The 48578-nt window shown below is 53.5% G+C and carries 45 protein-coding genes and 2 tRNA genes (1 of these 47 only partly in view); 21 read left to right on the plus strand and 26 right to left on the minus strand.

All coding sequences use genetic code 11. The annotated features are described in order from the left end of the window. Nucleotides 1-1201, minus strand: the 5' portion of a protein-coding gene (locus ACK4S7_RS00920) for an acyltransferase family protein (RefSeq protein ID WP_409643550.1). 707 nt of this gene lie to the left of the window's left edge; only the first 1201 of its 1908 coding nucleotides appear in the window; it begins with the start codon at nt 1199-1201; its stop codon lies beyond the left edge, outside the window. A gap of 409 nt (nt 1202-1610) precedes the next feature. On the opposite strand from ACK4S7_RS00920, the gene ACK4S7_RS00925 reads away from it, so the two are divergent. Beyond that, complete coding sequence (locus ACK4S7_RS00925) at nt 1611-1778, plus strand: hypothetical protein (RefSeq protein WP_409643553.1); 168 nt, start codon at nt 1611-1613, stop codon at nt 1776-1778. A gap of 18 nt (nt 1779-1796) precedes the next feature. Here the strand turns inward: ACK4S7_RS00925 and ACK4S7_RS00930 are convergent, their stop codons facing one another. The 8 genes from ACK4S7_RS00930 to ACK4S7_RS00965 form a co-directional block, all read right to left on the minus strand. Next, nucleotides 1797-2474 (minus strand): Crp/Fnr family transcriptional regulator, encoded by a 678-nt coding sequence (locus ACK4S7_RS00930; RefSeq protein ID WP_409643555.1) that lies wholly within the window; start codon nt 2472-2474, stop codon nt 1797-1799. Nucleotides 2475-2906: 432 nt separating this feature from the next. Continuing rightward, complete coding sequence (locus tag ACK4S7_RS00935; protein WP_409643557.1) at nt 2907-3905, minus strand: sensor histidine kinase; 999 nt, start codon at nt 3903-3905, stop codon at nt 2907-2909. Nucleotides 3906-4452: 547 nt separating this feature from the next. Next, nucleotides 4453-5493 (minus strand): PAS domain-containing protein, encoded by a 1041-nt coding sequence (locus ACK4S7_RS00940; protein WP_409643559.1) that lies wholly within the window; start codon nt 5491-5493, stop codon nt 4453-4455. A gap of 236 nt (nt 5494-5729) precedes the next feature. After that, nucleotides 5730-6248, minus strand: a complete 519-nt coding sequence (locus tag ACK4S7_RS00945; protein ID WP_409643562.1) for a hypothetical protein — start codon at nt 6246-6248, stop codon at nt 5730-5732. 279 nt (nt 6249-6527) lie between these two features. Beyond that, nucleotides 6528-6604, minus strand: a tRNA-Pro gene (locus tag ACK4S7_RS00950). A 66-nt stretch (nt 6605-6670) separates the two neighbouring features. Further along, a tRNA-Ile gene (locus ACK4S7_RS00955) sits at nt 6671-6747 on the minus strand. Between the two features lie 65 nt (nt 6748-6812). Beyond that, nucleotides 6813-7841: a polysaccharide deacetylase family protein gene (locus ACK4S7_RS00960; protein ID WP_409643564.1), complete on the minus strand. Its 1029-nt coding sequence runs from the start codon at nt 7839-7841 to the stop codon at nt 6813-6815. A gap of 1 nt (nt 7842) precedes the next feature. Further along, the gene (locus ACK4S7_RS00965; protein ID WP_409643566.1) at nt 7843-9555 is read right to left on the minus strand and encodes a histidine kinase dimerization/phospho-acceptor domain-containing protein; all 1713 of its coding nucleotides are present in this window, start codon (nt 9553-9555) and stop codon (nt 7843-7845) included. Between the two features lie 163 nt (nt 9556-9718). Here ACK4S7_RS00965 and ACK4S7_RS00970 point away from each other — a divergent pair, with 163 nt between their 5' ends. Further along, a complete protein-coding gene (locus tag ACK4S7_RS00970; protein ID WP_409643568.1) occupies nt 9719-10195 on the plus strand; it encodes an Lrp/AsnC family transcriptional regulator in 477 nt (158 codons plus the stop codon). Nucleotides 10196-10242: 47 nt separating this feature from the next. Here ACK4S7_RS00970 and ACK4S7_RS00975 read toward each other — a convergent pair whose 3' ends face one another. Next, nucleotides 10243-11574, minus strand: coding sequence for a hypothetical protein (locus ACK4S7_RS00975; RefSeq protein WP_409643570.1), 1332 nt, complete (start codon nt 11572-11574; stop codon nt 10243-10245). 130 nt (nt 11575-11704) lie between these two features. On the opposite strand from ACK4S7_RS00975, the gene ACK4S7_RS00980 reads away from it, so the two are divergent. The 3 genes from ACK4S7_RS00980 (at nt 11705) to ACK4S7_RS00990 (ending at nt 16055) form a co-directional block, all read left to right on the plus strand. After that, nucleotides 11705-12400, plus strand: a complete 696-nt coding sequence (locus ACK4S7_RS00980; protein WP_409643572.1) for an SDR family NAD(P)-dependent oxidoreductase — start codon at nt 11705-11707, stop codon at nt 12398-12400. A gap of 148 nt (nt 12401-12548) precedes the next feature. Continuing rightward, complete coding sequence (gene gyrA, locus ACK4S7_RS00985; protein ID WP_409643640.1) at nt 12549-15251, plus strand: DNA gyrase subunit A; 2703 nt, start codon at nt 12549-12551, stop codon at nt 15249-15251. A 27-nt stretch (nt 15252-15278) separates the two neighbouring features. Further along, a complete protein-coding gene (locus tag ACK4S7_RS00990) occupies nt 15279-16055 on the plus strand; it encodes a hypothetical protein (protein WP_409643574.1) in 777 nt (258 codons plus the stop codon). Nucleotides 16056-16295: 240 nt separating this feature from the next. On the opposite strand, the gene ACK4S7_RS00995 is transcribed toward ACK4S7_RS00990, so the two are convergent. Next, entirely contained in the window at nt 16296-16979 is a 684-nt protein-coding gene (locus tag ACK4S7_RS00995; protein WP_409643576.1) for a lysoplasmalogenase family protein, read from the minus strand. Further along, complete coding sequence (locus ACK4S7_RS01000) at nt 16957-17817, minus strand: NAD(P)H-hydrate dehydratase (protein ID WP_409643578.1); 861 nt, start codon at nt 17815-17817, stop codon at nt 16957-16959. The genes ACK4S7_RS00995 and ACK4S7_RS01000 overlap by 23 nt, the downstream gene beginning before the upstream one ends. A gap of 58 nt (nt 17818-17875) precedes the next feature. On the opposite strand from ACK4S7_RS01000, the gene trmFO reads away from it, so the two are divergent. Continuing rightward, nucleotides 17876-19213 (plus strand): methylenetetrahydrofolate--tRNA-(uracil(54)-C(5))-methyltransferase (FADH(2)-oxidizing) TrmFO, encoded by a 1338-nt coding sequence (trmFO, locus tag ACK4S7_RS01005; RefSeq protein WP_409643580.1) that lies wholly within the window; start codon nt 17876-17878, stop codon nt 19211-19213. Here the strand turns inward: trmFO and ACK4S7_RS01010 are convergent. Beyond that, the gene (locus ACK4S7_RS01010) at nt 19210-19674 is read right to left on the minus strand and encodes a hypothetical protein (RefSeq protein ID WP_409643642.1); all 465 of its coding nucleotides are present in this window, start codon (nt 19672-19674) and stop codon (nt 19210-19212) included. The two genes, trmFO and ACK4S7_RS01010, sit on opposite strands and share 4 nt — an antisense overlap. A gap of 38 nt (nt 19675-19712) precedes the next feature. Further along, nucleotides 19713-20312, minus strand: coding sequence for a squalene/phytoene synthase family protein (locus ACK4S7_RS01015; RefSeq protein ID WP_409643582.1), 600 nt, complete (start codon nt 20310-20312; stop codon nt 19713-19715). 128 nt (nt 20313-20440) lie between these two features. Between ACK4S7_RS01015 and ACK4S7_RS01020 the strand changes: the two genes are divergently transcribed. The 3 genes from ACK4S7_RS01020 to ACK4S7_RS01030 are packed head-to-tail and all read left to right on the plus strand — an operon-like array spanning nt 20441 to nt 23954. Further along, on the plus strand, nt 20441-22597 hold the full coding sequence (locus tag ACK4S7_RS01020; RefSeq protein ID WP_409643584.1) for a Tad domain-containing protein: 2157 nt from the start codon (nt 20441-20443) through the stop codon (nt 22595-22597). Continuing rightward, nucleotides 22594-23229, plus strand: a complete 636-nt coding sequence (locus tag ACK4S7_RS01025) for a TadE/TadG family type IV pilus assembly protein (protein WP_409643586.1) — start codon at nt 22594-22596, stop codon at nt 23227-23229. The genes ACK4S7_RS01020 and ACK4S7_RS01025 overlap by 4 nt, the downstream gene beginning before the upstream one ends. A gap of 23 nt (nt 23230-23252) precedes the next feature. Continuing rightward, entirely contained in the window at nt 23253-23954 is a 702-nt protein-coding gene (locus ACK4S7_RS01030) for a TadE/TadG family type IV pilus assembly protein (protein WP_409643589.1), read from the plus strand. Nucleotides 23955-23978: 24 nt separating this feature from the next. Here the strand turns inward: ACK4S7_RS01030 and ACK4S7_RS01035 are convergent, their stop codons facing one another. The 4 genes from ACK4S7_RS01035 to eno form a co-directional block, all read right to left on the minus strand. Next, nucleotides 23979-25340, minus strand: a complete 1362-nt coding sequence (locus ACK4S7_RS01035) for a pyruvate dehydrogenase complex E1 component subunit beta (protein WP_409643591.1) — start codon at nt 25338-25340, stop codon at nt 23979-23981. Continuing rightward, nucleotides 25340-26410 carry a pyruvate dehydrogenase (acetyl-transferring) E1 component subunit alpha gene (pdhA, locus tag ACK4S7_RS01040; protein WP_409643593.1) on the minus strand — a complete coding sequence of 357 codons (1071 nt, stop codon included), beginning with the start codon at nt 26408-26410 and terminating at the stop codon, nt 25340-25342. Before pdhA ends, ACK4S7_RS01035 begins: the two co-directional genes overlap by 1 nt. A 124-nt stretch (nt 26411-26534) precedes the next feature. Next, nucleotides 26535-26849 (minus strand): FtsB family cell division protein, encoded by a 315-nt coding sequence (locus tag ACK4S7_RS01045; RefSeq protein WP_409643595.1) that lies wholly within the window; start codon nt 26847-26849, stop codon nt 26535-26537. Nucleotides 26850-26892: 43 nt separating this feature from the next. Then, on the minus strand, nt 26893-28167 hold the full coding sequence (eno, locus tag ACK4S7_RS01050; protein ID WP_409643597.1) for a phosphopyruvate hydratase: 1275 nt from the start codon (nt 28165-28167) through the stop codon (nt 26893-26895). Nucleotides 28168-28366: 199 nt separating this feature from the next. Between eno and ACK4S7_RS01055 the strand changes: the two genes are divergently transcribed. From ACK4S7_RS01055 to ACK4S7_RS01075, 5 genes are read left to right on the plus strand one after another with little or no spacing between them, the layout of a single operon-like run. Beyond that, nucleotides 28367-28888, plus strand: a complete 522-nt coding sequence (locus tag ACK4S7_RS01055; protein WP_409643599.1) for a hypothetical protein — start codon at nt 28367-28369, stop codon at nt 28886-28888. A gap of 54 nt (nt 28889-28942) precedes the next feature. Further along, nucleotides 28943-29341 carry a phage holin family protein gene (locus ACK4S7_RS01060; RefSeq protein ID WP_409643601.1) on the plus strand — a complete coding sequence of 133 codons (399 nt, stop codon included), beginning with the start codon at nt 28943-28945 and terminating at the stop codon, nt 29339-29341. Next, nucleotides 29322-29657, plus strand: a complete 336-nt coding sequence (locus ACK4S7_RS01065) for a hypothetical protein (RefSeq protein WP_409643603.1) — start codon at nt 29322-29324, stop codon at nt 29655-29657. Before ACK4S7_RS01060 ends, ACK4S7_RS01065 begins: the two co-directional genes overlap by 20 nt. 14 nt (nt 29658-29671) lie before the next feature. Then, nucleotides 29672-30157, plus strand: a complete 486-nt coding sequence (locus tag ACK4S7_RS01070) for a hypothetical protein (RefSeq protein ID WP_409643606.1) — start codon at nt 29672-29674, stop codon at nt 30155-30157. 10 nt (nt 30158-30167) lie between these two features. Next, nucleotides 30168-30386 (plus strand): DUF4170 domain-containing protein, encoded by a 219-nt coding sequence (locus tag ACK4S7_RS01075; protein ID WP_409643608.1) that lies wholly within the window; start codon nt 30168-30170, stop codon nt 30384-30386. Between the two features lie 51 nt (nt 30387-30437). On the opposite strand, the gene ACK4S7_RS01080 is transcribed toward ACK4S7_RS01075, so the two are convergent. The 5 genes from ACK4S7_RS01080 to carA all read right to left on the minus strand — a co-directional run bounded on the left by ACK4S7_RS01080 (nt 30438) and on the right by carA (nt 36416). Continuing rightward, complete coding sequence (locus ACK4S7_RS01080) at nt 30438-31100, minus strand: rhomboid family intramembrane serine protease (RefSeq protein WP_409643611.1); 663 nt, start codon at nt 31098-31100, stop codon at nt 30438-30440. A 36-nt stretch (nt 31101-31136) separates the two neighbouring features. Then, entirely contained in the window at nt 31137-31613 is a 477-nt protein-coding gene (gene greA / locus ACK4S7_RS01085) for a transcription elongation factor GreA (RefSeq protein ID WP_409643644.1), read from the minus strand. A 98-nt stretch (nt 31614-31711) separates the two neighbouring features. After that, nucleotides 31712-35032 carry a carbamoyl-phosphate synthase large subunit gene (gene carB, locus ACK4S7_RS01090; protein WP_409643613.1) on the minus strand — a complete coding sequence of 1107 codons (3321 nt, stop codon included), beginning with the start codon at nt 35030-35032 and terminating at the stop codon, nt 31712-31714. Continuing rightward, nucleotides 35032-35262, minus strand: coding sequence for a DUF4177 domain-containing protein (locus ACK4S7_RS01095; protein ID WP_409643615.1), 231 nt, complete (start codon nt 35260-35262; stop codon nt 35032-35034). The genes carB and ACK4S7_RS01095 overlap by 1 nt, the downstream gene beginning before the upstream one ends. After that, entirely contained in the window at nt 35259-36416 is a 1158-nt protein-coding gene (carA, locus tag ACK4S7_RS01100; RefSeq protein WP_409643617.1) for a glutamine-hydrolyzing carbamoyl-phosphate synthase small subunit, read from the minus strand. Before carA ends, ACK4S7_RS01095 begins: the two co-directional genes overlap by 4 nt. A 291-nt stretch (nt 36417-36707) precedes the next feature. Here carA and ACK4S7_RS01105 point away from each other — a divergent pair, with 291 nt between their 5' ends. The 5 genes from ACK4S7_RS01105 (at nt 36708) to ACK4S7_RS01125 (ending at nt 42966) form a co-directional block, all read left to right on the plus strand. After that, nucleotides 36708-37160 carry a GatB/YqeY domain-containing protein gene (locus tag ACK4S7_RS01105; protein WP_409643619.1) on the plus strand — a complete coding sequence of 151 codons (453 nt, stop codon included), beginning with the start codon at nt 36708-36710 and terminating at the stop codon, nt 37158-37160. A gap of 32 nt (nt 37161-37192) precedes the next feature. Further along, on the plus strand, nt 37193-39058 hold the full coding sequence (dnaG, locus tag ACK4S7_RS01110; RefSeq protein ID WP_409643621.1) for a DNA primase: 1866 nt from the start codon (nt 37193-37195) through the stop codon (nt 39056-39058). A gap of 17 nt (nt 39059-39075) precedes the next feature. Then, nucleotides 39076-41115: an RNA polymerase sigma factor RpoD gene (gene rpoD / locus ACK4S7_RS01115; protein ID WP_409643622.1), complete on the plus strand. Its 2040-nt coding sequence runs from the start codon at nt 39076-39078 to the stop codon at nt 41113-41115. A 212-nt stretch (nt 41116-41327) separates the two neighbouring features. Then, nucleotides 41328-42029, plus strand: coding sequence for a DUF6975 family protein (locus ACK4S7_RS01120; RefSeq protein ID WP_409643624.1), 702 nt, complete (start codon nt 41328-41330; stop codon nt 42027-42029). Nucleotides 42030-42120: 91 nt separating this feature from the next. Further along, complete coding sequence (locus tag ACK4S7_RS01125) at nt 42121-42966, plus strand: AAA family ATPase (RefSeq protein ID WP_409643626.1); 846 nt, start codon at nt 42121-42123, stop codon at nt 42964-42966. A gap of 17 nt (nt 42967-42983) precedes the next feature. Here the strand turns inward: ACK4S7_RS01125 and ACK4S7_RS01130 are convergent, their stop codons facing one another. Next, the gene (locus tag ACK4S7_RS01130; RefSeq protein WP_409643628.1) at nt 42984-44363 is read right to left on the minus strand and encodes a methyl-accepting chemotaxis protein; all 1380 of its coding nucleotides are present in this window, start codon (nt 44361-44363) and stop codon (nt 42984-42986) included. 157 nt (nt 44364-44520) lie between these two features. On the opposite strand from ACK4S7_RS01130, the gene ACK4S7_RS01135 reads away from it, so the two are divergent. Beyond that, the gene (locus ACK4S7_RS01135) at nt 44521-45705 is read left to right on the plus strand and encodes a vWA domain-containing protein (protein WP_409643630.1); all 1185 of its coding nucleotides are present in this window, start codon (nt 44521-44523) and stop codon (nt 45703-45705) included. Here ACK4S7_RS01135 and ACK4S7_RS01140 read toward each other — a convergent pair. Further along, entirely contained in the window at nt 45702-46901 is a 1200-nt protein-coding gene (locus tag ACK4S7_RS01140; protein WP_409643632.1) for an exo-beta-N-acetylmuramidase NamZ domain-containing protein, read from the minus strand. The two genes, ACK4S7_RS01135 and ACK4S7_RS01140, sit on opposite strands and share 4 nt — an antisense overlap. After that, nucleotides 46898-47458, minus strand: a complete 561-nt coding sequence (locus ACK4S7_RS01145) for a DOMON-like domain-containing protein (protein WP_409643634.1) — start codon at nt 47456-47458, stop codon at nt 46898-46900. Before ACK4S7_RS01145 ends, ACK4S7_RS01140 begins: the two co-directional genes overlap by 4 nt. Before the next feature lie 32 nt (nt 47459-47490). On the opposite strand from ACK4S7_RS01145, the gene tyrS reads away from it, so the two are divergent. Further along, on the plus strand, nt 47491-48578 hold a 1088-nt coding region (gene tyrS, locus ACK4S7_RS01150), incomplete at its 3' end, for a tyrosine--tRNA ligase (RefSeq protein ID WP_409643636.1).

Consider the following 48578-nt stretch of genomic DNA (forward strand, 5'->3'; position numbering starts at 1 on the left):
GGTCTTCAACTGAATAGAAACAATATCCATTATCTATTTTTGGCAAAGCAAACTCGCCCGATACAACGTATCTCGGCAAAGTGTAAAAAGACTCAAAACCTTTGGTCGCATGCCCGACTAAACCCATCGCAACAAACATGCTCGCGCCAGCACCGCTGGCAAAAAGCACAGCCCGGCCCGAAGGCAGGATGGATAGAGCACCCCTACGGAAGGGTTTTTCAATAAGCACCCAGCTGAAGTACGCCAGTATGATCGATAGCGCCGCAAGTGCGACCATAAGAACCGGCGGAGGCTCGGTAATACTTCGGATCCGCGCAAACGCAAATAGAGGCTGATGCCACAAATATGCGCTGTAGCTTATCAAGCCAATGCCGACAAATGCAGGCTTGCCCAGCAACTGCGCTGCCCAAGACGCACCGCCGCCAAACATTATGATCAGTGCAGCGCCGGCAACCGGTACAAGGGCATATACACTCGGAAAGGGGGTCGTACTATCATAGTAAAAGATAGCAAAAACAATCAGCATCAGACCCAGCAAACTCAGCGAGTTACTAGTTCTCGGCTCTCGGCCAGATAGCCAGAAAGCGCACATCGAGCCTACAAGTAATTCCCAAGCTCGGGTCGGGGCAAGATAGAAGGTGGCGCTCGGGGCATCCTGCGAACCCCATTCACTGAGCAGCAAACTTGCGGCAGCTAAACCCGCAACTGCCCAGAATGCGCGTTTTCGCCCAAACCGCCAGAAAAACATTAGAAAAAAGGGGAATAGCAGATAATACTGCTCCTCAACCGCCAAGCTCCACGTGTGAAGTAATGGCTTTAATTCAGCGGCGGCAGTAAAATAGCCCTCCTCGCGCCAAAACAACACATTGGAAGCAAACAAGGTAACGGCGATCAGGCTCTGCGCAAAATCCTTCAGTTCAGTCGGTAGCATCCACATGAAAGCAAAGGGAACACAACACGCCATTACGAAAAATAGCGCAGGCAAAATGCGTCGTGCCCGCCGTTCATAAAACCGCACAAGGGAGAATTTGTCGAGTTCGAGTTCGGCAATGAGAATGCTTGTAATCAAGTAGCCGCTGATCACGAAGAATATGTCAACGCCAACATATCCCCCGCTGAACACCGTTATGCCCGCATGAAACAGTATGACCGGGACAACCGCGACAGCCCTCAGTCCGTCGATTTCGCGACGATACATCATTTTACACCCCGCCCCTGCCCGACTGGCGTCATATCATCTCGCTACATTGACAGATAGTGCGCAAAGCATTGCATAAATTGAATCATTATTGGGAAATGTGGCGGTGGTAGCGAGTTGCATAGTAACGGCCGACAGTTCCATAGTTAGTAGCAACAGTGCAGCGTCAATCTTCTTGACGTTGCCAGTCGGCTTCCACCGCCAGTCAAGAAATCCGCCCTACTCGAGGCTGTTGCAAATAGCATTTTTAAGCGCACGGTTGCCTAAGTGAGTAATATAGCAGGTAGAGTATTCAGATTGGGCGGCTGAGGCCCTTACCGGTATTGCTAAATATCAAAATTTTAACCAATGTTAATGAACGTCCACAATATGGGCGTAATATTGATCGCACGGCTCGATCGAGGTGTGCGAAATGGTTATCGGATTAGAATGGCTCGGAAGCGAAAAGAGAACTTCAGGTTCAGTTCGTGTGTTGCTGGACGACGGTAAGACCACCCAGTTGCTTCCGGCTATCGAATATGTCGTTAGCGAGTTAAAGCCACCAATTTATGAATTGCCGACACCGTCCGCAGAACCGTAAAACAGACGCGATAGCTAATTAGCCGCGCGATCCGTTGTAATGCAGGTATCGTGGATCAAAATCGCCGATTTGACGCAATAGCGCCCAATTATCTATACGTATGGTTCGTTTTGTTTTGGTGATGCAGCCCTCGGCGCTTAGTGCCTTGATGACTCTGCTGACATGAACAGGAGAGAGCGCCAGCACGTCGGCAAGCTCGTCCTGGCTCATTGGCAGCTCGTAATCATTCTGTTCGCCAAGACCAGCCATTTTTAGCCTCAGCGCAAATTCGCACAGCACATGCGCCAATCGTGCTCGCCCATCACGTCTGCCTACGTTTAGCGTCCACTCGCGGAAGATGGAGCCATCGACAAGCGTCTCGTACCACAAGAGGTAAGCGACAAGAGGATGACTGACGATCAGGCGCTTTATAGAGGACATCGGGATGAAGGCGGCTTCAACTTCGGTCAGGGCTTGAACGTTGTGGTCCGACCAGCGCAATAGCGAGTTGTGAAGGTCCACGACGTCGCCGCGCATGTGGATTGAAAAGATTTGCCGTCCTCCGTCACCAGCTAACTTGTGACGTATCGCAAATCCTGAAAGTAACACACATGTCTGTTGTGGGGAGTCGCCTTCTCGCGCGATGAAGGCGCCAGACCTCAAACGTCTAACAGTAAACGGCAAGGCCAGAATGGCCGCTTCGTCTGCCACTGTCATGTCGCCCCAAAGCCCAAGCTTTTTTACCATTGGCATCAGCGTCGCTGATTGAGGATTTAACACACTGTACTCCCATCGTTTGACGGGAGCGCATCGCATCTCTCAGTCATCGGTAAGCCAGAAATGCCCGATGATGGGATTATTCTAACGCGGTTCCTTCTGCATTGACACAGGTAAATAACGCAAGAACTATACCTGTGATAACTATTTGATTTTCGTAGGCCGGATGGTGCCCCTTTGCCGTCTGCTGACCGGAAGGAAGGTAGGTCGATGCTGACCGCAAAACGCATCCTCCGCGGTAAGGATGAAATTATGGGCGCCCTCTTACTTTGCGTTGGCGTAGCAGAGGCGGGCGGAATTGGTCTGGGGCCATCAGGCTACGCTGATCAGACCTGTAATGTGTGCGTGATAGGGCCACCAACGGGTTATACGCTACTGGGGCAATATGCTTGCCCGCGCGGTTACGGTCGCGACCAATCCAGCAGGTTGCCAGTCGTAGCTGATACCTCCTGCGAGTTCCGACTCTAAAATTCGGACCAGCATTTTGCTGCCAAATCCGGTCATGGTCGGTCGTTCGGCAACTACGGGACCTCCTGTTTCTGCCCATGTAATTATCAATTTCTCGTCCTGTATGACCCCGGTTATGGCTAAAGTGCCTTCCTGACTGGATAGCGCGCCATGCTTGGCCGAGTTTGTGGCCAACTCGTGGATAACCATTGCCAAAATATTTGCGGTTTGTTCGCCAATTCCCATTCGAGGCACGGCAACCCGGATGCGGTCGTTAAACGCGCCTAAATCGTCGTATGGAGCCAGCAAAACCGTAATAAGGTCCCCAAGCAACGCGGCCCTACCGTGAGACTCCGGCAGAGGCCGCACAAGGTCATGTGCCCGTCCGAGCGCCGATAGTCGCCTCATCAAATCCTTGGTCATCTCTTCTACAGATTCGCATGATTGAGCGGTGAGTGCTGTAAGGCTACTTGCAATTGCCAACAGATTTTTCACACGGTGGCTCATCTCGCCCGCTAACAGTTCGTGTCCCTCCTCAGCTTGCTTGCGCCCTGTGACATCAAGAAAAACACCAAACATGGTTCGATCGACAATTCCCTCGTCTGCTCCTTGACCACGCGCAGATATCCACCTGATTTCTTGTCCTAACATTATACGAAAATCTATTTCATAAGGTCCAGCAACTGCTCTTGTCGCAACAAAAGCCGCACGCACGCGATCACGATCCGCAGGATGAATGTGCGCGGAAAGCTGTTCGAATTCGAGTTTTTCAGACCAGCTTAGTCCCCAAAGCTCAAATCCCCTCGGGTCCATATAGAAGCTGTTATCATCGACGTTCCAACGCCACAAAGCGACACACGCCGCGTTGACAGCCAGTTGAAGTTGATCCACGCTCCAGGCGCTGGCAGACGTAAAGTTGCTCACGTTATCTTTATACCCTTCGCTCAGATTAAGTATAGCGAGATCAATGTCGTCGACAACTTCAGTGTTTGGAACAAAATACTAAAACCGGAAATAACACATGTTAAAAAGTTCATCGTCCATTCAAGGACACTCGCGGTCCTGATCTACATTATGTCGCTACAATATTGGAATGCCACCCTGCATAGGGCGTATTTTTTGCCAACTGGCGGTTGTAGTCAGGGGCGCCGTCGCTCCACCAGAGTTCCCCCCTCTCTCCAAGCGCACGCTTTGCGGCGTCCACGTGCCGTCGGGCTTCAATTTCGGCTTTCCTATCCCGCGACTTTAGCGCACTGCCAACTGCGCGCCTTGCAGACATCAGCTGATTAACAAATTCTAATCTGACGTCAGGGTCAAGCGAAGGATTTGACATACGCCATAGACGACCGCGCACTACAAAATAGCGCCCGTCCGGGGTTACAGGATACGCACTACCGTTCGACACGATCGGAACTCCGGGCCTCTGCTCCGCGATTACATCCACACAGCGGGTGAATACGCATGTTAGCCATTAGTCTGCTTGCGCCACGGCGTGCGGAACGACGATAGTTGCTTCCAATAAGTTTTGGGAAACGTGGAAGTTGAGACGACCTCCCAATTGATGCTCAATAACTGCCTGAACCATCTGCAGACCAAACCCCCCTTTTAGTTTGGCGGGATCAACAAAACGCGCAGGTTCACGCCAGTTGATGACAAGTGCTTCCTCTTCAATTGCACATTTTAGCTCAATCATCCCCGCGCCTGCAGCTAACGCCCCGTGAATGCGAGCATTTGCTACTAATTCATGAATCACCAACCCAAGCGGCTGGACAATTTCGGGAGCTAACTCGGCTGCTGTCGCGTCCACTATTACGCTGTCCGTAACCTCGTGCGCCGCTAATTGCTGTTCTATCAGTTCGGTCAAGCTTACAGATTGCCAGCGCCTTTCTGCCAAAAGTCGATGAGTTAGGCTGAGAGCGTGAATGCGGCTATTAATGGAATGCGAAAGACGTTCGGCATTTTCGGCGCGGGATAACCGGACTATGCTTTGGATTAGCGTTAAGGCGTTTAGCGTGCGATGATCCACCTCCATCAAAAGGCGGCGTTCACTGGCTTCCAATTCTCTGGCCCTGTGTTTCAAGGTCACGTCTTCTTGGGATGCAAAGTGATATAAAAGCTCGCCGTCGTCACCACGAATTGCGCTGATTATCAAAGAGTTTACGAACGGCGTCCCGTCCTTGCGGTAATTCAGAAGTTCGATTTCAATGCAATCGTCCCCCCGACACAAGGCGTCGTGTATCTTTGCGACATCAGCCCGTAACGTGTTTTCACCTTGTAAAAATCGGCAATTTTGACCTATAATTTCGTCGGAGCTGTAACCGGTAAGATCTATGAAAGCCCTGTTGGCGAGAATGATTGGGTTATCTGGCAACCGAGCATCTGTGACCACCATTGGCGTTCGCGTCCGTTCCATTGCAACCAATGCTATCTCACGCCGATCGGCCAAGTGCTGATATGTTGCAGCCGAAGGATGGTCGCCGCGGAAAGTTGCGACGCTATCTGATTTAGACATAAGACACTCGACAAACATAGGCACTCAAGCAGTGATTGGCTAAAGGTCCGCAACGTGGATAGTTCCCGCAGTTCGACAAGTTTGGCAAAAATTTGCGATATTGTGGGTTCAAGGCTGTCGCAGATTCTTGCGGTTAGAATATGCAGGTCTGGTTTTAGCACCCTTGATGCCCGACTGGTAAGGATTCGACGCAGCGCATCCAAAGCTAATAGCTGCAACCGGGTCTGACAGCCCTGCTAAAGCGAACCTGTCTCGAGCACTTTGGAGCCTTGCTGAAAAGGCTTATCGATGACCTCAAACACGAAAGTTACCAGGAACAGCGCCGCTGCGCCGATGAGCGCAAGCAAGAAGATGAACTGTATAAGCCTATTCCAGTATCTGGCTAATTCTGCCCGTTCTTCAAAGGTTGGTTTCCGGCCGAGTCCCCTTTGTTTTTTGTCCGTAATAATATCAGACTGCTCAAGGGCTCCGTTGACTAATAAACCAAGGTCAATGACTTCCGATACTCTAACCCCACAAGTGCTGTCCGACGACCAGCGCACATGCCCCACCACTTTCGAGGGGCCCGTACAGATTTCAATATATGATCCACGATCAGGCAGTTTTCTACCTGTCAGGGCCACTCCGTGTCGAGAAACGTTTAAAATTACAGCATCCGACCAGCCACACTCGCCACGAATACGGGCCCGCAATAGCGTCATCTTTCGGTCATCACGCTCGCGGAAATTTTGCATGCGGACAAACACTGCATTCACATGTATAAGTCAATGTAGCGATACTACGGGACCGCGAGTTACCCGTTGTTAAGCACGACCTTGGATTGCGTGCTCACACGAAAAGAGCAACTTCTGTCTATGGCTTAGCTAGTCTCGATTCGCGGCGGCATGATCACCTGCCCGGTTTATTCTCGCTCAAATGGTCACCATCGCTGCACCTTGCACAAATGTCGACTGTGTCAGTGGATGCTACAGTGATGCATTAACGGCTGTGATAGTAACCATTAAAATCGAGGGAATTCTATGGTTTTCAGAAAATGGTCGGGGAGACAGGATTCGAACCTGCGACCCTCTGGTCCCAAACCAGATGCGCTACCAGGCTGCGCTACTCCCCGACATGGGATCACTGGTATAACAATGTCCTCGCGGCTGGCTGCTCGCCAACTTCGCAACAGCGAAGCTGGTGGGCCCGGAGGGACTCGAACCCCCGACCTAGCCGTTATGAGCGGCCAGCTCTAACCAACTGAGCTACAGGCCCTGACCGGCTCGCCAACTACCTGCGCGCCGATAGCCGAACTTTAGGAGATTAGGCAAGCCTTTATCTTACCTAAAACCCGTAATTCCGCTCGCCTTCTTTATCTCGGCCATATTTATGGGCTGAACAGCCCGATTGTGCAGATATGAAAACACGCCACTTAGCCACGCGTAAAGCCGTTCGAGTTGCTCGACGTTCCGGACATAAGGCGTATGGCCGACTGCCAGTGATGGGGAATGCAAAGATATATTGATGATGGGCAGGCGGTCAGCCATGGCAAGGTCAACCCCGCGGAGAGCTTTCGCCAAAGGAATGCCTTCCGGGGTAAGCGCGATCCTCTCCAGCAGACGTGACCGGGACAGCAGGGCGCGTGCCTGAGGCGTGCAAAGACGGCTGTTGAATATACCCTGCGCCCTGCCGCGTAGCGCCCCTGCAAAAACCGTCGTCAGCGGCAGCTCCATGACACTTCCCTTGCGCACCCAATAAGGTCGGCCGGTGTGCCGGCTGAAATCAGGACCATACGTATCCGAATAGTCAAATCCTGCGCGCACAGATGAATCGATAGCAATGCCGAGTTCTAGCAGGATGTCGGGGGTCGCGGCTCCAACACCATAGCGCCCTGCCCGGTATGCGTCGGGTTGCACGCCTATGCGCCGCACAATTGCATTGTATAGGTGCGTAAGCTTTGCGCGTTCCAGCTCGGCAGGCAAATTGCAGGCAAAGCTATTTCGAATGTTTAGTTCTTCAACAAAAGGCGGATTGACCCAAGGGTGTAACTGTATGCCGATTTCGGCGCGCCCATCCCTGGTGTACCCATGCAACAGGTCTGCTCCGAAGTTGTCGTTTACCACCGGCAAATCAACCATGTAACAAGGTGTTATACCAAAATTCTCACAAAGTTCCTGAAATTTCGGCAGATGCTTGAGATGTTCTGTGCCAAAGCCTGCTCTTGCAAAAGGCTTGCTCCAGTCAAATTCTTCTTCCGTGTCGACTGTCACAACGAAACGCGGACCGCCTAATGCACTTGTATCTACATAATCATAAGGCTGGGCGGAGAGGCATGCGGAATTTACAAATTGCCCCTTTTGCCTCGGCATTTCATTCCCGCTCTTCGTCTCTAAATCCGGCCCGGCTGTCGTTAACGGCAGGCACTGATACTATAAGAGATTGATTAGAAAAGCGTAAATCTCCGCCGACACTTCGTGCTAGACTCCGAACAAGACGTAAAGAGAAGCCAAGACCAAGCAACGGCGCCTCGTCATTATCGTCGATCGATCCGGGGCCAGAGCCAAAAAGCTCGCTTTCCTGCATCTCGATCAGCTTCTTCGGAAGTGTCAGCACGAACCGGTTTGTGGCGTTGAGCCCAGGCTCTGTTCGGAAACGGCCATCGAGCACTTCACCGGGCGCGCAACCGATTATGACGGCGGACAAAAGCCGGGAAAATAACCGCTCTGACAGTTGATGGTCGATGGCAAATGGTCTTACTGGATGGGCGTGCATCAGGTTTAATGTAACCTGCAAAAGGTCGGTCAAGCCGTGCAGACGCTCTGCAAGCCGTTGGGACAACCAGTCACACTCGGTCACACCTGCTTCCGCCAGATAAGTTCCCGTTTCGATAGTAGCCGCGGTGGACAGGTCGTCAAATCCTGACAACAACCGTTCCGCGTCATGCAAAATATTGCCCGCCAATATGCGGTAATCTTCGGTCACTGGACCAAAGAGTTGCTGTTCAATAATTTCCGAAAAGCCTATAATCGCACCCAGCGGCGTGCGCAGTTCATGCAATAATTGCTGGATATGTTCAGCTTCATTTGCATGACTTTCTGGAATTAACGCAACTTCTGAGAGGTTTGGCCGACGCAAAATGCCGCGGTAGCCATTGAAACGCCCGCTCACCCCGTCGAAAAACGGGGACGCATTTATCCGCCAGTCACCTGCGATGGCAGGTGCGCCACACAAGCGCATCCGGGCATTTTCAAGAGGCATTTTTTGGCGGAACGCCGCCGCGCCATAGGCATCCGGGCCCGGGCCGTCATCAAAGGCTGGCTCCGCAATGTCGACGCCGACGATAGCGCCAAGTGGCGCACCTTCCACCCAGCATATCGTTCCATATTCATCAGCTTCGAACCGGATTTCGTCAATCGGGTTGATGTCGATTTCAAGCTCGTCCGGGGCGACCTGCTCAGCTTCTGGCAGATCAAGCGCCGGAATTTCTACGGGAGCAGCGCCCATATCAAGTGCGACAGGCTCACGGGCGGCTTCAGCAGGCTCGCTATTTTCGCGCTCAAACCGCAGGCGCTCGATACGTTCGACGATGTCGCGTATTTGTACACTCTGCCGGTTCGCCGCAATGCTCTCGGTTTCCTCCACATCTTTTGACAAGACGAAATCTGCTGAAGACCATAGGACAAGCGCGCGCGATGTCAGCGGCCCCATGTCTCGCCGGTTCCGCAAAAACCCGCGCGCCCGTGTCGATAATTGCGGAACAATTTCTGCCCATTCCTGATCGCTCAGCCGGGCTCCATTAATGGCCGCAGAGGCAACGGCGGGTATATCTCCGGACAATAACAGCAACAATGGCGCGGATCGAAGACGACCTGCCAACGCGCGTACGCATTGCTCCCGAACCTCGGCTGGCACGATATCCATGAACTGCCGCACCTTCTGCAAGCCGATTGCAACCGATTGCGGATCAAAATCAACGGGATTTTGAGCTAGAATATCAACAAGTTGTTGCCACTTTGCGGACAGGCCCAAGCCTTCGTCGTCCGTTTGACGCAAGGTAGTTTCAAGACGGTCGTCAAAACGCAAAGTTCGGTAGTTCCTGTTACAGCTTGTTGCTGATGAGGGGCGATAAACACCTTATCGGCTGCGCGAAAGCATCAATTTAACGCCGTCACACTATGGGACAATTGCAATCCCATATAATTATATTATAAGCTGGAGGCATAATAGATATGGAAATAACGATATCATGGCGAATATGAACCTCGACGCGATAGATATGAAGCTTTTGGCCGAATTGCAGGCAGATGGTCGCATCACAAATGTTGAACTCGCCACAAAGGTCGGACTCACGGCGCCACCTTGCCTGCGTCGTATGCGGGCCCTGGAGCAATCAGGCACGATTAAGTCTTATCATGCGGATGTCGACGCCAGTGCGCTGGGCTATACTATCACGGTGTTCGCGATGGTTAGCCTTAAAAGCCAGGCCGAAGATGATCTGAAGGCGTTTGAGCAGCATGTCCGCGCGCTACCCGACGTTCGAGAATGTCACATGTTAAACGGTGAAATTGACTTTATTTTGAAGATCGTAGCACGGGATCTTCAGTCTTTTCAGGAATTTCTGACGTCAAAATTGACCTCCGCGCCTAATGTTAGCAGCGTCAAGACATCGCTGACGATCCGCACCGCCAAGGACGAACCCGGCGTTCCAATACCATTGGCATAAAAAAAGGGCCTGATCGCTCAGGCCCTTTTTCGTTTAATTTGGATGGATCAGGTAACTGGCGTTGCCGCCGCTGGCGCAGCGGTTGGATTTGCGAGATGATTAATGTACATCGTCCAATATTCTGCGATAGCCTTGCGGTTTGCACCAGTGATCATCGCAAAGTCAGCCTTTGCACCTGCATAATCGCCCAACATCGTTTTCGACATGGCAAGGCGGAAACGGGTGCGGTCAGTTTGATCCACGCCATCCTTGTCAAGCACGGGTCCCTTGCCCAGCGCCGATTCATAAAGCTCTTTCGCGGTCTTGTAGTCCTTGTGCGAGAAGAACGAATCTCCCGTCAATGAAGCCAGCATGCCCTTCGGACTCGCCTTTGCAGGCGCAATCGTTCCGGCCAATGTGCGCGTGTCTTCCGCGAGACGCCCCTTGGCTTCGTTGTACCGCTCGCTGAACGTCACATTGTTGCGCGAAATTACGCCCTTTGCGAAGCCTTCCTCAAGTACCGAAACCGCTTCAGCAGGATAGCGGACGCCAATATAGCTTAAGCTGTCCAGATAAGAGGCATATTCCTGTTGAAACCGAAGTCCGTTGGTTGCGCGCATCAAGCGCATTATATCCAATGTTTCTTCGGGATTGAAGTCGCGTGAACGGTCAAAAAATGCCAGGGCATCATGCCAATAATCCGGATTGTTTTCTGCTGCTACCAACTCCTTGTAAAAATTGGCTGCGCCAGCATAGTTCTTCGCCTTTGCCGACAAAGCTGCTGCGCGCACGACATAAGCCTTGTTTACCGGTCCCGCCGCTTTGCTCGATTCAATCGCTTTGCCAATCCAGTTAACGGCGTCCGCGTCCTTGTTTTGTTGTGACATGGCATTGGAGATCAGGAACTCGATATTATTTGCGCGATGGCCCATATTATAGGCATCGATCATATACTTCTCTGCATCGGCGAATTTCTTGCCATCATAAGCGATGGCGCCCTTGCGAAAGGTGTATTCTTTCTTCAACTCAGCAGGCGTCGATGCCGACGCGAGCAACAGGTCGATGCCTTGCTCTTGAAATGCCAGATCCTTCAACGGCGCACCGATGTTGATGGCGAGAATCCCTGCTTCATATCGGTCATCGTCATTGCCAATCGCCGCGACGACCGTCGGAAATGCTTCCTTTGCGGCTGCTGCATCCTTGTTTTTATTCAGCAACGTCACGACGGGGGTGTAGGCCGCGATGAAAGGCTTTGAATAGTTCTTCTTTGGCGCTGCTGCTGCCGCTTCCTTGCCTTTTTTCTCTTTCTTGGGCTTTTCATTCGACTGCGCAAATGCCGCAGGTGCAGTAGATATCGCCACCAACGAAAGGGCTAAAGCAAATTTTGAAACCAGTTTCATGTAACTCTCCGCGTTAGTATGTTGGCCGAGGCCCTTGATTGACTTGGTTTATAGGACCTTGCCATCTTCTGTGCAATTGCCATAGCGCCACTGCATGAATTCCCGTTGAACGAACAGGAGCGAAACACAAGTGGGCGAACGCACTGCAATCATTATTGGCGCGCGCGGCGGCATTGGCTCAGCGATGGCGGACGCTTTCGACAAAGACCCAAACTACGCCCATGTAATCCGGTTCCACCGCGAAAGCCCCACACCCGTCGACATACTGGATGAAGCAAGTATCGCATCGGCCGCCGCATCACTGGCTGCCACCAAAACACCTGTTCACATGATCATCGTGGCAACAGGACTGCTCCATTCGGCAACGAAAGGCCCCGAAAAGAGCCTGCGCGAGCTTGATCCTGACTGGATGATGGAGAATTACCGTATCAACGCTGTTGGTCCGGCGCTGGTTGCCAAACATTTCCTCCCATTGATGGCCAAACAAGGCCCCATCTGTTTTGCAGCACTATCTGCGCGGGTCGGGAGTATCTCGGATAATCGCTTGGGGGGGTGGCACAGCTATCGCGCGTCAAAATCCGCGCTCAATATGCTCATCCGCAACATATCCATCGAATGGCAGCGCAAAAACCCACAGTCGGTTATCGTGGGCCTGCACCCGGGCACGGTCGAAACGCCACTCAGCGCGCCTTTCAAGGGTAATCCTGCGCATGAGCGCTTCACCCCGGACCGCGCAGCACAAGACATGCTTGACGTCTTACACGGGCTTAAACCAGAGCAAACCGGCCAGATTTTCGCCTATGACGGCAGCTCGATTGCACCTTGATCTCAGTCACTGCGTGAATCTGTGGATAAGCTGGTGAAAACGCCCCAATAGGGGCAGTCGCGTGTGGTCATTTCGGCTGCATGCGTCTAGGGTGTAGATACCCAAAAAATATAAGGATTTTCGCGGCGTGAGCGACGACACAGTTACCATGGACCCATCCGACATTTCGCCAGTCGACATTGTCGATGAAATGAAGTCGAGCTATCTCGATTATGCAATGTCGGTCATTGTATCGCGGGCCTTGCCTGATGTGCGCGACGGTCTCAAGCCAGTCCATCGCCGCATCCTGTTCGCCAGTCAGGAGGGCGGCTTTGTTGCTGGCCGTCCATATCGCAAATCGGCGAAGATCGTGGGCGACGTCATGGGCAATTATCACCCGCATGGCGACAGCGCGATTTACGACGCACTTGCACGCATGACTCAAGACTGGTCGATGCGCGTGCCGCTCATCGATGGTCAGGGCAACTTCGGTTCGATGGACCCGGATCCCCCAGCGTCGATGCGTTATACCGAAGCGCGCCTGAACAAGGTCGCCAACGCGCTTCTGGATGATCTCGACAAGGACACCGTCGATTTCCAGCCAAATTATGACGGCAGCCGTGAAGAGCCGCAGGTTCTGCCAGCCCGTTTCCCCAATCTGTTGGTCAACGGCGCGGGCGGTATTGCCGTGGGCATGGCGACCAACATTCCGCCGCACAATCTGGGTGAAGTGATCAAGGCCTGCCTGGCCTATATCGATAACCCAGCCATCACCCTCGACGAACTCATCGAGATTGTCCCTGCCCCAGATTTCCCGACTGGACCGCTGATCCTCGGAACCGGCGGCGCTCGCGCGGCCTATCGCGAGGGCAAGGGTTCCATCATGCAGCGCGCCCGGCATGAAATTGAAGAAGGAAAGGGCGACCGGCGTTCCATCGTTCTTACCAGCATTCCGTTCCAGGTAGGCAAATCCGGCCTTGTCGAGAAAATCGCTGAAGCCGCGAAAGACAAGCGGATCGAGGGTGTCTCCGACATTCGCGATGAATCCAGTCGCAAGGGCGTGCGCATCGTCATTGACCTTAAACGCGATGCAACGACTGACGTTGTCCTCAACCAATTGTGGCGCCACACGCAGGCGCAATCCAGTTTTCCCGCTAATATGCTGGCCATTCGTGGCGGTCGGCCTGAGGTTCTCAACCTTAAAGACATCATCGAATCCTTTATCCGCTTCCGCGAGGAAGTTATTACCCGCCGGACGAAGTTCGAACTCAACAAGGCTCGCGAACGCGCGCATCTGTTGCTCGGACTTGTGGTCGCGGTGACCAATCTGGACGAAGTTGTCCGCATCATCCGGGGTTCGGCAAGCCCTGCAGAAGCGCGGGCCGCATTGATTGCGCGAAAATGGCCAATTGCCGAAATCGCATCATACATCAAATTGGTCGAGGCTGTGGAAGCCGAAGTGACCGGCGACAGCTATCAACTATCCGAGTTGCAGGTTCGCGCCATACTGGAACTGCGCCTTCATCGTCTCACGGCACTTGGCCGCGACGAAATTGGCAAAGAGCTTGCAGGGCTTGCAGAAACAATCGCTGAGCTTCTCGCAATTCTGGGCGATAGGGTGAAGCTCTACGCCGTGCTGCGCGACGAACTCGTCGCCATTGACGCCGAATTTTCCACACCGCGCATGTGCGAGATCACCGCAAGCTGGGACGGACTGGATGACGAAGACCTCATGGAACGCGAGGAAATGGTCGTTACGGTTACGCATGGCGGGTATATCAAACGCACCGCATTGGCGACCTTCCGCGCGCAGAACCGGGGCGGCAAGGGCCGCGCCGGCATGGCGACCAAGGATGAGGATGCTGTCACCGAATTGTTTGTGACCAGCACGCACACGCCTGTTCTATTCTTCTCCAACATCGGCAAGGTTTATCGCCTAAAGGTTTGGAAACTTCCAGAAGGCGGCCCCTCCACACGCGGCCGCCCAATGGTCAACCTGTTGCCGCTTGGCGAAGGTGAAGTCATTTCCAACGTTCTGACCCTGCCTGAAGACGAGGCCGAATGGGGCGGACTCAGCGTCGTATTCGCTACCTGCAAGGGCTATGCCCGCCGGAACAGCATGGACGCATTTGCCAACGTCCCAAGCAACGGCAAAATCGCGATGAAGTTTGAAGGCGAGGATGCAGACGATAAACTCATCGGCGTGGAATTGTTAAGCGCCGACGACGACATCCTGCTTGCAAGCCGCAACGGTAAGGCCATCCGTTTTGCTGCCGACGATATCCGCGAATTCCAAAGCCGCGCTTCAACCGGCGTTCGCGCCATGAAGCTTGCCAAGGGTGACGAGGTGATTTCGCTGTCGATCCTCAAACGCGTCGGCACCTTGCCAGAGGAGCGTGAGGATTATCTGCGCTTTGCTCCCTGGAAGCCCGAGAAAGAGGGTGAGCCCACCTTATCCGCCGAACGTATTGCCGAATTGGCAGAACGTGAACAGTTCATCCTTACCGTTTGCGCCAATGGCTATGGCAAGCTGTCCTCAGCTTACGGCTATCGCCGCACCGGGCGCGGTGGACAGGGCATCACCAACATTGACAACATCGAACGCAACGGTCCAGTCGTAGCCAGCTTCCCCGCGACAAAGGGCGACCAGCTGATGCTCGTGACCGATCAGGCAAAGCTCATCCGCATGCCGCTCGACAGCTTGCGCGTTCTTGGACGCGGAACTGCTGGCGTGCGCCTGTTCAATGTGGGCGAAAATGAACATGTCGTCGGAGCAGCAAAGATCGACGAAAGTGACGACGAGGGTGATAACGCCATCGAAAACGGCGCCGAGAACGACATTCCGCCGACTGATACACCAATGGCGGAATAGGCCGTTGACTCGCCGGGGGGCAAAAGGATGATGTGGAACGAATGGTCATTGTGGCTGTTCGGCCTTATCCTTTTCCTCCTGTTATCCGTCATGTTGGAAGCCGGGTTCAGGCTGTCGACTCGGTGGCGCAGTTTGCATGAGGGCGGTGGGTCGGATTTTCTGGCATCAGCAACGCTTGGTTTGCTTGCACTGCTGCTTGGCTTTACATTTTCTCTTGCATTACACAGACATGAGGAACGACGTTCACTCGTAATCGCCGAAGCGAATGCACTCGGAACAAGCTGGCTCAGAATTCAGGCTATTGATGCAGTTGATCGGGAAAGCGTCGCCATCCCCTTCCGCAAATATGCCGAAACCCGGCTTGAATGGTCAATTGCCAGTGATGAAGGCGAGGCATCACAAGCCATTTATGCACAAGCAGCAGCGCAGCAGCAGCGAGTCTGGAGCGCAGCCACCGCGGCCCTGGCTGATGGCGAAAACATAGTAGACTCCAAATTGTTGCTGGACCCACTTAACGAAAGCTTTGACGTCGCCACAGAGCGCGAAATCCGACGACAGTCGCATCTTCCCGGCGCCATGGTAGCAATGCTTCTTGTTTTCATGCTTTTCGCCACGACGTTGGTAGGTTGGCGTTTAGGTGAAGTCGGCAAACGCATGCTCTTGCCGTCCGCGCTAACGGGAATCATGCTCACTCTCGCAGTCATTATGACAATGGATCTGGATATGAGCACCAGCGGCATGATCACGGTTTCTCAGGACGCATTGGTTCAAGCGTTGGATGATATCACCAAGTCGCAGCGTTGAGAGATAGCCGTTCTGGGTAACGCTTGGGAAAGTGGCGCAGTAATACTTTAGCGTAGCCCTATCCTCTTGCAATGTAGGATTTATTTTGAGAAACCATGGACGGCCGACATAATCGGGCATGTTCTTTCTCAGTGTCGACATTGCCGATGGGCTGGCACGAGTAACCGCCGCGTCAATTTTTTCGTCACAACCGACGCATTCCGGGTTGGTTTTGGTGAGACTTTAGTGTGACTTTCCAAATCAGTCGCGTTCTTCCCCAAGCGGAAAGTGGCCGCGTTTGACCAGTGTTTGCGCTATACCCACTGCAATCATCAGTACGCCAAAATAATAGAGATACCAAATGGCAATGCCCGTAACTGCGGAATCTGCGAGCGGCCCAAGTTGCGCGAAGATCAGCAGGTCGGACACTACGAACAATATCGCGCCAAAACCAACGCGGTATCGGGGAAAGTTACTGCTCCAGGCCATTGCGGCCATTGCCGCGAGTATGACGCTGTAAGCCGCAACCTGAACGCCCTCGTCGCGGGTGGGGGGAAGAAAATAGGCGATGACGGGCGTTGCCAGCAATATCGTGACCGCCAATAGCTTCTGGCTAACGACTGCCCCAACTCGGCGGTGACGAAAATAGACGACGATTGCAACCAGATGACCGGCAGCAAAGGCCAAAGCCCCAGCCACCATGCTAAGTTCGATGAGCCCGTCACCCAGCGCGTAAAACGCAAGCATAATTGCCAGCAGGACAAATTCGCCCTCATGATGGCGGCGCAAGGCGAATGGCACAAGAAATCCGACCGCTGCCATTTTCCAGATCATCGCGAACAATCCGCCATCAAGCGGCAGGAACAGCCAAGTCGCGGGAAAGCTTATCCCTGCCAACAGGCTGGCGAGCAGATAGGGACGTTTATGTGCGAGATCTTGAGCCATATTCCGGTGCATCGTTCAAACACCCGCGCAAGACAAGTGGAATATGCCCGATCATGATGTCCGCCGTCAGGCCGGGCCCGGCGCGCGTACCAATGTCGCCATGCAACCACGCCGCGATGCTGGCAGCGTCAAACGAAGGCACGCCTTGGGCAAGCAGTCCGCAAATCAGTCCGGTCAGCACATCGCCCGATCCGGCAGTTGCCAGCCATGGCGATGCATGGCGATTGACCAAGGTCTGACCGTCTGGCGTTGCAATCCATGTCTCTGGTCCTTTCAAAAGGACAATGCATCCTGCTGTCTTCGCCGCCTGACGGACAGCATCCTGACGGCTATCCACCGAAATATCAGGGAAAATGCGTTGGAATTCACCCAGATGTGGTGTCATGACGTCAGTCAAACCAACCTTGTCGAACAGGATATCAGTATGGTGTTCAAACGTAGTCAGCGCGTCGGCGTCCAACACCGTCGGAACACCTCGCCCAAGCAGACCCAACACAACATGCTGAAGCGCCTGCCCCACTCCGGCACCAGGACCAATGGCGAAGCCGGTCACGCGATCATCCACAAAACCGAATTCCCGGTCGGCTTCGCGAAGCATGATGGAAGTGACGTGGGATGCATGTTCCAAAAGTGCGGGGCGGTCACCGACGAGCGTGACCAGGCCAGCGCCTACCGCCAAGGCAGCCCGTGCAGACAGCCTTGAAGCGCCTGTGCGCAGCGGTGGCCCGCTCCAGATCATCGCGTGACCACGGCTGTATTTGTGTGAGTCAGGTGACGGCGGAACCAGCGTTGGCCGCAAAATGGTCCGGTCGCCGGTGGAGTTAAGTGTAAATCCCATAGCCTATCTTGCCGCTTTTACCTGTGCAGCGCCAAAGATTTTTGATAGCCGCCCCAGCATGAAACACAATTTTGATGTTCAGATTATCGGAGGCGGCCTCGCTGGCTGCGAAGCGGCTTGGCAATTGGCCAATCGCGGCGTGCGGGTAAAGCTGTCTGAAATGCGTGGAACTGGGGAAATGACCCCCGCGCACCAGACCGACGGCCTTGCCGAGCTGGTCTGTTCCAACAGCTTTCGGTCTGATGACGCCGAAAACAACGCAGTTGGCCTTCTGCATCAGGAAATGCGCGATTTAGGCTCCATTATCATGCAAGCCGCCGAAGTCGCCAAAGTCCCGGCCGGATCCGCCCTTGCGGTTGATCGGGATGTTTTCTCGCAAACAGTCACTAATGCACTAGAAAACAATCATAATATTGAAATAGTGCGAGAGCGGGTTGATGTCATACCCGCGGACCGCCCGATCATCATTGCCACTGGCCCACTCACCGCAACCAACCTTGCCGAGAGCATCATGGCGAAAACGGGCGAAGACCGCCTCGCCTTTTTCGATGCGATTGCGCCAATCGTCTATCATGACAGCATTGATATGGACGTCGCTTGGTATGCGTCGCGCTGGGACAAGGGCGAAGGCAAGGACTATATCAATTGCCCAATGGACGAGGCGCAATATCGCGCCTTTCACCAAGGCTTGCTTGATGCCGAGAAATCCGAATTCAAGGAATGGGAGACGAACACCCCCTATTTCGAAGGCTGTATGCCGATCGAGGTCATGGCATCACGCGGGCTAGACACGTTGCGCTTTGGTCCCATGAAGCCGGTAGGTCTCGACAACCCCAAAACCGGACGTTGGGCACATGCAGTCGTTCAATTGCGGCAGGATAACAAACAGGGCACGCTTTGGAACATGGTCGGGTTTCAAACGAAGATGAAGCACGGGGCGCAGGTTGAGTTACTGCGTACGATACCGGGGCTGCAAAACGCCGAGTTTGCGCGACTGGGCGGATTGCACCGCAATACCTTCATCCGTTCACCCATGTTGCTTGACCGGCAACTGCGTTTGAAATCTGCCCCGCATATCCGCTTTGCAGGCCAAATTACAGGCTGCGAAGGCTATGTGGAAAGCAGCGCGGTGGGCCTTATGGCCGGCATCATGACCGCCGCCGAGCTTGCCGGAAGAACCGTGGCACCACCCCCGCCGACTACGGCGCTCGGCGCGTTGCTTGGGCACATCACTGGCGACGCACTGGCTGATGACTATCAGCCGATGAACATCAATTTCGGTCTATTCGCGCCGCTGGACGAAAAGGTGCACAAGAAATCACGCAAATCGGCGATGACTGGACGGGCACGAACGGATTTGAACCGCTGGATTGCAAGCCAGGCTGTCGCGGCTTAACAGCGACATTCCGGCTTGTTGACCGGCTTGGGTCGTGTCTTGGCAAATTCCTTGCGGGTCAACAGCAGGTCACCATTACTATCCGCTCCAGCAAAGCGCTTACCCGTCGCCGCCGCCCACTCTTCAAATGTCAGCAAGTTGTTGCCGTCGGCATCCAGCGCTTTGAACGCCTTTGTCCGGCTGCCCATCATTTCGAGCCGCGACACAAGCTCATCCTTGTTGCGGTCATATCTGTTGAAACGCATTTCCTCGCGACTTGCTTTAGGCGCTTCAGGTGGTGTTGGCGGCGCGGGACCGAAGGCGGGGGCATCGAGCGCTGCTTCGGGCAACCTGTCAGACTGCGGGGCTGGAGGCGGCGGAGCGGGAATGACTGACTCCTGATTGGCTGCGATTTGCCAAAACAACAACCCTGCCCCGGCCATCAACAAGGCGGCAACCCCGCCGATCAACACACGCTGCATCGCAATTACCTCCTGGCGCATTCAATAAAGGCCATAATCTATAGCCCTGTTAAGGCATGCCAAACTATCCGTGGTCCTGAATCCGTTCGCACCGACATTGCCAAAATAGACAATGGACGCAGGGCCCGCGCTTTTGGCACTGGCGGCTTCGGCACCGTGAATTCTGTAGATACGCGACCCGGAAACGCAGCCCCCAGAGCATCAAGCGCCCACGCCCTCCCCAGATCAGCCATGCTGTGCGGACTGCCTAGCCAAGCCGCATATGTTTCAAAAATTGCCTCTGCGCGAAATGCTATGTGCTGGTCTACGATTGCTTGGTTCCAAACGTCTATACCCAGCAAGCTTTCCCACGCAGACACCAGCGCCTCAAGGGCAGCCAATGGAATGACATTATTTGTGTCGTTCAGCGCTTGCAATAATGGTTCGCCCTTTGGCCGAAGAGGCGGTTCATTGCTAAATGCTTCACGCCACCATGCTATTTTGATCTGCGCAATCATGGGTTCGCGGGCATTGTGCACGATGTCTTCCAGTCGAGCGTCAATTTGCAGCAACAGCGCAAAGGCAGCACGGAATTTCTGCGGCACGTAAGCGATGGCCAGAGTGGCTGGAGGCGGCAGTTGAGATGCGGTTTCACTCATACGTCAGCAACCCCATCCCCGCGATGTCATTGTTAATATTAAAAAAACTCTTTTTATTCAATAGCTGGTTACTACGGCCCGTGCATAGCGAGCCAAATATCCGTTGTGGGATTGTGGAGAAGACCGCTGTGACCAAAAATGTTGATGCCCGAAATGTGACTGGCATTTTAACACGCCTCGCGGACAACGAAGAAGGCAATATTATAGCTATTCTGGCAGCGGCTGTTATTCCAGTAATCGGGTTGATTGGCGGCGGTGTGGACATGAGCCGGCTCTATCTTACTCAATCTCGGTTGCAAGGCGCTTGTGATGCTGGCGCGCTGCTCGGCCGCAAGACGATGGGCGTCGGCTCATGGGATGCAAATGATGGGCTCGCAAATACTCAGGCCTTGAAAATGTTTGACCAGAATTTCCGGACTGGGGCTTACGGCTCAGGGAACCTGTCACGCAGTTTTACCGAATCCGGCGGCAATGTTGTTGGGACGGCATCAGCGACAGTTCCGATGGCGCTAATGCAAGTGCTTGGAGTTAAATCAAAAGTCGTATCGGTCCGGTGTCAGGCTGAATTACGTATTCCTAATAGCGACGTAATGTTTGTGCTTGATACGACCGGGTCAATGGGAGATCCATTAGCGGGTTCTTCCGAAACCAAAATTTCCGGGCTTCGGCGGGCAGTTAAATGTTTTTATGAGGCACTCGCAAAGCAGAATATCACGGACATTACGCCGGCTGACTGCGGCGAAACCGCAGATCCCACACAGACAAACACTGGCGCTGTTCAGCTACGTTTCGGATTTGTCCCCTACGCCATTAACGTAAACGTCGGCCGGCTTTTGCCGCACGACTATCTTGCCGATCAATGGACCTACCAGTCACGGGAGGCAACCATGGCAACCGAAGCCAATGCTGCACCGATCTATGGGACCGAAAGCGCGCCTACGGTGGTAAGCACGGTGGATACAAATCTGGCCGACACCGCATGGCAAAATACAAACCAGGATCTGGTTCAAAATGGCTTCAGGCATATTTGGTATTCCCGAGTATTGCCTGCTGAATGTGCTGACAGGACTGCGCCTTTTGACACTTCTGGTCCGATAACGGGCGCCAACATACTTGTGTCGCAAAACCCGGCACAACCTGTTGACCCCGACTCGACGGTGACGAAAGCGTACCAACGCGATACGTTAACTGGGACCCGCACTTATCGTTACATGTTCACCGGCGATAAAACCAAGACAACCGTAAAGGGCGACTGCATATTGCAATTCAAGGCGAGCGGCCAAACAAACCGGAGGGTGACAACAAGCACCACAACGCCCATCACATGGGTGCGCAGCACCACCTTCGGAGGGTGGACCTACAAGCCGGTGACTTTCAACGTCCGAGGGCTCAAAGGAACGACCGCAGGTGTCTGGAATGCATCCGTGTCACTCCCGCTTGGAAATGAAGGAATCAATACCAACATCCCGTGGAACGGATGCATCGAGGAGCGCCAGACATTTCGGGGCACCGATACCGATCCATCAGATGACTGGAACCCCGTTCCGGCAGCGGCACTTGATATGAATATCGACCTCATACCCACTGGCGATTCGAGCACCAAATGGGGACCCCAGCTCACCCCTGCAATTTACGCCCGTTATGTCGTGGCGACAAACCCGCAAGGCGTAAAAACGCTGACGAACACCCGTACGCTCGATAACGTATATATCAGTCGAAATGACAACATAGTGTTTGAACCATCCTACTCCAATTGTCCTTCAGAAGCGCGAAAGTTTCAAACTTGGACGCCCGCCGCGTTCAGCAGCTATGCGAATGCCCTGACAATTGGCGGAAACACATATCATGACATCGGGCTACTGTGGGGCGCACGGATTATGTCCCCCACTGGTATTTTCGCTGCATTGAACGCGCCACTTGATAAAAACATTGAGCGGCACATGGTCTTTATGACTGACGGAGAAACCAACGTCATTGAAGGCGACTATTCGGCTTATGGTGTGGCCTGGTACGATCGACGCCAGACACCGGTTGCCGAGGAACCCACACGCCCGCAGCTCAATAGCCTGACGGACGCCCGTACCGCAGCGCTGTGCACGGCGATCAAGAATAAAAACATTAGTCTCTGGGTCGTTTCTTATGGAGATGTCACCTCTACCACCAATGACCGGCTTAGAGCTTGTGCCACCCCAGGCAAGTTTTTCCACGCCGCTAGTGTCAGCAGTCTAGTGGCAAACTTTAAAGCTATTGCGGCTGAAATATCCGCACTAAGGATCACAGAATGACGTTGCCCGTGTTAGACCTGGTTTCGGATCTGCAGCGCGATGACGACGGGGCCTCGGTCGTGGAATTTGCGCTTATCGCGCCCATTGCCATGTTCATGCTGCTTGGCACCATGGATATCGGTCACAGCTATTATGTGAGGGCGACGCTTGATGGCGCAATTCAGACTGCCGCACGCAATTCATCGCTCGAAACTTCTGCCACGCCCCAAGCACAGCAGTTTATAGACAATAGAGTGAAGGAAACCGTCCTCACCTTAGCGCCAACAGCAACATTCACAGCTACGCGGCGTTATTATAAGACATTTTCCGATGCAGCATCATCGCGCGCCGAAATCATCATTGAAGATCCATCCAATGCGAACCAAAAATGTGATCCGGGGGAAATTTTCATCGATGCTAACCACAATGGCGTATGGGACGCAGACGGTGGTTCCGACGGCCAAGGCGGGGCAAAAGACATTGTTATCATTAATTACAAGGTCAGCTATCCCCGGCTTTTTCCGATGGCTCGAGCAGTAGGCTGGCCATCAAATATAGAAATTCAATCCAACTCGGTGCTCGCCAACCAGCCTTATGGGGAACAGACGGAAAAATCTGTCCCCGTTCAAGCCAACTGTCCTCCGGGAAAATGATGTCTAGAAACTTACAGAGGAGCATGCTCCGGCTAAAACGCAACCAAAGCGGGCTTGCCATGGTGGAATTTGCTGTGTCCCTACCGTTCTTTGCAGCGCTGACGATCGGCGGGGTCGAAATCGCCAACTATACGTCTGTCGTTATGCAACTGAGTCAAATTTCTCTCCACACTGCGGACAACGCCGCCCGGCTGGGCACTGCCACGCCGAATGGCAGCAAATCGATTTCGGAAGCTCAAATAAAAGACGTTTTTGAGGGCGCCATGCGTGAAGGCGCCCGAATAGCCTTGGGTGGAACACATTCCTATGTCGATCCGGCCACGGACGTTCCGACGAGGCGTGGCAATGCCCGCATAATTCTGTCGAGCTTTGAAGAGGTCGTTCCTTTCAACGCAACTGATCCGCGCTACCGGATCAGATGGCAACGGTGTGGTGGGGGAGCAACTTTCTACACATCCAATTATGGCACGAAAGCGACAACTACCAGTGTGACTGGGATCGGTCCGGCTGGCCGGCAGGTTTCGCCTCCATCGGGCGGCAGTCTGATGTTTGTCGAAGTGCAATATCATTTCCGACCAATGATCGTGAATGGTTTTACACTGTTAACGGACCACAGCATTAGTCAGATCGCATCGACGGTTGTGCGGGACAGGCGCGACCTCACCGGTGCCCCCGGTGGCGAAGGAATCTATAATCTGGAAGGTGTTGAACCAGCCACCTGTTAACCGGCACTGGCCGTAGCGCGCGGCTCAAACACCTAAGGTCTTGCGAACTCCTGCAACTATCTTGTCTGCGTTGACTAACGTCTCTTTTTCAAGATTTGCGGCATAAGGCATCGGAACATCTTCGTTAGTGATGCGCAAAACAGGCGCGTCCAAATCGTCAAAGCCTTCTTCCATGCAAATGGCCAATATTTCGCTACCGACCGAGCACACAGGCCAGCCCTCCTCGGTTACGACCAGACGGTTGGTCTTTGCGAGGCTTGCCAGGACCGTTGCCTTGTCGAGCGGACGGATAGTGCGCAAGTCGATAACTTCGGCGCTGATGCCGTCCTCGGCTAGCCTGTCTGCCGCCTCAAGGGAAAGACCAACGCCGATTGAATAGCTTACTATGGTTACGTCAGTTCCCTCACGCATGACCCGTGCCTTGCCGATCGGCAGCACATGGTCATCGCCAGCCGGAACCTCAAAGGTCCGTCCATATAGCAACTCATTCTCCAGAAAAACGACCGGGTCTTCGCAACGAATGGCTGCTTTCAAAAGGCCTTTGGCGTCGGCCGCATCATAAGGAGAAATCACTATCAGGCCCGGCACACTGGCATACCATGGCGCATAATTCTGGCTGTGCTGCGCACCCACGCGCGCGGCAGCGCCATTGGGGCCACGAAACACGATCGGACAGCGCATTTGTCCGCCCGACATATAATTCGTCTTGGCAGCAGAGTTAATGATGTGGTCGATTGCCTGCATCGCGAAATTGAATGTCATAAACTCGATGATTGGCCTAAGGCCGCCCATGGCGGCACCAGTGCCGACGCCTGCAAAACCATATTCGGTGATTGGCGTATCAATGACGCGCCGTGCGCCGAACTCGTCAAGCAGACCTTGTGTCACCTTGTAAGCCCCTTGGTATTCGGCAACCTCTTCACCCATCACAAACACGCGGTCATCCCGGCGCATTTCTTCGGCCATGGCATCGCGCAAGGCTTCGCGCAGAGTTACTGTCTGCGTCGGGCCACTATTAGTTTCGGCTTTGTCTGCTTTTGTAGGCGCCTGAGCCGCCGACTCGATTGCAACTGAAGCTGCGGGAGGAGAAGCAGGAGCCGGGGCCTTCTTGACGGCAGGTGGTGCCGCTGGCGCTTCGTTTTCGCCTTCTCCAGTGATCAGCGCAATAACGGTGCCGACCTTAACACCATCGGTGCCCTCGGGAACCTGTATTGACGAAATTACGCCTTCATCAACGGCTTCGAACTCCATCGTTGCCTTGTCGGTTTCAATCTCAGCGAGAATATCGCCGGACTTGACGCTATCGCCCTCTTTGACCAACCATTTGGCCAGTGTGCCTTCTTCCATCGTTGGCGAAAGCGCGGGCATCTTCAGTTCGATTGCCATTAATATTGCTCCACCAACACATCAGTATAAACTTCAGAGAGATCAGGCTCCGGAGAACTTTCGGCAAAGTCTGCCGACTCGTTCACAATCGTCCGGATCTCTTTTTCAATAACCTTAAGCTCGTCTTCGCCGACACCCATTTCAGCAAGATAGGCTTTGCAGCCTTCGATCGGGTCGCTGTTATCACGGACTGACTGAACCTCGTCACGGCTGCGGTACTTGGCAGGGTCGGACATGGAGTGGCCCCGATAACGGTAGGTTTTCATTTCCAACAGTACAGGCCCCTTGCCGCTGCGCACCCAATCCAGCGCAACCTCCGCCGCGCCGCGCACCGCAAGTACGTCCATACCGTCGACCTGTATTCCAGGGATGCGGAAACTTTCGCCGCGGCGGTAAAGCTGGTCCTCCGACGATGCGCGGTTCACACTTGTGCCCATCGCATACTGGTTGTTTTCGATCACGAAAATAATGGGCAGCTTCCAAAGCTCCGCCATGTTGAAGCTTTCGTAGACCTGCCCTTGATTGGAGGCACCATCGCCAAAGTATGCAAGGCATACGCCGCCATCATTCGAATATTTGTGGCCGAATGCGAGACCAGCGCCGAGCGAAACCTGTGCACCAACAATACCGTGGCCACCATAGAATTTATGTTCCGTTGAAAACATGTGCATGGACCCACCTTTGCCTTTGGAAATACCCGCGGCGCGGCCAGTGAGTTCAGCCATAATGACATTTGGATCGATACCGTAAGCCAGCATGTGGCCATGGTCGCGGTAGCCGGTGATTACGCTGTCCTTACCTGGCGTGAGGGCAGATTGTAGCCCGATTGCGACAGCCTCTTGACCAATATATAAGTGGCAAAAGCCGCCAATAAGGCCCAGTCCATAAAGTTGCCCTGCCTTTTCCTCAAACCGTCGGATCAAAAGCATGTCACGGTAGAACTTCATGAGTTCTTCTCTGGTTGCCTTGTATGGCACTGGCTCACTCGGACGCTCGCGATTGGTGCGTGCCGCATCTTCGCTGACACTTGCCTTCTTGGACGGGGATTTTTTCGCAGGGGTGATGGCCAAAACAGGATCCTTCGATGGAAATTTATGCGCGAACCGAATGCCGCCTAGTCAAAATCAGACTATGTGAAAAGCGCTTTTCCGCAAGGGAAAGCTCTGCATAGCTATTCATTTTACGAAGTTGGCATCACTTTAATGGAACCACAACCTCGTCGGGGGCGACAACGTTCAATTCCTTACGCATCAATTCGCCGGCAAGGTCAGGATCAACATTATCCCGATCCAGCAACAACTGGCGGTTGCGCAACGCATCGCGTTCTTTCTGCAATTTTGCGAGCTCAATTTTACGTTCGCTCAACGCAGCACGATAGTCCGTCCATGCGATAATGCCCGTCGGCCCCAACAACGCATAAGATGCAATGCCCAGCAACGCGAAAAGCGCTAACGCAGGGCCAACCACTGATCTCAGATATTCGGGTTTTTTGTTACCGCGGACCATCATCGGACAGAATCATATTTTATGCAGAATGGCAAGAATGTCGCGATCAGCGGAAAATCCCTCGACCAGCATATATTGCTGACGCCCCAAGTTCTTCTTCGATCCGGATAAGCTGATTATATTTCGCCAACCGGTCCGAACGGGCCAAACTTCCGGTTTTAATCTGGCCGCAATTGGTTGCCACCGCCAGGTCCGCGATCGTTGCGTCCTCTGTTTCTCCAGAGCGGTGCGACATAACCGCAGTATAAGATGCACGGTGAGCCATGGACACCGCAGCAAGCGTTTCTGTCAGGGTCCCGATCTGGTTGACCTTCACCAGAAGCGAGTTGGCCAGACCTTTGCCGATACCCATCGACAGACGTTCTGGGTTAGTAACAAACAGATCGTCCCCCACCAATTGGATCTCATGCCCGATCTTGTCAGTTATGGCTTTCCAGCCTTCAAAGTCGTCCTCGCTCATGCCGTCTTCAATCGACAGAATCGGGTAATCCTTGCATAACGCAGCAAGGTAATCAGCCATTTCGTAAGGAGAGAGCGAGAGGCCCTCGCCCGAAATTTCATATTTTCCGTCGCGGAAGAACTCGGTTGCGGCGCAGTCGAGAGCAAGCACGACCTCCTCACCCGCTCTGAACCCGGCTTTCTCAACCGACGCCATAATGAAGTCCAACGCATCCCGTGTCGACGCCAAATTCGGCGCAAAGCCGCCCTCGTCCCCTACCGATGTTGCAAGGCCTTTCTCATGCAGGCCTTTTTTCAGCGTATGAAATATCTCGGACCCCCAGCGGACAGCCTCCGCAATGGAACCAGCGCCCACTGGCATGACCATGAATTCCTGAAAATCAATTGGGTTATCTGCATGTTCGCCGCCATTGATGATATTCATCATGGGCACGGGAAGGACATGGGCGTTCACGCCACCAACATAGCGGTAAAGAGGCAATCCCCGGGCTTCGGCCGCAGCCTTCGCGACTGCCAGACTCACGCCCAAAATGGCATTTGCACCTAAGTTCGACTTGTTGTCGGTGCCATCGAGTTCGATCATCACCGCGTCGATATTTTCCTGACCTTCGGCATCCAACTCGACCAAAGCTTCAAAAATCGGACCGTTTACGGCTTCGATCGCTTGCAGGACGCCCTTGCCCATAAATTTGGATTGGTCCCCGTCGCGTTTTTCGACAGCCTCGTATGCGCCCGTAGAGGCACCAGACGGTACTGCAGCGCGACCAAAACTTCCGTCTTCCAGCAGCACGTCCACTTCAACGGTCGGGTTACCCCGGCTATCAAGTATCTGGCGGGCGTGTATGTCGAGGATAGCTGTCATAGAAATGTCCGATAATGCGTGTGAGGAACAATGCCAGCGCGTCTATCGTTCTGTTGGGGATTTGGCAACGATGCACCGACATATCGATTTTAAATGTAAATTCGTGGTGCTATAGTTGACTAAGGCACCTGCAATACAAATATCATAAGGCAGCACGACAAGATCGTTTGCCACCACCTGTTACAAAGGAGTCATTTTTATGGCCGAGTCCGAAAATCCCAATGCACCCGCAAAAACTGCAACAGTGAAAAAGGCAACTTCCAAGCCAGCTAGTGCAACAACGAAACCTGCGGGGGCAGACGCTGCTGCACCAAAGGCTGTCGCAAAGGCTCCGCCGCCAAAAGGCAAAGCAGACCAGATAAAATCAAAGGTCAAATCCGACATGAATGATTTTAAAGCCCAAGCCACAGACAGCGTCCGCGCAGCTGCCGTCAAGGGCAAGGACCGCGCCACTGAAGCCGTCGGCAGCATAAGCAAGCTCATTAGAGATAGCGCCGGCACGATCGATGATAATGTTGGCAAGCAATATGGCGACTATGCGCGCACCGCGGCTGACATGGTTGAGGGCTTTGCCAGCAGAATGGACGCGAAGGATGTCGATGCGCTCGCGGAAGATGCCAGGCAGTTCGTCCGCAAAAGCCCAGCAGTGGCCATTGGTGCTGCAGCCGCAATTGGGTTCGTTCTGGCACGCCTTGTGCGTTCGGGCGATAACGACGCTTAACCATTAGCACAGGCGGCATTGCAAAATGCCGCCAATGGCCGATAAGCGGGTCTGATGAAGATTGATGAACCACAATTTGAAACGGTAGAGGATATTGATCCACCGGTTGAGCCGACTGCCAGCGAACAGGTAGCTTCGGTGATGGAAGATGTGCGTGCGCTGATAAAGGCTGAGATGCGCTACCATCGTTCAAGATTGGACTACACCCGCCATGTTTTTCGCTGGTCTTTCCGCTATGGCGCTATCGCAGCCTTTGCGTTTGGTGGCGCGTCCATAGCATTGGTACTGGGCCTCGTTTTGACTTTATCGCCGTTGATCGGGCCACTGTCCGCTACTTTACTGGTCACCATCAGCTTTGTTTTTGTAGGCGTCATTTTCGGCGTGCTTGCCCGGAAATGGATGAGGAAAGTCTACTTTCCGGAAATGCAAAAAAATGTCGACGATCTTACCTAAAGAACCGGTCATCACGGACCGGGAAAGCGTCATATTGTCGAACGCTGAACGGCGGAATTTGCGACGCAAGTTTAAGTCGAGCATTGTCGCAACGCGGGCCATCCTCAATCCACGCAACCAGCTTGAGCGCTTGGTTGAACGAAAAACGACGCAAGTGAAACAAGTGGCCGAAGATACAGTTCAGATAGCGAAGAACAATGCCCCCGTCATTGGCATCATAGGGGTCAGTGCGTTGTTATTTGCGGCGCGCGGTCCAATTTCACATTGGATTTCGCGCTTACGAAAGCGTAAAACATTAACGCCAGACGGCAACTGACATAGGAATAAATTATGAGCAAAATAGGCGACAACATCAAATCCGCAGCTGGCAACGCAAAGGCGAAGACAGCGCGGTCAAGCGCCGCGGCGCGTGAGAAAGCAGCTATTGCATTTGAAAGAAGCAAGGACGCTGCGACATCAGGCGTCGAACAATCACGACAGATTGCCCGGCAAGCCAAAGCCAAGACAAGTGCAGGTATTGAAAAGAACCCGTTGGCGATTGTGTTGGGTGGAATAGCAATTGGTGCCATTGTTGGTGCGCTTTTGCCACGGACTGATCGTGAGACCAAGGTTCTGGGCAAAGCTGGCAAGAAAATCAATAAGAAGGCCCGCAAAATGGCTGAAGCTGCTAAGGTTGCTGGCATGAGCCAGGTGGACACTCTTGGTTTAAATGGCGATGCTGTGCGCGCTCAGTTTAGAGAGCTTGTCAGTAAGGCTGCTGTCGCTGTAAAGGCGGCGGGTCAGGCCGCTTCGGAAGCAGCCAAGGAAAAGAATTAAGGATAGTCGTTTGAGCGATACGAAATTACATCTTGTTTTTGGTGGCCGAGTTGAAAACCCGCAGACGTTAAAGTTTACCGATCTGGATAAATTGGACATTATCGGCATGTTTCCGGATTATGCCAGCGCAGAAGAAGCGTGGCGGGGGGCAGCCCAGCGCACCGTAGATGATGCTGAAATGAAATATGTCGTGGTGCATCTGCACAAGCTGCTACAGCCAGATAACTAACATTGTTGTTACTTTCCTGCATAGGCAGGAGAGTAACATATAGCTATGCGTTCAAGCGTTTCGGTAGCGCCAAAGCAGCAAAGGCCGCGCAAGCATCATGCCCGCCACAAACCCGCCTATATGCGACCAGATGGCGATTTTTATCCCGATGCCGGGGCCGACGAACCCCAAGGCTAAGTTCAGCCCTATCCAAGCCGTGGCAAGATGCAATGGACGGGCATAGGCCGCAGGAATTGGTCCCCAAGCTTTCGGTTTTTTATTCGGAAACAGTAAGACATACGCGCCAATGATGCCGGATATGGCACCGCTTGCGCCAATAGCAGGCGCTACCATATCGACCGACATCGGCCATGCCATGAACGATGCTAGCCATTCCGTTGCCGCTGCCGCATAAGCGGACAACAAATAGAGCGACAGATAAAGGCCACCGCCTAAAACGCGCTCCACCAACTTTCCAACCAACAACAGCATCAACATGTTCATGACGACGTGCACAACGCCACCATGCAAGAAAGCCGCTGACAATGGCGTAAGAAAAGCCGGGACTAAAAACCCGACGCCCGGGAAAGACACGGTGACGTTGCTAAATCTGATCGGGAACAGCCCGCCCGACATGACCGCATAATTCCACCATGACGGCACGAGTAATATGGCTGCAATCACCAGATTGACAGCAACCAATGCATTGGTGACGGGACCACGCTGAAACTGCATAACAGGCCGTTCAAAGCTTCGCGAGGAAGCACATAATTAAATGAACTCGATTTTTGATACTAGATAATATTTGTCCCCGGACGGTACCGTCAATTCGACTTCGTCGTCGACAACCCGTCCGATAAGCGCGCGACCTAACGGCGAATTATACGATATGCGCCCGGCCTTTGCGTCCGCTTCGGTTTCGCCAACGAGCTGGTACCGCACTGGCTTGTCGTTTTCATCCATCAAGGTGACAGTCGCACCAAATACGATTTTGTCGCCTGAGAGGGTGGTCGGATCGATTATTTGTGCACGGCCAATCTTATCCTCGATCTCGCCGATAATCGCTTCGACCTGGCCCTGACGTTCTTTAGCCGCATGGTATTCGGCATTTTCCGAAAGATCGCCATGCGCGCGCGCTTCCTCAATTGCTTCCACAATCATTGGGCGCTCGTCACGTAGGCGCTTCAGGTCGGTCGTCAGCTTTTCATAGCCTTCAGCCAACATCGGATATTTTTCAAAACTCGCCATCTGGCCTAAATCCTTCGTCACAAAAACTTCCCGACCGGATGAATCATAACCACCCATCCGATATGCAGTTCAATTGTCGGGGAAAGATACTGCTCGGGTTAATAATAGTCCTGAAGTGGCCGAACTTCAAGTTGCCGTTGTTGAAGCGCCGCAATCGCCTGCGCAGCGGCGACGCTTCCTGCGGCTGTTGTATACTGCGAAACCTTGCCCGCTAACGCGGACCGGCGGATTTCCTCACTGTCTTTAAGGCTCTGCCAACCTTCCGTCGTGTTAAAGATAAGCTGTATTTCGCCGTCTTTTATCTTGTCGACTATATGTGGACGGCCCTGCGCCACCTTGTTGACGCGTTCCACCTCTATGCCTTGTGCCAACAGATAGTCTGCAGTTCCGCCAGTGGCGCACACCGTGAACCCGCAGTTGATAGCTTGGCGGACCGCCGCGACAATGACTGGCTTGTCACTGTCTTTGACCGATACGAACAATTTTCCACTCATCGGCGGCGGCATTCGCGCACCGATTTGTGACTTGGCAAAGGCAGTAGCAAAATCCCGATCAATACCCATAACTTCGCCGGTGGATTTCATTTCGGGCGAGAGAACAGGGTCAACCCCTGGAAACCGGTCAAACGGGAAGACAGCTTCTTTCACCGCAATATAGTCAATATCGAGATTGACCGGTGGCAAGTCCTTGAGCTTTTCGCCCGCCATTACCCGCGCCGCGATCTTGGCTATGGGCGCGCCAATGGCTTTGGCGACAAAGGGCACTGTCCGGCTAGCGCGCGGGTTCACTTCAATCAGGTAGACTTCGCCGTCTTTCACCGCGAACTGGATGTTCATGAGTCCAAGCACATGCAGGTTTACGGCCAATAATTCAGTTTGGCGTCGGATTTCTGCAATGATATCCGCGGGAAGACTATACGGCGGGATGGTGCAGGCGGAATCGCCGCTATGCACGCCGGCCTCTTCAATATGCTGCAGGATACCTGCGACAACGACTTCATCGCCATCGCACAGTGCATCGACATCCACTTCAATCGCGTCCCGCAGATAGCTGTCGATCAACACAGGCGAGTCGCCGGACACGATCACGGCCGTCTGGATATAATTTTCCAATTGCGCCTGCGTATCGACAATCTCCATCGCCCGGCCACCCAAAACATAGGAAGGCCGCATCAATACAGGATAACCGATGGATTCGGCGACCTTGATGGCTTCTTCCCGGCTTCGGGCGATGCCGTTTTCGGGTTGCTTGAGCTTAAGCTTGTTAATCAGCGCGGCAAAGCGTTCGCGGTCTTCCGCAAGATCAATTGCATCCGGCGACGTGCCTAGGATGGGAATACCGGCCGCCTCAAGTGCCTTGGCGAGGTTCAAGGGCGTCTGCCCGCCAAATTGCACGATTACACCCTTTAAGATGCCATTCTGCTGCTCGACGTGCAGGATCTCAAGCACATCTTCCGCCGTCAGCGGTTCGAAATATAACCGGTCCGACGTATCATAGTCCGTTGACACCGTCTCCGGGTTGCAGTTGACCATGATCGTCTCATAGCCGGCATCTGACAGCGCAAAGCAGGCATGGACGCAGCAATAATCAAATTCTATTCCCTGCCCGATACGGTTTGGACCACCGCCCAGGATGACTATCTTTTCGCGGCCGGTCGGCTGACTCTCGCATTCGGGCGTGCCGAAGCTTGGGGCCTCATAAGTCGAATACATATAAGGCGTTTTTGCTTCGAACTCCGCGGCGCAGGTGTCGATCCGTTTATAAACGGGACGCACACCGAGTTTGTGGCGCAACGCGCGCACCTCGACCTCAGTCACGGCTCCTGCCATAGCCCGTGCGGCCTGCATGGCTATGCCGGAACCACGGCGGACAGCCGTTTCCATGCCGGGGCGAACGTTGATCGACTCCAACGCGAGATAGGCAAGCCGTTTGTCGGAAAAGCCCATTGCCTTCAACCGGCGTAGCGCCTCGGCCTCATTTGGTAGACCGTTTGCCTTGATATCATTCTCAGCAGCAATGATTTCTTCAAGCCGCTCCAGAAACCACGGGTCGAATTTTGCGATCGCATGGACTTCAGCGACGCTCATGCCCTCACGCAACGCTTGTGCCGCGACCAGAAGGCGGTCGGGTGTCGCACGGCTGAGTTCAGCCGACAAATCCTCCTTAGACGCCCCGCGCAGCGCATCGACATAGTTAAAACCAGACAGCCCTGTCTCTAGGCCACGGAGCGCCTTTTGCATGCTTTCATGGATGTTGCGGCCAATCGCCATCACTTCGCCTACCGACTTCATAGCCGTCGAGAGCAAGGGTTCGGCCCCCTTGAACTTTTCGAAAGCAAAGCGCGGGATTTTGGTGACAACATAGTCGATCGTGGGCTCGAATGAAGCAGGCGTCGCGCCAGTGATGTCGTTGGTAATCTCGTCGAGGGTATACCCCACGGCCAGCTTGGCCGCGACCTTTGCAATCGGAAAGCCCGTGGCCTTGGATGCAAGCGCAGAGGAACGCGACACACGTGGGTTCATCTCAATGACAATAAGCCGACCGTCCTTCGGATTTACTGCGAACTGTACGTTTGAACCCCCTGTTTCTACACCGATTTCACGCAAACATGCGATGCTCGCATTACGCATAATCTGATATTCTTTATCCGTTAGTGTCAGCGCAGGTGCAACGGTGATGGAGTCACCCGTATGGACCCCCATTGGGTCGACGTTTTCGATGGAACAGATAATGATGCAATTGTCGGCCTTGTCGCGGACGACCTCCATCTCATATTCTTTCCAACCCAGCAGCGATTCCTCGATCAGCACTTCGGTGGTTGGAGACGCATCAAGACCGCCAGTGACGATTTTGATAAATTCATCGCGATTATACGCTATCCCGCCGCCAGTGCCGCCCATGGTAAAGCTTGGGCGGATAATGGACGGGAGGCCAGTGCGTTCCAGCACCTCAAGCGCTTCGTCCAATGAATGTGCGATACCCGACCGCGCCGATTCCAGCCCGATTTTCGTCATGGCGTCACGGAACTTTATGCGGTCCTCCGCCTTGTCGATAGCTTCGGCATCGGCACCGATCATCTCGACACCATATTTTGCCAGCGTGCCATCGTTAAACAGCGCCAAGGCGACGTTCAAAGCCGTTTGCCCACCCATAGTCGGCAACACCGCGTCGGGACGCTCTTTTTCAATGATCTTGGCGACGATTTCGGGCGTAATCGGCTCGACATAAGTCGCATCGGCCATATCCGGATCAGTCATGATCGTCGCCGGATTGGAGTTGACGAGGATGATGCGATACCCCTCCTCTCGCAGCGCCTTGCACGCCTGAGTCCCCGAATAATCAAACTCGCATGCTTGCCCGATGATGATGGGACCAGCGCCAATGATGAGGATGGATTTTATGTCAGTACGTTTGGGCATCAGCCTACCTGTCGCTTGAGAATATAGGCCGCGGAGGGCGTGCTGTTTTTGTCATGCACTGGACCAATCTTGATTAACTCCCAGCCCAAAGCGCCATAATGATTTAACATTTGTTCCGTGGACATATTTTGCAATTCGGGTCGATCCCATTCGCCAGTGCTACTCCAAACACTGCCGACATACTGGACAACGAGATATTCCCATTTCTTGGGAGGATTTGGAGCGGTCACCCCATCATCCCTGCGAATTTTTCGAACAGATAATGGCTGTCCTGCGGGCCAGGTGAGGCTTCGGGGTGGTATTGCACAGAAAATGCGGGCTGGTCAGCAAGTTCGAAACCGCAATTGCTGCCGTCGAAGAGGCTAGTGTGCGTCGCCATAGCGTTGGCAGGCAAAGTCGCCGCGTCCACGGCAAAGCCGTGATTCATGCTGGTAATCTCGACCGACCCGTCGGTGAGGCGCTTGACCGGGTGGTTGGCGCCGCGATGACCCTGGTGCATCTTTTCGGTTTTTGCGCCAACCGCAAGGCCCAGCATTTGGTGGCCAAGGCAAATGCCGAACAATGGCTTTTTCGTTTCCAGCCATTGCTGGATGACTGGCACGGCATATTCTCCCGTCGCGGCAGGGTCGCCGGGGCCATTGGATAGAAATAACCCGTCAGGTGTATGGGCCATTATTTCTTCGAAGGTTGCTGTGGCGGAAACCACAGTCACATCGCAGCCGACATCAACTAAATTGCGAAGGATATTGTGCTTAATGCCATAGTCGATGGCGACAACCTTTTTGATGCCCTTGGCTGGCTTGTGGTAACCCTCTCCCAGCGTCCAAAGCCCCTGATCCCAGCCATAGGTCTGCAACGTCGTCACATCCTTCGCAAGGTCCATGCCTTCAAGCCCTGCCCAAGCTTTGGCCCGCGCCAGCATGGCTGGAACATCGAACTCTCCACGCGCCGAATGCGCGATTACAGCATTTGGCGCGCCAGCCACGCGGATCAACCGCGTCAGCGCGCGGGTATCGATACCGGAAATGCCAATCCGGCCGTTTGATTTCATCCATGCATCAAAATGCTGCGTGCTGCGGAAGTTCGATGGATCGGTCACATCCTGTCGCACAATTGCGCCCAAGGCATGCGGGTTCATCGCCTCGACATCTTCAGGATTGGCACCAACATTGCCAATATGGGGAAATGTGAAGTTGATGATTTGCCCGGCATATGACGGGTCAGTCATTACCTCTTGATAACCAGTCATTGCGGTGTTGAAGCATACTTCGCCCACCGCTTGGCCTTCTGCGCCAAAGCCCCTGCCCCAGACAACCTGTCCGGAAGCCAGAACCAATACCCCAGTCGCTCCAGAAGGCGCGCGCAAAGAATTGGGGTCGGCCATGAGGGGGTCGCTCCTGTGATACGGATTACAGCAATGTCGCTAAGGCACCGCGCCTAGAGATGGTGGGCACCAGCGTCAATGCCGAATCGGAGAAAGCTGTGGAATGTTTACCCAATATTTCGCCGCCCTGTCGCCATGACCTTGTTTGTGCGCTGCACGGCCGCGGCTTTAGAATAAATTTCTACCCACAAGCCCCGCAAACGCGGCGAGATTGAACATGAAACAAGTTCAGGGTGACGAAAATGGGGAGTTGGTCTAACGGCATGTTTCAATGAAAATCCGGAAACAAACATGATTCGTGACACCATTAAAGCAGCCCAGATCACCGCGATGAAAGCTGGCGAGAAGGATCGTTTGGCCACAATTCGCCTGATCCTTGCGAAGATCAAGGACCGCGACATTGAGCTGCGCACAGCTTCGCAACAGCCAGACGACGATGCAATGGTGGTTGAGGTCATGCAGAAGATGATCAAGCAACGCCGTGAGTCGATTGCGCTGTACGAGCAAGGCGGCCGGGCCGAACTAGCTGCAGTTGAAGCTGCTGAGCTTGTGATCATCGAAGAATTCCTGCCGGCGCAATTAAGTGATGCAGAAACAAGCGCAGCGATTGAGGGCATAAAGGCCGATCTCGGTGCCGAAACGTTGAAAGACATGGGTCGCGTCATGGCGACCCTTAAAGAACGTCATGGTCCACAGCTTGATATGAGCAAGGCTAGTGGGCTGGTGAAAGCGGCGTTGAGTTGAAAATTCGCACAGATCAGGGAGGGCTGCCATAGGTGTCCCTCACCCCACAATGGCTGGATGAGTTACGTTCGCGGACGACGCTGTCCGCGCTGATCGGGCGCACCGTCAAGGTAACAAAAGCAGGGCGCGAGTTTAAAGCCTGTTGCCCGTTCCATAACGAAAAATCGCCCAGCTTTACGATCAACGACGAAAAAGGTTTCTATCACTGTTTCGGCTGTTCTGCGCATGGCGATGCCATCCGTTGGATGACCGATCACCGTGGCCTCTCGTTCATGGATGCCATCAAGGAACTTGCGGCAGAGGCGGGCATGGTCGTCCCTGCCGCTGACCCGCAAGCTGCGCAAAGGGCGGACAAGGCGAACAGCCTGTATGACGTCATGACGGCTGCGCAGGAATGGTTTGTAACACAATTGCTGAGTGTTGAGGGGGCTTCAGCGCGTGGCTATCTCAAGCAACGTGGATTCACCGAACAGACGATCAAGGACTTCGGCTTTGGCTTGGCGCCCGACAATCGTACGGGGTTAAAAGGCGCGCTTAAACAATTTGGCGACCCAATGTTGATTGAGGCAGGATTGCTGATCTCAGTCGACGGCAAGGCTCCTTATGACCGCTTTCGCGGGCGGCTGATGATCCCCATACGCGATCCACGTGGCCGGATAATTGCTTTTGGTGGCCGGATATTGGGCGAAGGCGAACCCAAATATCTGAACTCGCCGGACACGCCGCTGTTTGACAAGGGCCGCACACTGTACAATCTCGACAAATGCTCGCCTGCATCGCGCCAGACTGGGCGGGTGATCGTGGTAGAGGGCTATATGGACGTCATCGCCCTTGCCCAGGCTGGCTTTGCCGACGCGGTCGCGCCGTTGGGTACAGCATTAACAGAACAGCAAATCCAGATGCTTTGGCGGATGACCGAAAAGCCTTTATTGTGTTTTGACGGGGACTCCGCCGGCCAAAAAGCTGCCATGCGGGCTGCACTGCGTGCGCTTCCTCTGTTGAAGCCAGGCCATAGCTTGCAGTTTGTAACGTTGCCCGATGGGCAGGACCCTGACGATCTTGTTAAGGCTTCCGGGGCAAAGGCGCTGACTGATCTCTTGGAGGCGTCACAGCCGCTCGTTGAAAGGCTGTGGACAGCTGAAATGTCTGCCAGACCACTCGACACTCCGGAGGACCGTGCGGGCCTTAAACAGCGCCTCGGCGGTCACATGGCCAATATCGCTGATTCCGAAATACGGCGTCATTATGCCGATGCATTTCGGGAACGGTTCGACAATTTGTTCGCACCGCGCCGTAACGCTCCATTCACGGCATCAGCGCCTTTTGTGCGTGGAAAAAAGGGTGACTGGCGTAAACCTCAGATTTTACCGCCGGGCGCCGAGACAAAGAGCTTTAATGCGAAGGGTTCGGATTTTCTTATCCAAGGAGTCTTGGGTGCACTCTTGCGGCATCCCGCGCTTATTCGACAACATCATGAAGCACTAAGCGACTTCATTCCACCGGACCCGAATCACGCCGCTTTGCTCAACGTGATGCTCAACGAATCTTTTGCCAAAGAATCGCTTGATACAGACGGGTTAATTACCATATTGGACGAGAAGTTGTATAATGTCGCGTCGGCACTTCTCCACAGCAACGGCAAAGTTTTTGCTTTTAACCGCGGAGAGTCCGGTACAAGTGGCGACGGATTATCCAGCGCTTCTAAGGATCTGGGCGAAGCAATTAGGCTGATGAAGCAGCGTCCTGCGCTCGAAGAGGCGTTGGAACGTGCTACGCGGTTAGCGAGTTTGGAACTGACCGAAGAAACTTTTGCCGAACAGCAAAGGTTACGACACGAGAAAAAGGCATTTGACGACCGTATCATCGAATTTTTTCGGCGAGATGCGGACAGTTTTTAAGTTATCGGGGAATTATTTTGGCAAGTCGCGCAAATGAAAATGAAGAAGATATCGGCGAAAACGGTGATGCACCGCTGATTGACCTAAATGATGCGACCGTAAAAAAGCTGCTCGCCAAGGCGAAGCGCCGCGGTTTCCTGACCTACGACGAACTTAATGCAGCATTGCCCCAGGACCAAATGTCGTCCGAACAGATCGAAGACGTGATGTCCGCGATTAACGACATGGGCGTTCAGATCGTAGAGAATGAAGAAGCTGGCGAAGACGGCGAAGAGGAGCAAGAGGAAGAAGTCGAAACCATCGATAATGTTTCCGAAAATGACCCTCGCTCTCTGACGAACACAATCAAGAAGACAGGTACCGGCGAGCGCACTGACGATCCTGTGCGCATGTATTTGCGTGAAATGGGCGCGGTAGAATTGCTATCGCGCGAAGGCGAAATTGCCATTGCGAAGCGGATTGAATCCGGCCGTGACACGATGATCCTTGGTTTGTGTGAAAGCCCCATCACTTTTCATGCCATCATTGACTGGTCGAACGCGCTCAACGACGGCGCGATGCAGTTGCGCGAAATCCTGGATCTGGACGCCATGCTGTCTAAGGAACCGGCTCCAGAATCTTTGACTGAAGATGGAGAAGAAGAAGGCGACGGCGAAATCAGCGAGAAGACCGCTGGTCCCTCTTACAAAGAGGAAGAAGAAGTCGAAGACGAGCCGGAAGCGGCAAGCGACGACGATGACGACATGACCGAGCGGCGCACCCGTCCTGTGGAGGAAGAAGAAGAAGACAACACCCTCAGCCTCGCACAAATGGAAGAGGCTTTGAAGCCTGCTGCGCTTGAACGCTTTGCCAAGATCACGTCTTTGTTCAAGAAATTTTCGAATATTCAGCTTGAACGTATGCGTGCACTGAATGCAGGTGAAGATTTTTCCACAGCATCGGAAAATAAGTATCACAAATTGCGGGAAGAATTGACGGCCGAAGTCGAAAGCGTTCAGTTCCATGCAAACAAGATCGAATATCTTGTGGATCAGTTGTATTCGTTCAATCGTCGGCTGACCGCATTGGGTGGCCAGATGCTCCGCCTGGCCGAACGTCACAAGGTACCCCGCAAAGCTTTCCTCGACAGCTATATGGGGCACGAGCTTGACGAAAACTGGCTTGCTGATGTTTCCAGCATTGACAAGAAATGGACGGCATTTGCGACCAACGAAGCCGAAAGCGTTGAACGCATTCGCGCTGAAATCGCGGACATTGCGGCCAACACGGGCATGTCGCTTGGCGAATTCCGTCGCATTGTAAACATGGTGCAAAAGGGCGAGCGTGAAGCACGCATCGCCAAAAAGGAAATGGTCGAGGCCAATTTGCGCCTCGTGATTTCCATTGCCAAGAAATACACAAACCGTGGTTTGCAGTTCCTCGATCTCATTCAGGAAGGCAATATCGGCTTGATGAAGGCGGTTGATAAGTTTGAATATCGTCGTGGGTACAAGTTCAGTACCTATGCCACTTGGTGGATCCGTCAGGCTATCACCCGTTCGATCGCTGACCAAGCGCGTACAATCCGTATCCCGGTGCATATGATCGAGACGATCAACAAATTGGTGCGCACGAGTCGGCAGTTCCTGCACGAACAGGGCCGCGAGCCAACTCCGGAAGAGATGGCCGAACGCCTTTCCATGCCGCTTGAAAAAGTGCGCAAGGTGATGAAAATAGCCAAGGAGCCCATCAGCCTTGAAACACCGATTGGCGACGAGGAAGACAGCCATTTGGGTGACTTCATCGAGGATAAAAACGCCGTCATTCCGGTAGATGCGGCGATTCAGGCCAATTTAAAGGAAACTGTGACTCGCGTTCTTGCTTCGTTAACGCCGCGTGAAGAGCGGGTGCTGCGCATGCGGTTCGGTATCGGCATGAACACTGACCATACGCTTGAAGAGGTCGGACAGCAATTTAGTGTTACGCGAGAGCGTATCCGCCAGATTGAGGCGAAGGCGTTACGCAAACTGAAACATCCAAGCCGAAGCCGCAAAATGCGCAGCTTCCTCGACCAGTAATAGGCCAAATTTTTGAATAAAAGCCTGTTCTTGTGACCAAGAACGGCCTTTTATCCGAAATGGGAATAGCTTGGTTGGACGTTACATGCGCTTGGGCGTATGTTCTTGCCTCAACAATTACCTTAGTTGCTGTAAACCAGATATTTAACACTTTTCGCTACTAGTTCGCCCTTAGGTGTGTCCAGACGCGTGGGTTTGCCGAGGAGGAGCATATGGACAATTTAGCACGGCCTCCACTTCATCATGGCCAGAGCGACATTTTTGTCCGCAACATAATGTCCGATGGAAGCCTGAACGTCGTGGCTCCTCTGCTCAGCTTCCTAACAAATAAGCGGGACAAGCCTCATTTTCGCGCCCAAGGAAAAAGCGCAAGAACCGCGTTATTGGCGGACATTTCGCACTTCATGCACATTTCGCATGGTCGCCATCCGGGCATTATCGATTATGCGGCTCAGAAAATTGTTGATGAAGCTGCCCGCAATTGGCTCGTTCAAGCAATAGATGGCATGCTGGGAGAACGCGCTTTCTTAAACCGGCTTACGGTAACGGCTGGCCCCATTCGGAGACTGTCGGGCCAAGACAAGGTCAATGCATTGGTCGAGAGCCAAGCCAAAAATTTCCAGTTGCTGGCAACATCTGATCGCAAAGGCTGTTCATCGGGCGCCGTCATCGCGTTTGTGCTCGACTGGCATCAAACACGCCCATTGCTTGATATTGTCGCCTATGAAATGGGGTTAGCCCATAGCCCTGTCACCCTGCCCTCGGTTACCGAGTGCGTGCAGTTGGTGGAAAAACTTGAGCATAATGAAGGCTACCGACGAGCTATGGCCTTTGGTGCCGACCAGACATTGGCGCAGCAACGCTGCCTGTGGCAGCTCGTTGTGGCGCGCCATGTCGAAATGCTCGCGGCCTGAGGGGCGAGCGCGCTCCATTCAATATAAGGTTGCATATCACCGTGGTCACACTTAACGAATTAACCGTTCGATTAACAAACGGGGTTTGTCCATGCGCTTTGAAGGCACTGATAATTACGTCGCCACTGATGACCTGAAGGTTGCCGTTAACGCTGCAACCAAACTGCGCAGACCTCTGTTGGTCAAGGGTGAACCCGGAACGGGCAAGACCGTACTTGCGCAGGAAATTGCGACCGCACTTGGTGCACCGCTGATCGAATGGAATATCAAGTCTACAACCAAGGCCCATCAGGGACTATATGAGTATGACGCAGTCGCGCGGCTCCGCGATAGCCAACTGGGCGACGAGCGCGTGCACGACATCAAAAACTATATTAAAAAAGGTAAGTTGTGGGACGCTTTTACTGCGCCACAGTTGCCTGTCCTTTTGATTGACGAAATTGACAAGGCGGACATCGAATTTCCCAACGATTTGCTGCAGGAACTCGATCGCATGGAATTCTTCGTTTACGAAACGCAGGAAACCATCAAGGCCGTCGAACGGCCTATCGTGATCATCACCTCGAACAATGAAAAGGAATTGCCCGACGCATTTTTGCGCCGTTGTTTCTTCCATTATATTAAATTCCCCGATCGCACGACCATGCAAGCGATTATCGATGTCCACTTCCCCGGCATTCAAAAGATGCTGGTTTCTAAAGCTATGGACATTTTTTACGAGGTTCGGGACGTTCCGGGTCTCAAGAAAAAACCAAGTACAAGTGAATTGCTGGATTGGTTGAAGCTGTTGCTGCACGAGGATATGCCACTTGACGTGCTGCAGTCCCGTGACCCGACAAAAGCGATCCCGCCGCTACATGGAGCATTATTGAAGAACGAACAGGACATCATGCTGTTCGAACGTCTTGCATTTATGGCGCGCCGCCAGAACAGCTAAGTCCGGCAGGCTGAGGCTTAAACGACATATGCGAGCTCAAGGTCACCCCAGCGCTGACCGTTAATGCGTAACGGCACATAAACGTTGCGCACAACCTTATATGTTCGTCCATCGCCTTCATGGCGATACACAGCCATCATATAGTCCTGTTCGCTTGCCTTCGCTATAATGTCGATGCCTTCAAACAGAACCCGGCCATTACGGCAATATTTTGTGTCATGGGCTATATCGCCGGTAGGGGCCCGCGAAAATTCCTTAAGGTGAACAGGCAAGAAGCCCTCCTTGCTGGTACACACAACGGACAATATTTCATCCGGATTGCTTTGCTTGACGGCTTCAAGCATTGGCTGCCAGTGCCGTTCCGCCCAAGACGTCAGCCTAGTGGTAAACCTCGGCGGGTTGCTGCCAGTGATGGGAATAAGCATTGTGTCAAAAAGTGCGTCCACCTCCAGCAAACCATTGGCGATAGCCGCCTCGGTGATAGCGGCAATCTTTTCGGCTTCTTTTTGGGCACGCTCCACAAATTCGGTGTCGCGCGGCGATAGCCCGCTGTGCACGATGTTGTCGAACATCCGGTTGGCTTGCTCTTCCAGAGTCCCAATTTGAGTATGTGCTTCGCCGACCGCTGCAAACATCTCGATATTTGCCTTGGCGACGGCATCACGCACTTTCTGCGAATCGATAAGGCCGCGGTGAATTTGGGCAGTGCTTTCGGCAATTCCGCGGTTGTGATCCCCGACCTGAGCCACAACATCGCTTACGCCGTTGATGAGTTCTTCCAGACTTGAAAACTGCTGCTGGGCAGCACTGCTGGTGGCAATGCCGTCTTCAATCTGTTCAACAAATTTGGCTGCCTCATGGGACAAGGAATTGACTGTTCCCGTGATTTCGACAGCAGCACGCCGGGTGTCATGTGCAAGCTTTTTCACTTCAGCGGCGACGACGGCAAAAGTTTGCCCCGCCGCTCCGGCTTTTTCTGCCTCAATGGCCGCGTTCAGCGCGAGCATATTTGTCGTGCGCGCAATTGAGTCGATTGATTGTGAGACTCGCTTCACTTGCTCCATCGCCGCGGCAAAGCCTGTGATATGCGGACCAAGATTAATGATGAGAGTGACGAGTTCTGAAAAACTTGCGAGCGAAAGCTGAACGGTCTCCTGACCTGTCATCAGTTTACTCACCGCAGAATCAGCCAGATTTCTGGCCTCCCGCGTAGCATGCGTCACCTCTGCAATGTCTGAATCGAGACCCAGGGTAAGTTCCGTCAGCTCGCCATGTCGCGCTTTAAGCCAGTCAGCAGATTGCAGAGCCTTTTCCAGAACACCCGCAGCTTCTGTGCAGCCGACAGTGACATCCCCGCAAATGCGGGCCGTTTCGCGAATCCAATGATTTTCAGTCAACGCTATTTTTTCCATTTTCACAGGTTCGCCATCCCATTTTCTGTTGGTCCGCAAAGCCGTAAAGCAATTTGGTTATCACCGGGTTAACCAGCGGATGTTGACGCCGCGTCGCAGAACAGCCAAAAGCTTAACTGGTCAATTAAACAGGAGTCCGCTGATGTTTTTCTCGTTCATGGAAGAATTGCGGACGGCGGGAATCTCCGCGTCGCTTAAGGAGCATTTGGCACTGCTTGCTGCGCTTGACGCAGAGGTTATTGGCCAGAGTCCTGAGGACTTCTATTATCTGGCGCGTACGACTTTGGTCAAAGATGAAGCATTGCTTGACCGATTTGACCAAGTTTTCGGAAAAGTCTTCAAGGGCATATTCACGGAGTATGGACAAAACCCTGTTGATGTTCCCGCAGACTGGCTGAAGGCCATTGCCGAGAAATATCTGTCGCCGGAAGAAATGGCAAAGATTGAAAAAATGGGCAGCTGGGACGAGTTGATGGAAACTCTGAAGAAGCGCCTCGAAGAACAGGAAAAGCGTCATCAGGGCGGCAATAAATGGGTGGGCACAGGGGGTACTTCACCATACGGTAATTCTGGCTATCACCCCGAAGGTGTCCGGATAGGTGGCGAGTCCAAACACAAGCGTGCGGTAAAGGTCTGGGACAAACGCGAATTTCAAAATCTCGACAACACCAAAGAGTTGGGTACCCGCAACATCAAAATCGCTATGCGCCGCCTGCGCCGTTTTGCCCGCGATGGCGCAGTTGAAGAACTTGACATTGAGGGCACAATCAACGGCACGGCCCGTCAGGGCTGGCTCGATATCAAAATGCGGCCAGAACGCCGCAATGCGATTAAAGTGCTCCTGATGTTGGACGTTGGCGGATCGATGGATCCGTTTATCAAATTATGCGAAGAGTTATTCAGTGCCGCCACTAGTGAATTCAAAAACCTTGAGTTTTTCTATTTTCACAATTGCCCCTACGAAGGCGTATGGAAGGACAATAAACGCCGGTTTAGCGAGCGCACGCAGATGTGGGATGTGCTGCACAAGTTCCCGCATGACTACAAGGTGGTGATGGTGGGCGACGCGTCGATGAGCCCGTATGAGATCACCCATCCTGGCGGCTCGGTTGAGCATTTTAACGAAGAATCGGGTGCGGTCTGGATGAACCGGATCACCAGCACTTACCCTGCCACTGTGTGGCTAAACCCGGTCCCTGAAAAGCAGTGGGGATATTCGCAATCCACGAAGATCATCAAGGAGCTGATGAACGACCGGATGTATCCCCTGACGCTTGAGGGCCTTGATGACGCGATGCGAGAACTAAGCCGCAAGCACGGCCATTAGTATAGCAGATATTTGCGGCGCTCCTCGATCCAGCTTTGCTCGTCGACTGACGTCATGGCGTCAAATTCGTCGGGCGAACTGTCTGGCGCATCCACCCATTCGCGCAAAGCCGGCCCCCCGTTGATGACGTCAATCGCAAGCTTTCCAAATTCATACTCATAAGGGAAATCACGCCAAAGCGGATAGTCGGGGTACAGTTTACGGATGGCTTTGAACGCCAACGTCTGTAACCGCCACGGCCGAAACGCCTGATGGTCGTAGTCTGGTCCTTCGGCATGAATGTGCACGCCATTGCAAAGTTGCTGCATGTGCTTGTGGAACGTTGGCTCGAACCAGATTTCGCGCAGACTGCAACCCCTGAGCCATTGCGGCGCGAAGCGTTTCATCTCGGCGATGACAGCGCGCGCGTCGATATCTGGCGCACCAAATATCTCAAGCGGACGTGTGGTCCCCCTGCCCTCGGACAGTGTTGTTCCCTCAAGCATGACTGTCCCTGCATATGCACGCGCCATGTTGATGTTTGGAGCATTGGGGCTTGGGTTAATCCACAGCCTGTCCGATGGCCACCCAAAGCTTGGCGCCGCGTCTGGCGAATATCCCTCCATTTGGATGACGCGATAATCGACATCGATCTTGTAGTGATCAATGAACCAGTGACCAAGCTCTCCCAGCGTCATGCCGTGGCGCATCGGCATGGGTCCGGCGCCGACGAAGCTCTCCCATCCAGCACGCAATCTAAGCCCCTCTACAGGGCGTCCAGCCGGGTTTGGTCTGTCGAGCACCCAAACTGTTTTTCCGTGCTCAGCGGCAGCCTCAAGGATGTACAGCAAGGTCGTGATAAAGGTATAAATTCGGCAGCCCAAATCCTGCATATCGATCAGGATGACATCGAAAGTTTCCATCGACACTGAGGTGGGGCGTCGGACTTCGCCATAAAGGCTGAACACCGGGATATTGTGCGCTGGGTCCACGAAATCCGGCGATTCCATCATATTGTCTTGCTTGTCCCCGCGCAGGCCATGTTGTGGGCCAAATGCGGCGGTGATGTTGACCTCACTCAATGTGGCGAGCGCATCAAGCGCGTGGGTGAGGCCGGCGGTAACGGAGGCGGGGTGCGCCAACAAAGCTACGCGCTTACCCTTCAAGGGAGCGCGCAGCTCAGGCTCGGTTAAAAGGCGATCAATTCCGAAGTTCATAGCGTGCCTCGTGCCTCCAGATGCAAGGCAAAGCAATCCCTATGATGGAAATCCGGCTTACCTGGAGGATGGGCAACGGCCCAATAAGAGAAATCCCCACTTTTGGTGGCGATGACCGCGCTAACGCCTGCCAGTAATGCGCGCCCCCGCCAAGCGTCCGGTAACTGGAACTTCACCGAAACATTCAGAACACTCTCGTTTTCCTCCGTCTGAATGTCAGGAACTTCCGTTTCCAATTCCGCCATATCGGCACGATACCCGGAAAACTGATATGCAGCCCATTGGCCTGAAGGTGCAAAATTATATTCTAAATATATTTCGTCTTCAATATTACCGACAAATAACTCGAAACATGTTTTTTTCCATAATTCATCAACCCGTTCTGGTGCTGCTGGAGCAACAATTTCCACCGCCTCTAGGCTCCCCAAAACACCATATGTCAGTTCAACTTTTCCGCTATCGCTCCGCGATATCACCACCTGTATTCCCTCGGCACCGCCAGCATCGGACTGCGGATGGCAAATCAATGGCACTTGCATCATCGAAATATTGGCCAATGTCGAAACTCCATGCTAGGCGCGGGCGCGCTATGACTGCTTATAAATCCGATCTCCTTCGCCTGCTCGATGCACGTGGCTATATTCACCAGACAACGGATGCTGCGGCGCTCGACGCATTGGCATCTACAGAGATTGTCCCGGGCTATATCGGCTTCGACGCCACCGCGCCATCGCTTCATGTCGGCAATCTGGTGTCCATCATGCTGCTGCGCCGCTTACAGCAGGCTGGCCATAAACCGGTGGTGGTCATGGGCGGCGGGACCACACGTATCGGCGACCCGACCGGAAAAGACGAAGTTCGCAAAATGCTGACCGACGAGACGATCGAGTCTAACATTAAATCGATCCGCACGGCGTTTGAGCGTTTTCTGACTTTCGGTGATGGCCCGACAGATGCAGTGATGGTCAACAACCATGACTGGCTTGGGAAGCTTGGATATATCGAATTGCTGCAGCAAGTCGGCACGCATTTCACTATCAACCGCATGCTGACATTTGATTCGGTAAAGTTGCGGTTGGACCGTGAGCAGCCGATGACCTTCCTCGAATTTAACTATATGATCCTGCAAGGTTATGATTTCCGTCACCTAAGCAACACCCTCGGCGTGCGTCTGCAAATGGGCGGGTCCGACCAATGGGGCAACATCATCAACGGAATGGAACTCGCGCGCCGTATGGATGGCACGGAGGTTTTTGGCCTCACCACCCCGCTCATCACCAAAGCGGATGGCTCAAAAATGGGCAAATCAGTCTCTGGCGCAATATGGCTTAATCGCGAGCAATTGCCCGATTACGATTATTGGCAGTTTTGGCGGAACACCGATGACCGCGATGTTGGCCGTTTCCTGCGGTTGTTTACGGATCTGCCCTCGGAGGAAATCGCACGGCTAGAAGCCCTTGGCGGTTCGGAAATTAACGCAGCAAAAATCGCCCTTGCGAATGCGGCGACCGAATTGTGTCGCGGTGCCGATGCCGCCGCGCTTGCTGCAGAAACAGCGCGCAAGACATTTGAGGAAGGTGCAACGGGTGGAGACTTGCCTATGGTTGAGGTGTCAGCCAGTATTTCCGTTATCGATGCACTGGTGGCGTTGAACTTCGTTGCTTCAAAAAAAGAAGC

Source organism: Sphingorhabdus sp. (assembly GCF_046292425.1).
Lineage (GTDB): Bacteria > Pseudomonadota > Alphaproteobacteria > Sphingomonadales > Sphingomonadaceae > Sphingorhabdus_B.

Coding starts and splice junctions, on each gene's coding strand:
- ACK4S7_RS00925 (WP_409643553.1), top strand. CDS start 1,611: ATGGTTATCGGATTAGAATGGCTCGGAAGCGAAAAGAGAACTTCAGGT.
- ACK4S7_RS00930 (WP_409643555.1), bottom strand. CDS start 2,474: ATGACAGTGGCAGACGAAGCGGCCATTCTGGCCTTGCCGTTTACTGTT.
- ACK4S7_RS00940 (WP_409643559.1), bottom strand. CDS start 5,493: ATGTCTAAATCAGATAGCGTCGCAACTTTCCGCGGCGACCATCCTTCG.
- ACK4S7_RS00960 (WP_409643564.1), bottom strand. CDS start 7,841: ATGCCGAGGCAAAAGGGGCAATTTGTAAATTCCGCATGCCTCTCCGCC.
- ACK4S7_RS00970 (WP_409643568.1), top strand. CDS start 9,719: ATGGCGAATATGAACCTCGACGCGATAGATATGAAGCTTTTGGCCGAA.
- ACK4S7_RS00975 (WP_409643570.1), bottom strand. CDS start 11,574: ATGAAACTGGTTTCAAAATTTGCTTTAGCCCTTTCGTTGGTGGCGATA.
- gyrA (WP_409643640.1), top strand. CDS start 12,549: ATGGACCCATCCGACATTTCGCCAGTCGACATTGTCGATGAAATGAAG.
- ACK4S7_RS00990 (WP_409643574.1), top strand. CDS start 15,279: ATGATGTGGAACGAATGGTCATTGTGGCTGTTCGGCCTTATCCTTTTC.
- ACK4S7_RS00995 (WP_409643576.1), bottom strand. CDS start 16,979: ATGGCTCAAGATCTCGCACATAAACGTCCCTATCTGCTCGCCAGCCTG.
- ACK4S7_RS01000 (WP_409643578.1), bottom strand. CDS start 17,817: ATGGGATTTACACTTAACTCCACCGGCGACCGGACCATTTTGCGGCCA.
- trmFO (WP_409643580.1), top strand. CDS start 17,876: ATGAAACACAATTTTGATGTTCAGATTATCGGAGGCGGCCTCGCTGGC.
- ACK4S7_RS01010 (WP_409643642.1), bottom strand. CDS start 19,674: ATGCAGCGTGTGTTGATCGGCGGGGTTGCCGCCTTGTTGATGGCCGGG.
- ACK4S7_RS01015 (WP_409643582.1), bottom strand. CDS start 20,312: ATGAGTGAAACCGCATCTCAACTGCCGCCTCCAGCCACTCTGGCCATC.
- ACK4S7_RS01025 (WP_409643586.1), top strand. CDS start 22,594: ATGACGTTGCCCGTGTTAGACCTGGTTTCGGATCTGCAGCGCGATGAC.
- ACK4S7_RS01030 (WP_409643589.1), top strand. CDS start 23,253: ATGCTCCGGCTAAAACGCAACCAAAGCGGGCTTGCCATGGTGGAATTT.
- ACK4S7_RS01035 (WP_409643591.1), bottom strand. CDS start 25,340: ATGGCAATCGAACTGAAGATGCCCGCGCTTTCGCCAACGATGGAAGAA.
- ACK4S7_RS01045 (WP_409643595.1), bottom strand. CDS start 26,849: ATGATGGTCCGCGGTAACAAAAAACCCGAATATCTGAGATCAGTGGTT.
- eno (WP_409643597.1), bottom strand. CDS start 28,167: ATGACAGCTATCCTCGACATACACGCCCGCCAGATACTTGATAGCCGG.
- ACK4S7_RS01055 (WP_409643599.1), top strand. CDS start 28,367: ATGGCCGAGTCCGAAAATCCCAATGCACCCGCAAAAACTGCAACAGTG.
- ACK4S7_RS01060 (WP_409643601.1), top strand. CDS start 28,943: ATGAAGATTGATGAACCACAATTTGAAACGGTAGAGGATATTGATCCA.
- ACK4S7_RS01065 (WP_409643603.1), top strand. CDS start 29,322: ATGTCGACGATCTTACCTAAAGAACCGGTCATCACGGACCGGGAAAGC.
- ACK4S7_RS01070 (WP_409643606.1), top strand. CDS start 29,672: ATGAGCAAAATAGGCGACAACATCAAATCCGCAGCTGGCAACGCAAAG.
- ACK4S7_RS01080 (WP_409643611.1), bottom strand. CDS start 31,100: ATGCAGTTTCAGCGTGGTCCCGTCACCAATGCATTGGTTGCTGTCAAT.
- greA (WP_409643644.1), bottom strand. CDS start 31,613: ATGGCGAGTTTTGAAAAATATCCGATGTTGGCTGAAGGCTATGAAAAG.
- carB (WP_409643613.1), bottom strand. CDS start 35,032: ATGCCCAAACGTACTGACATAAAATCCATCCTCATCATTGGCGCTGGT.
- carA (WP_409643617.1), bottom strand. CDS start 36,416: ATGGCCGACCCCAATTCTTTGCGCGCGCCTTCTGGAGCGACTGGGGTA.
- ACK4S7_RS01105 (WP_409643619.1), top strand. CDS start 36,708: ATGATTCGTGACACCATTAAAGCAGCCCAGATCACCGCGATGAAAGCT.
- ACK4S7_RS01120 (WP_409643624.1), top strand. CDS start 41,328: ATGGACAATTTAGCACGGCCTCCACTTCATCATGGCCAGAGCGACATT.
- ACK4S7_RS01125 (WP_409643626.1), top strand. CDS start 42,121: ATGCGCTTTGAAGGCACTGATAATTACGTCGCCACTGATGACCTGAAG.
- ACK4S7_RS01135 (WP_409643630.1), top strand. CDS start 44,521: ATGTTTTTCTCGTTCATGGAAGAATTGCGGACGGCGGGAATCTCCGCG.
- ACK4S7_RS01140 (WP_409643632.1), bottom strand. CDS start 46,901: ATGAACTTCGGAATTGATCGCCTTTTAACCGAGCCTGAGCTGCGCGCT.